We start from the raw sequence: 54,719 nt of genomic DNA on the forward strand, positions 1-54,719 counted from the left end.
AACCCAAAAATCTTGACATGCCATATGCACACGCGCCTGAATTATTCGTTCACTGTCAATGACAGGCAAAAAGTCACCAGTGGAAAGGCGACCCCGGGTCGGCACCGGGCTTCCGGGCTCAAGGGCTTCGACTGTCACTCCATCCCCTATCGCTTATTTTGTTGGGCCGCCACCCAGTTCCCCTCAGCTTTCATCTGGAGTGACCATGCGCATGGGACGCGTGCCGATCTTCGCCCCGGTGACCTCATCCACCGCCACTGCCTTGATTTCTGTTCCGGTTTCAGCGTCGAAGAAACGGACCAATTTGCCGGCCCCCCGGTATTGGCGCCCCCAGGCGCCGATCATGAAAAGCACCGGCAGAAAATCCCGGCCGGCCGCAGTCAACAGATACTCCTCGCGCGGCGGATGCTCCGAATAAGGCCGTTTCTCCAGTAACCCCTCCTCGGTCAGCGTCGCCAGCCGACGGGTCAGCATCGTCGGCGCGATGCCCAGATTTTTCCGGAATTGGTCGAAGCGAGTGAGGCCGGCATGGGCGTCCCGCAGGATCAACAGGCTCCAGGCATCCCCTGCAAAACTCAGGCTGCGCGCGATCGGGCACGGCTGATTGCCATTATTTTCGTCGTTCATACTGTTTTGGTAGTGACTTGCTTTCAAATTGGTAGTATTGTTAATTTCAATTTGATAGTAACAGCTCGGCGACCAGCAAGCCACCCCGCACGGAGAATTCATCGATGAGCCATGTGACATGGAAAAACGCCCCGACCCGCACGATAGCCGTGGGCGGGGTACCTTTCGCCTACCGGGAACTCGGCCCCGATTCCGGCGTGCCGGTCGTCTTCCTGCACCACCTGATGGCCGTGCTCGATGACTGGGATCCGCGGGTGATTGACGGCATTGCCGCCCAACGTCGGGTTATCGCGTTCGACAATCGCGGGGTCGGGGCCTCGGGCGGATCGGTCCCGCCCACCATCGAGGCAATGGGGCAGGATGCCATCGCCTTCATTCGGACCTTGGGATTCAAGCAGGTCGATCTTCTCGGCTTCTCGTTGGGCGGCGGCGTCGCGCAAATGGTTGCCTTGCAGGCCCCCGACCTGGTGCGTCGGATGATCCTGGCTGGCACGGGCCCTCGGGGTGGCGGCGGGATCGACGAGATCAACAGAGTCGCAGCCCTTGCTTACCTCAAGGCCGCGCTGACGTGGAGTGATGCGAGGAATTTCCTGTTCTTTCCCCGTACCGCGCAGGGCAAGCGCGCCGCGGGAGACTACTTTTCCCGGCTGCAAGAGCGCACCGAGGACCGCGACAAGCCTATTTCCCTGCAAGCACGACGTGCTCAGTTGCAGGCCATCAAAACGGCGGGGCTAAGCACGCCCGACGATCTTTCGGTCATCAAGCAAGCCGTTTTCGTCGCCAATGGCGACCACGACCTGATGGTGGCCAGCAGTCTTTCGGCCGACATGGCTCGCCGTCTACCGAATGCCAAGCTGACGATCTATCCGGATTCCGGACACGGCGGCGTCTTTCAGCACCATCGGGCCTTTGTGCCGGCGGTGCTGGACTTCCTCGCTGACTGATCAGATGAAAACGAAAGACCAACGATGAAAACCCAAACCATGAAAGCCCTCACCTTCAAACGCTATGGCAAGTCGCCCGACATTGCCTTCGCCGATGTGCCGCGCCCCACGCTGAAGGCTGACGAATTGCTCGTGCAGGTCCACGCGGCGAGCGTGAATCCGGTCGACAACATGATCCTGACGGGAATCTTCAAACCGGTCCTGCATTTCCAGCTGCCGGCCACGCTGGGCAGCGATCTGGCCGGTGTGGTGACCGAGGTGGGCAGCGGCGTGACCCGTTTCAAGCCGGGCGATGCCATTTTCGCCAATATCTTCGATCTCGGTACCGGCGCCCTCGCCGAGTTCGCGGTGGTACCCGAGCGTTTTGCCGCACTGAAACCAAGCAATCTCGATTTCGTGCAGGCGGCATCGATCCCGATGGTCGGACTCACCTCCTGGCAAGCGCTGAAGGAGCGCGCCAATCTTCAGGCAGGGCAAAAGGTGTTCATCCCGGCTGGCTCCGGCGGTATTGGCACGTTTGCGATCCAGTTGGCAAAACACCTGGGCGCCAAGGTGGGAACGACCACCAGCACGGGCAACGTCGAACTGGTGCGCAGCCTCGGCGCCGATGAAGTTGTCGACTACAAGAAACAGGAATTCGAGAATGTGCTGCGCGGCTACGACGCGGTGCTCGGCACCGTCAGGGGTGATGCGGTTGAGAAATCCCTCTCCATTCTCAAGCCAGGGGGCGTGGTCGTTTCTCTGGTCGGGCCTCTGGACGCGGCATTCGCCCGGGCTCGCCGGCTCAATTTCGTCCTGACCTTCGTGTTCGGATTGATGAGCTGCAAGATCATGCGTCTGGCGAAAAAGCGGGACGTAACGTACTCATTTCTCTTTGCGCGCCCCGATGGCGCTCAACTTGATGAAATCGCCAAACTGCTTGAGACAGAGCGCCTCCAGCCGGTGATCGACAAGGTGTTTCCTTTCGCGCAGGCCAAGGAAGCACTGGATTACCTTGCCCAGGGGCGATCCCGGGGCAAGGTCGTGGTCAAGCTGTGACGCCCCCGTGTTTGCCCCCCACCAGAACGATCCAGCTACCAACAGGAAAGTACGCCCGCGCATCAGGCGCGCAAAGCGTGGTTCAGGAAAAGAGGCCGGACCGAGGAACCACAGAATGGCCCTGCTTCTCGTGGGGTAGCCGAGTTTGGTGCATCCCGGGGTTCCGCCCCGAGGGCGGGTAACTGTTTCGCTGCGCGGAAGCTGCGCTTTTTTGCTCGCCAAGAAAATCTGGCCTGTAGGGCCAGATTTCTATAAAGAGTCACCCAAGAGAAGGCGACCCCAGGGTCAACGCCGGGCTTTGCCCGGTTCCTTGCGCCACCCGGGCTTCCGGGCGGGTCGCTGAGTTCGCCTGCGGCTCAGACACCCCGACCCGAAGGCCCCCGGACAGCCCGGCGTCGCTCAGCGTCTTCCATGGGGGAAGAGTCTCCTGCACCAAGTGCTTGAGGGGCTGCCTCAGGCCCGAGAGTGGGGGAAGCGCGACTGCTCGGTTCAGCGCTCCCCCAGCGCGGCAATGGACTCTCCCAACCGGGATGTTCTGGATCGTCGCTCGCGGGGGTCCGCCGTATCTCCGCATCCCGGATTGGTGCGTGCAGGGCGGCCGCAAACAAGCCTATCGCAACGCTCAGTTGCCACATGAAGTCGTAGGAGCGGGTGAGGTCGAAGACGTAGCCACCCAGCCAGACGCCGAGAAACGAGCCCAACTGGTGGCCGAAGAAGACGAAACCGAACAGCGTGGTGAGATAGCGCAGGCCGAAAATCTGCGCCAGCAGGCCGTTGGTGAGGGGCACCGTACCCAGCCAGAACAGCCCCATGACGACGCTGAAGGCATACAGGGAGACCGGGCTCAGGGGCAGCAGGGTGAAGGCGGCGATGGCGCCGGAGCGGATGACATAGATTACGACCAGCAGCGCCTTGCGTCTCAAAAGGCCACCGAGCAGGCCACAGACGTAGGTGCCGCCGATATTGGCGAGGGCGATCAGGGCGAGTCCGGTCACCGCCACATTGGCCGTCATGCCCTGGTCGCGCAGGTAGGACGGCAGGTGATTGGCGAGGAAGGCCAGGTGGAAGCCGCAGGCGAAGAAACCCAGCAGCAGGAGCCAGAAGCCGGAGTGCCCGAAGGCCTCGGCCAGGGCGTCACCCAGGCTCTGCCGGGCCCCGCAGTCGGCGCCGGGGGCATCGTCCAGGTGCAGGGCCACCGGAAGCAGGGCCAGGCAGGCGACCGCGAGCGCCACGAGGGCGCCGCTCCAGTCGAGGCTCTGGATCAGGGCCTGGGTGGCCGGCACCAGCAGGAACTGCCCCAGCCCCCCGGCGGCGCCGGCCAGCCCGAGGGCCCAGCCGCGGCGATCGGGCGCCACCAGGCGGCTCAAGGCGCCGTAGATGACGCCGAAAGTGGTGCAAGCGAGGGCCAGACCCACGGCCAGGCCGGCCGCCAGGGTGAAGGCCAGGGGCGTGGCGGCCCAGGCCATGCCGGCGAGGCCGCCGCCGTAACAGACCAGCCCGGCCAGGACGATGCGCCGGGCGCCGTAGCGGTCTGCCACCATGCCGACCAAGGGCTGGGCCAGGCCCCACACGCCGTTTTGCAGGGCAATGGCGAAACTGAAGGTTTCCCGCGGCCAGCCATGGTCGAGGCTCACGGGCCCCAGGAAGATGCCGAAGGCGTGGCGTACGCCGAGGGTCAGCCCCATGACGGCGCCACCGGCCAGGACAAGGGCCAGCGGGGCCCGCCACCCCGGCCTGGCGGCCGGCTCCGCGACCTCAACGGGTGTGGTCATGGCCTCCTCCGTGTGGGGGCGGCGCCGGGGGGAAGTGAAAGACCGGGTGCCCGGGTGGCAAGCTGCCCTCCTGCAACCAGCGGAGGGCGTCGGCCCAGAGGGTAGCGGCGAAGCGCTCGTGAAAATAGGCGAAGTGACCGATCTCGGCGACCCCGACGGCCTGGGGGCGGATTTCGATGCGCGTGCGCCGGGCATTGCGATAGTAGGCCAGCAGCCGATCCAGGGCGGCCGGTGTGCCGAAGGGGTCGTCGCTGAGGCCGATGGCCAGCATCTCGCCGCTCATGGCCGGGAAGTGGCGCAGCGGGTCGAGGCCGTCGCGCCCGTGGCGGCGGTAGGCCTCCTCCAGCCGAGCCGGGCGGAAGGCCCACTCGTAGGCCGCCCCGGCCGGCAGGTCTTCGTGCCACCCCAGGCGGCGGGCAGGAAAATAGCCCAGCAGCGCGGTCAGGAACGGCATCGCGCCATGCCAGCGCAGGGCCATGCTCAGCCGCCGGGGGGCGGCGTAGTCCCGCCAGTAAGCGTACTGGGCGCCCACCGTGAGGCAGCGGCGCACCCGCCCGCCGTGGGCGGCCAGCCCGACCAGCAGCCCGCCGATGCTGTGGGCCACCACATCGAGGGGCAGCCCCGGAAAGGCATCCAGCGCCCACTCCAGCGCGGCGTCGCAGTCGCAGGCCCCCCAGGTGAACTTGTCGAACCCGGGAGTTGCCCGGGGATGCCGATGGCGGGACGCGCCAATGCCGCGGTAATCGTAGGTCAGGACGGCGTAGCCGTGAGCGGCGAGGTAGCGCGCGAAACGATGGTAGTAGGCGGCCTTCACCGCCGTGGCCGGGTTGATGACCACGGTGCCGATCTGCCACCGGGAAGCCGGCAGCCAGAGCTCGCCGGCGAGTTCCTGGCCGTCGCGGGTGGGCAGCGTCACGCTGATTGCTGGCGCGACGCCATCAGGGAGTCGATCCACAGTCACATTCTCCTGATTCATGTATTGCAAGAAGGTAAGACCGTGATTAAAGTTACTTTTAAAGACAGTCTCAAACGATTATTCGGAATCAATTACATTCCATACTGGAATGCATCATGAGCCTGGGTAACGCACTGCGCCTTCCCTCTCTCGACCTCCTCAAAGGCTTCGTCGCCGTCGGGCGCCACGGGAGCATCACCCTCGCCGCCCGGGAGCTCTTTCTCACCCAGTCCGCCGTCAGCCGCCAGATTCTTGCCCTGGAGGACGCCCTGGCCTGCAAACTCTTCGTGCGCAGCCACCGGGCCATCGCGTTCACGGCCGAAGGCGAAGCTCTGTTCCACAAGGCGGAACCCGCCCTGCAGCGCCTGCAGGAAGCCATCGAAACCCTGCTGCCCGGCGCGCGCCCGGTCACCGTCACGGCCAGCGTCAGTGTCGCCAGCCTGTGGCTGTTGCCGCGCCTGGGGGAATTCCAGGCCCGGCACCCGGAAATCGACCTGCGGGTGATGGCCCTCAACCGGGTCGTGGACCTCCAGCGCGAAGCCATCGACCTGGCCATCCGCTACTGCAAGCCCGAGGACGCCCCGGCCGGCGCCACCCTGCTGTTCGAGGAAAGCGTGGGCGTCGTTGCCAGCCCGTCCCTTGGCCTGGCCCGCCTGAACTCCGCCGCCGACGTCGAACCCCTGGTCCTGCTCGATTACGAAGACCCCCAGCGCCCCTGGCTGCGCTGGCAGGGTTGGCTGGCGGCTCGGGGCTGGGCCGACGCCCGGCCCAGGAGCGTCGTCCGGTTCAACCAGTACGACCAGGTCATCCTCGCCGCCCTGGGCGGCCAGGGCGTCGCCCTGGCGCGCCTGCCGCTCATCAGCGAACAGCTCGACAGGGGCCTCCTGCGCCCCGTGGCCACCCCGGAAGCACCCCAGCCCAGCGGCTACGCCTACTGGCTGCTGCAGGAACCCGCCAAGGCGCGCACCGCCGTGCAAATGGCGGCGGCGTGGATACGGGAGGCTGCCTTACAATCCCCCGATCTTTTTTCGCACCTGGGGAGTCCATGACTCAAGACGAAGACCGACGCGCCGCCAACGACCGCCGCGTCGCCGACGACATCCGGCGCTTCGGCTGCCACGTCATCAGCGTATTCGACCCCCATGAGCAGTTGCCGACCTTTTCGTACTCCATCGGAATCCAGGAAACCACCGGCTGCCCCGAGGCCATCGTGGTGGGACTCTCGCCCAAGTTGGGCGCTTCGATGATCAACGAGTACCTGCGACAACTCCGGGGCGGCACGCGCTTCGTCCGCGGCACCCTTTACGAGGGCTTTCTGGAAGGGTTCTCCATCTACGTGGAACCGGCCAAGCCCCTGCGCCTGTGCGAATACACCCTCGGCTGCGACCGCTACTACCAGGGAAAAACCTACGCCGTCGTCCAGCTCGTCTGGCCGTCCACCGTCGGCGTCTGGCCCTGGCAGCGCGCCGCCAGCGAATGGTTCAAGCACAACCAGCCCCTGCTCGGCCGCCAGCGGCCGGACCGGCCCTGAGGCTCCCGAACGCCCGGTCCGAAGCAGTTTTCCCCCTGTGCACCGCAACCAGCAATTTCAGGATTTCTGTGGATAAGTCTGTGGAAAGTCACGCGGACGCCATCAAAATGTCACGCTTCCGGTGCGATGCCCAAGGATTAGGCAGCCCTTCCTGGAACGCCTGGCAATGGGCCTCCCGGGAACCCAAACGAAAAAAGCCCGTCGCGCGCGGGCTTTTTCCTGGGAGGGTCTGGCGGAGAGGAAGGGATTCGAACCCTTGTGCCGGTTTTACCCGACCATCCGATTTCGAGTCGGCGCCGTTATGACCACTTCGGTACCTCTCCGGGAAGGGCGCGATAATAGCACAGCCCCCATGCGCCTGTCCCTCCGCCGCCTCGCCGTCTTCGCCGCCCTCTGGCTCGCTGCCTGCGGGGAGGAGCCCCGCGTCCTGCCCCTCCCCACCCCGGCGCGGAGCGATCTGGTGGTTCTGGTCGCCCCGGGCCCCCTGACCTACGCCGAAGGCGAGGGGGGCCAGCCGACGGGCCTGGAAGTCGACCTCATCCGGGCCTTCGCCGCCGACCTGGGGGTCGAACCCCGCTTCATCCCGGTTGGCGCGGGGGAAATTCCCGCCCGCCTCGACCAGGGGCAGGCCCATTTTGCGGCCGCCTGGTACTCGCCCGACCCGCAGACGGAAGCGCCCGCCGCGACCGCCTTTGCCTCCAGCCGCGACGTCATCGTCCAGCACGAGGCCTCGCTGCCGCTGGAGGCGCCGGGCGATCTGGCCGGGCGACAACTGCACGTTCTCGCGGGCACACGGCAGGCGCAGACGGCGCGCCGCCTGAGCGAAACGGTCCCCGGGCTGGAAGTGGTCGAGTACGGTGCCGGAGGCGCCGTCGAGCTTCTGGAAGCAGTGGCCGGGCGCCGGGTCGATCGGGCCCTCGTCGATAGCGCCACCCTCGCGGTGGCCCTCCAGTTCGTTCCCTCCATCGAGGCCACCCTGGAACTCCCGCAGGAACATCCGGTCGCCTGGCAGTTCGGCAAACGCTTCAATCCCGAGCTGAAAGCCCGCAGCGCCGCCTTCCTGGAGCGGGCCCGGCAGGACGGCAGCCTGGCCCGTATCCTGGACCGCTATCTCGGCCATGTGCGCCGCCTGAAGAACGGCGACGTGGTCCGTTTTCTTGAACGCAAGGAATCCGTTCTACCTCGCCTGCGACGCCACTTCCTGGCGGCCCAGAACAGCAGCGGCATCGACTGGCGGCTCCTGGCCGCCCTCGCCTACCACGAGTCCCAGTGGGATCCCGAGGCGGTGAGCCCCACCGGCGTGCGGGGCATCATGATGCTGACGGAGGAAACCGCCGATCACCTGGGGGTGGGCAATCGCCTCGACCCACGGGAGAGCATCGAGGCCGGCGCCCGCTACCTCGCCACCCTGCGCGACCAGCTCCCGGCCGCAATCGCGGAACCCGACCGCAGTTGGATGGCTCTGGCCGCCTACAACCTGGGGCCGGGCCACTTCAACGCCGGCCGCACCCTGGCGCGGCAGTTGAGGGCCGATGCGGATTCCTGGTACGAATTGAAGCGCATCCTGCCCCTGCTCGCCCAGCCCAAATACTATGAGCGGCTCAAATCCGGCCGCGCCCGGGGCGGCGAGGCGGTGATCCTGGTGGAAAACATCCGCAGCTACTACGACATTCTGGTCCGCCACGAACCGGCGCGCTTCCTCGTCGCGGAAACTCCGGCGCCGGACCGCAAGCGGCTCAGCCCAGCGGCTCGATGAGTTCCAGGCCGCCCATGTAGTGGCGCAGCGCCACGGGCACATCGACGCTGCCGTCCGCCCGCTGGTAATTCTCCAGGATCGCCACCAGGGTACGGCCCACGGCGAGGCCTGAGCCGTTCAAGGTATGCACCAGTTCCGGCTTGTTCTTCTCGTTGCGGAAGCGGGCCTGCATGCGGCGGGCCTGGAAGGCGCCGAAATTGGAGCAGGAGGAAATCTCGCGGTAGGTGTCCTGGGCCGGCAGCCAGACTTCCAGGTCGTAGGTCTTCTGGCTGGAGAAGCCCATGTCGCCTGTGCACAGCACCATGCGGCGGTAGGGCAGCTCCAGCTTTTCCAGGATGGCCTCGGCGTGGGCGGTCAGTTCCTCGTGGGCCTGGGACGACTGGTCGGGATGGACGATCTGGACCAGTTCCACCTTGTCGAACTGATGCTGGCGGATCATGCCGCGCACGTCGCGGCCGCCGGAACCGGCTTCCGAACGGAAACACGGCGTGTGGCAGACCAGTTTCAGCGGCAGCACTTCGGCGGAAAGGATTTCGTCGCGCACGATGTTGGTGACCGGCACCTCGGCGGTGGGGATCAGGTAAAGCGGATCGGCTTCGCCCCGCGGCACCTTGAACAGGTCTTCCTCGAACTTGGGCAATTGGCCGGTGCCGTAGAGGCTGGCGGCATTGACCAGGTAAGGCGCATAGACTTCGGTGTAGCCGTGTTCGCCGGTGTGCACGTCGAGCATGAACTGGGCGAGGGCCCGGTGCAGGCGGGCAAGGCCACCCTTGAGCAGGGAAAAGCGGGCGCCGGAAATTTTGGCGGCGGCGCCGAAGTCGAGTTGTCCCAGCGCCTCGCCGACGTCGGTGTGGTCCCGGACCGGGAATTCGAAGCGACGCGGTGCGCCCCAGCGCTTCTGCTCCACGTTGCCGTTCTCGTCACTGCCGATGGGCACGGAAGCGTCCGGCACGTTGGGCAGCGTGGCAAGGATGGCGTTGAAGGTATCGAGCAGCTCGGCGAGGCGCGCTTCCGAGGCCTTCAGCTCGTCGCCCAGGGCGCCCACCTGGGCCATGACGGCGGAAGCATCCTCGCCCTTGCCCTTCAGCATGCCGATCTGCTTCGACAGGCTGTTGCGCTGGGCCTGCAACTCCTGGGTGCGGGTCTGCAGGGTCTTGCGCTCGGCCTCCAGCGCTTTGAATTGGGAAAAATCGATGGGCTTGCCCCGGCTGGCGAGGCCGGCCTCGACGGCATCGAGGTTGGAGCGGAGGAGCTGGATGTCGAGCATGATGCACCTGGCTTGGAGTGAGGCGGGAATTATACGCGAGCCCCCGATACAGGCCCCGCGGGCCCGCGGCGACGGGCAAATTGACCGACCCGTACCCCGCCAGCGCTCCCGGCCGGGGCCTGAACTACAATTGGGGAAAACATCCGGCCGTCTCCCCACGGCCGCCACGACGGAGACAAGCATGGGCAAGCGGCCCCCCCTCCCCTGCCCGCAACGATCCTGGCGAGCGCGCCTCGGGCGCCTGTTGGTCCCCCTGGCCGCCGCCGTCGGCGTATTGGCCGCGGGCGCCGTCCAGGCCGGCGACTTGGCCAAGGCCGACATCGAGCGCCGTTTCGGCCCGCCCCTCCACGTCCAGGAGAAACTCAGCGACGTTCCGGTCTGGCCGCTGACCAGCGAACTCGAACCCGAAGCCGGCCCCGTCGGCTACGCCTTCGAATCCATCGACCTGGCGCCCATCCCCGGCTTCGAGGGCACACCGATGAATTTTCTGGTGGCCATCGACAGAAAGGGCAATTTTCTGGGCGTAGAACTGTTGCGTCAGCACGAACCCGTGTTTCTCGGTGGCCTGGGCGAAGCCCCGCTGAAGGAATTCATCACCCAGTACGAAGGCCGCAACATCAAGCAGCAGTTCCTCATCGCGCTGAACGCCGCTCGCAACCGCACCGGCGCCAGCGCCAACCGCAGCGGCCAGACCACCCTGGACGGCGTGGCCAAGGCCACCGCTTCGGTGCGCATCGTCAACCAGACCGTCCTCGGCGCCGCCCTCGAAGTCGCCCGCGCCAAGCTGGGCTACGCCAGGAAGCGCAAGGAAGGCCCGGCTGCCCAGGCGCGACCCGAGGTCTACGACCCGGTCGTTTTCGAGCAGATGCTGCAGAACGGCATGGTCGGGCGCCTGCGCCTGACCAACGCCGACGTGGAAAAACTCTTCGCCGGCAGTGAAGGCGCCGGAGTCGACGATGAGGCGACGACGCACCCGGACGACGTCTACCTCGACCTCTACATCGCCTACCTCAACGCCCCCACCATTGGCCGGGCCATCCTCGGCGACGCTCAGTACAAGGTGGCCATGGAGCGCAATTTCGACAACCGCCATCTCTGGTGGATCGGCTCCGCCGGCCGCTACCCCATCGTAGACGACAGCTTCGTGCCGGGGGGCCAGTCCACCCGCATGGCCATGACCCAGGACGATCTCTTCTACGAACTGCGGGACCAGGGCTTCGAGCCCAAGGGGATCCCGGGCCCGCCGGAACTCAACGTCTCGCGTCTGTTCGGCGTCTATCTCGAAGCCGGCCTCGACCCGGCCCGCACCCTGGACCTCACGGTCACCATCACCCGCGCCAAGGGCATGATCCTGCCCCTCCTCACCCACAAGCCGGTCACCCTGAAATACACGCCGCCGGCCAGCCTCTTCGTCTATCCGCCGGAACCCCCGCCGGAGTGGCTGCTGGCCTGGAAGGGCCGTGCCGCCGATCTGGCCATCCTGGGCATTGCCCTGGCGCTCCTCACCGTGATCCTCGCCCGGCCCCGCTGGATTTCCGTCGACGCCCGCCGCCTGCGCGTCTTCCGCCTCGGCTTCCTGGCCTTCACCCTGGTCTGGATCGGCTGGTACGCCCAGGGGCAGCTCTCCATCGTCCAGGTGACCGGGGCCATCAAGTCCCTCAAGGCCGGCCAGGGACTGAGCAGCTATCTGTACGACCCGATTTCGTTGCTGCTCATCGCTTTCACATTGCTCACCTTCTTCGCCTGGGGCCGCGGCACCTTCTGCGGCTGGCTCTGCCCCTTCGGCGCCCTGCAGGAATTCGTCGGCACTGTCGCCCGCAAGCTGCGGCTGCCGAAGCTGCGCATCCCGCTGGCAGTGGCCAAACGCCTGGAATGGGGACGCTACCTCGTGCTGGCCGTGCTGGTGGGCGCTGCCTTCTTCCTTCCCCGCCATGGCGAAAGCCTGAACGAGGTGGAACCCTTCAAGACCGCCATCACCGTGGGTTTCGACCGTACCTGGCCCTTCGTCGCCTACGCCGTCGCGTTGCTCCTGGCCGGTGCCTTCTATTACAAATTCTTCTGCCGCTTTCTCTGCCCCCTGGGGGCGGTCATGTCCCTGGGGGGCCGGCTGCGGGTCTTCAACTGGCTCACCCGCCGGGCGGAATGCGGCAAGCCGTGCCAGAGCTGCAAGGCCAAGTGCGCCTACGACGCCATCGAACCCACTGGGGAAATCCGCTACGACGCCTGCTTCCAGTGCCTGGACTGCGTCGGCATCTATCACGACCCGCAACGCTGCGCGCCGATCCTGCTCTACGAAAAGAAGGGCAAGGTGCTCACGCCCAGGGGCGTCATGCTGGGTGGAAACGAAGGCCCGGCGGCACCCAAGGCCTGACGGGCCGCGGCGATGGCGGCCCCGGAATGCGGCGAGGTCGAGGGGTGACCTCTCGCCAACGGCTCAGTTGTAGCCGGTCACTGCCACGCTCGCCACTTCCCGGCTGACCGAGCTATCGGGCTTGGGCAGGGCGGCGCCGGCCGGCGTGGAAGCCACGGCACTCCTGGCTCCGGAAAGCAGATGGGCGATGGGACGAGCGATGCTGGGGGATTGGGTTTTGGCTGGGCTGCTTTTCATGTCGATCTCCTTGTGCGCTGAACCGCCGGGAACCCGCTCCCGGCGTGCAACGCATTGTGGAGGAGAGCGGAACCCGTGTCCGTCACGGCCGGTGACGCCCGTGACACCGACTTTAACGAGATGTTTCGGGATTTCTTGAGCGAAACAGGTGCCCCAGGCCGCGGCCCAGTCGGTACAAGAGCCAGAATGCCAGGAGAAGGAATAGAGCGAGCAGCCCCAGAAACAGTCCCGGCGCGGCGAGCAGGGTCCACACCCCGCCCAGCACCAGGCCTTCCTCCCCCAGGGACGCCAGCCAGTTGCTGAAGGGTTCCGGTGAGGCATTGATGGCGAGTCGGCTGCCCGCCTTGGCGAAATGGGTACCGGCCGTGATGGTGCCGCCGATGAGCCCCGCCGCCGCCACCCAGGCGGGATCGGCGTTTCCCAGGGCCAGGGCCGCAAGCAGCGCGCCGGCGGGGATGCGGATGAAGGTCTGGACACTGTCCCACAAGGAATCGAACGCCGGCACCTTGTCCGCCACGGCCTCGGCCAGGGCCATCAGGCCGGCGGCAGCGATCACCGCCGGATGCTGCAGTACCAGAAGGGTTTCCGGCAGGTGCAGATAGCCGAACCGCGCCAGCATCCCGGCCAGGAAGATCACCAGGTAGAGCCGCAGCCCGCTGGCCCAGGCGAGGCCGGCGGACAGGGCGACGGTCTGGACGAGATCCATCACTTGCCCGCTTTCTTGTCCAGTTGCCGCAGGTAGGCGAGCTTGTCGCGAATCTTGCCCTCCAGACCCCGGTCGCTGGGCTCGTACCAGGAGATTGCGGGCATGCCCTCCGGAAAATAGTTCTCCCCGGCGGCGTAGGCCTCCGGCTCGTCGTGGGCGTAGCGGTAGTGTTTGCCGTAGCCCAGTTCCTGCATCAGCCGGGTGGGGGCATTGCGCAGATGTTGCGGCACCGGTCGCGAAGCATCCTTGCCGACGAAGGCCCGGGCTGCGTTCCAGGCGTTGTAGCCGGCATTGGACTTGGGCGCCACGGCCAGATACAGCACCGCCTGGGCCAGGGCCAGTTCCCCCTCGGGCGAACCCAGGCGTTCGTAGGTTTCGGCGGCGTCCAGGGCCATGCGGGCGGCACGGGGATCGGCCAGGCCGACGTCCTCCCAGGCCATGCGCACGATGCGCCGGGCCAGATAGCGCGGGTCGGCGCCGCCATCCAGCATGCGCGTCAGCCAGTAGAGCGAGGCATCGGGGTGGGAACCCCGCACCGCCTTGTGCAGGGCGGAGATCTGGTCGTAGAAGGCGTCACCGCCCTTGTCGAAGCGGCGCAGGTTCTGGGCCACGGCCGCCTCGACGAAAGCCCCGTCCACCGTCGTGACGCCGGCGGTATGGGCGGCTGTACGCATCTGCTCCAGCAGGTTCAGGAGCCGCCGCGCATCGCCGTCGGCCAGGCCCACCAGGCGGTTCCGTGCGGCGGACTCGAACTCCAGGTCGGACAGGGCCGTCGCCCGGGCCCGGTCGAAGAGCTGGCCCAACTCGGCTTCGTCCAGGGGCTTCAGCACATAGACCGCGGCCCGGGAAAGCAACGCCGAATTCACCTCGAAGGAGGGATTCTCGGTGGTGGCGCCGATGAAGGTCACCAGGCCGGATTCGACGAAGGGCAGAAAGGCGTCCTGCTGGGCCTTGTTGAAGCGATGGCATTCATCGACGAAGAGCAGGGTGCGCCGCCCGCGCCCCCGATTGTCCTCGGCCCGCAGGAGGGCTTCGCGGATGTCCTTCACCCCGGCGAGCACCGCTGACAGGGCGATGAAATCGCAAGCGAAGGCATGGGCCATGAGCCGCGCCAGCGTCGTCTTCCCCACTCCGGGCGGCCCCCACAGGATGAGGGAGTGGGGCTGCCCCGAATCGAAGAGGAGGCGCAGCGGCATGCCGGGCCCCAGAAGATGGCGCTGACCGACGACGTGGTCCGGACTGCGCGGACGCAGGCGCTCGGCCAGGGGTGCGGTTTCGTCCGGGCTGTCGGCAGGCGGAGAGAACAGGTCGCTCATGGCGGCAGGGGTTCAGGCGGCGGCGAGAAAGGGGGTGGAAGGCGAAAAGGGAGGCTGAAGATGCGGAGCGAGGTAAATCTTACGTCCACAAGCCCCTCGTGGGGTGCTCCGCTGCGCGCAGCGACCCCGCAAAACGAAACGGGCTGAACCGGAATCGGTTCAGCCCGTGATATTCTGGCGCGCCCGGAGAGATTCGAACTCCCTACCCCTTGGTTCGTAGCCAAGTACTCTATCCAGATGAGCTACGGGCGCGTTTCGTGAGCCGCGCATTATACGGTACAGCGCCCGAATTGCAAGCTTGGGCGCCCAAACAGCCTGCCGTCATGACCACCGCCAATGTCCGCATGCCCAAGTATCCCGAGTGCTGGGAATCCTGCGGCAACTGTGCCAACGGAAACGTCTTCATCCTGGAAGTCCTGGTGCAACCCGGCGAACATGTCGAACGGGACGACAACATCCTGACCCTGGAAACCGGCAAGGTATCCCTCGACATCCCCTCGCCCTGGGCCGGGACCGTCGTCGCCGTCCATGTCGAGGCCGGCGACCGCGTCGACGAGGGGGCCCTGCTCATCACCCTGGAGCGGGATTAAGGACCTCCTGGGCCCTCCGACCCCTCGGCCCGGAACATGGCCGGCGCCAGGTCGTGCCTTTGCAGCAGGCGATAGAACTCGGTCCGGTTGCGGTCGGCGATGCGCGCCGCGTCGGCCACGTTGCCGTCGGTCAGCTTGAGGAGTTGCACGAGGTAGTCGCGCTCGAAACGGAGCTTGGCATCGGCGTAGGACAGGGGCTCCACGGCCGGCAGCCGCAGGGCGCGTTGCACGAGGGCGGAAGGGATCAGCGGCGTGGCTGCCAGGGCGCAACACTGTTCCACCACGTTGTAGAGTTGGCGCACATTGCCAGGCCAGGGCGCCGCCGCGAGCATGGACAGCCCTTCGGGGGCGATACCCACCAGGGATTTGCCGTACTTGGCCGCGATCTGGCGCACGAAATGGGCGGCGAGAAGCGGAATGTCCTCCCGACGTTCGTCGAGGCGCGGCAGGGTCAGGGTCACCACGTCCAGGCGGTAGTAGAGATCCTCGCGGAAACTGCCGTCAGCCAGGGCCGCCTCCAGGTCGCGATGGGTGGCCGATAGGACGCGCACATTGACCGGTTCGGCCTGGTTGGAGCCCACCGGGCGGACAGCCCGCTCCTGCAGCACGCGCAGGAGCTTCACCTGGAGCGCGAGGGGCATGTCGCCGATTTCGTCCAGGAAGAGGGTTCCCCCGTCAGCGGCCTGAAACAGGCCGACCCGGGACGTTCCCGCGCCGGTGAAGGCCCCGCGGACGTGGCCGAAGAGTTCGGATTCCAGCAACTGCTCGGGAATGGCGCCACAGTTGATGGCCACGAAGGGAGCGCCGGCCCGGGGACTCGCCCGGTGAATGGCCCGGGCCAATACCTCCTTGCCGGTACCGCTGTCCCCCCGGATGAGAACGCTGGCCTCGGAAGCTGCCACGGCCCGGGCTTCCTGCATGACCTCCGCCATGCGGCTGCTGCGGTAGACGATCCCCGCCCGCCAGGCGTCGCCCTCGGGCCCAGGCCCCCCTGCGGTCGCCAGACGCAGGGCCTGATCGATTTTTTCCAGGAGAACCTGGCTGTCGAAAGGTTTGGTGAGATAGCCGAAAACCCCGCGGGAGGTGGCTTCCACCGCATCGGGAATCGTTCCGTGGGCGGTGAGCAGAATGACGGGAAGCGTGGGATGGCTGACCCGCAATTCCTCGAACAGGGCCAGACCGTCACGCCCCGGCAGACGGACATCGCTCACCACCAGCCCGGGCGGCTCCACGGCGATGCGGGACAGGCCTTCTTCGGCCGACTTGGCCGTCGATACCCGGTAACCCCGGGCGCCCAGCCGCAGGGAGAGCAGACGCAAAAGGTCTTCGTCGTCGTCGACCACCAGGATATGGCCGGCGCCTTGCGCGGCGGGCTTCATCGTCCTCCCCCCGCCGCAGGCCGGGCACCGCGGGAGCGCAGGGGAAGCGAGTGTTCGATATCGGCCAGGGCGTCGATTTTCTCCTGCAATTCGGCCGCCCGCCGCTGGCTGTCGCGGGCCTGCTGGGCGGCTTTCTCGGCCTGCTGGGTGGCGCGCTCCGCCTGCTGCTCCAGCCTGATCCGCTCGCCGTAGTGATCGGCAAGCAGTCGGGCCAGGGCGTGCAGACGGGGCGCGGCCCCGACCTGGGAGCGGAGGATGCCGTCCAGCAGACTCGCCGCCCGGTTGAGGTCGGCCGGGGAACGCCCCATCCCCAGCACCATGGCCAGGCGGAGCTGATGCGCCGGTGTGGCCGCCTGGGTCGTGAGGGCGCTGCGCTCCCGCGCCAGTTCCTGAGGGCTCATGCGATTGACCAGTTGGTAATAGCTCAGCAGGGAATCGACCCCCCCCTCCTCCGGCGCCCCAGTACCTGCCGCCACCGGCACCTCGGCGGCGGGCGGCCCGGACAATGCGGCGCAACCCCCCAGGGCCAGGAGGACCGCCCAGACCAGGGGCCCGCGGAAAACTTCAATGTTCATAGGGAATCTCGACTCGGAAATGGGCCCCCCGGGCCCCGGAACCTTCGCTGACCAGCGCGACCCGGCCGCCCATGGCGGCGAGCAGTTCGCGCACGATGGACAATCCGACCCCGCTGCCCCGGCGCGGCGCCGGCGCTTCACGCACGCCGCGCACAAAGGGGTCGAAGATCTTCTCAGCGTCCTCCGGAGCGACGCCGGGCCCCTCGTCGATGCAATCGAGCAGCAGGCGCCGCTCATCCACCTGGGCTTCAAGGCGAATGGTCCCCCCGTCAGGGCTGAAGTCGATGGCGTTGGACAAGAGGTTATCTACCACCACCTGGAGTTTTTCCCCGTCCAGAGGCAGGGTCACGGCGGGCGCCGCACGCCGCACGCTGATGCGCCGCGCCTGCAATTGCAATTCCCGAGCCTTGACCACCTGGGCCAGGATGCGCCGCACGATCTGGGGGCGATAGCTCAGGCGGCGGGCGTCGAAGGAGGCCGCGTTAAGACGCAGCAGACTCTCGATCTGCTCCTGCAGGACAACCACGTTATGGCGCAGGATGTCGGCCACTTCCTGCTGGGCGGGGTCAAGGGGCCCCACCACCTGCTCCTGCAGCAGGGTGATGCCCTCACGCAGGGCCGTGAGCGGTGTCTTCAGTTCGTGGGACACATGGCGCAGGCTGCGCTCCCGGTCGGCCTCCAGTTCCGCCAGGCGCTGGCGCAGCCATTCCAGACGGCGGCCGACGCGGCGCAGGTCCGCCGGCCCGCGCACCTGCACCGGCTGGTCGAGGCGGCTCTCTCCCAGGCGGTGGATGTTGCGTTCGAGCTGCTGGATGGGCCGCACCAGCCACCAGCCCATGCCGAGGGCGACGATCACGGCGCCGGCGACGGCTGCGATCACCTGACCCGTGAGTTGCAGCCGGTTTTCCTGCAGTTCCGCCAGCACTTCGCCATTGCGCGCTTCGATCCAGCGCCGGCCTGCCGGTCCCAGGCGGGCCCCCAGATCGTCCAGGGCGGTGAGCAGGGGACCCAGTTCCTCGCGGGTGGCGCCGTTGCGCAGGACATCCCCGATGTGTCCGGCCGCGAGCGCCCATTCTGCGGCCAGGCCGCCCAGGGGTCTCCCGGGCAGGGTATCGATCCTCTCGGCCACGCCCCGGGCATGGCTCAGGGTGGCATCGAAGCGGGCCAGCAGTACCGGATCCCCCAGAATCAGATACTGCCGCGCGGCCCGTTCCAGATCGGGCGCCCGCTCGGCGATATCCTGAACCAGACCGGTGAGGAGCAAGGCCTCCGCGCTGACTTCCCGGCTGCGATCCACAAAACGTTCGACCACCATCCAACTCCGCACGGCGGCCCCGCCCAGCAGCAGGGCGATGAGAAGAAAGCCCGCCAGCATGCTCTGGCGGAAGGAGATTCGGGTCATGAACGGGGGAGACCGGCTGGGCAAAAGTGCGTAGTTTAGCCCTCACTTCCGCCTCGGGCACCTTGCGGACCATCCTTGCCCGGCAAAAAAACCTTCGCAATTTCATCGCCTTATGCCATCTGTCGCTCCCCGGCGACACGCCAAGTCCTTGATCTCTACGGTCTTTGAGCACAAGCGCAAAAAATCCGTCGCTCGTTGGCGACACTTCGGGGGCCGAGCACCCCGTTCCTTCTCCAGCGCCGCCGGCCAAGGCCCTGTTTCCGTGAGAAATTTCACACTTGGCACGGCTTTCGCAAGGGGATGGCGACTCGCAATCCGCAGCATAGGAGTGTTCATGTTCAGTAAGCCCGGCCTTCTCAACCGTAACGAGACCGTCGTCCGCCGTGACGTCCGCCCCGTCCTTTCCGGTACCAGCCCTGCGTCCGACACCGACAAGGCAGCCACGCCACCGGTGACCACAGCCCGCCCGGACCCCGCGCCGGCCCCGGTGGTGACCGAAATCGTCGCGCCCCCCGCGGCCAACGATATGGGCGCCCGTCTCATCGTCGGGCCCGACGTGAAGTTGCGCGGCGCCGAAATACTGGACTGCGACACCCTGGTGGTCGAAGGCCGCGTCGAGGCCACCATGGACAGCCGCGTCGTGCGCATCGCCGAGGCCGGTTCCTTCGTGGGCAAGGTCAGCATCGACGTGGCCGAAATCCACGGCCGCTTCGAAGGGGAGCTGACCGCCCGCGCCCAACTCATCATCCATTCCACCGGCCGGGTGAGCGGCAAGATCCGCTACGGCAAACTGGTCATCGACGAAGGCGGCGAGCTGTGCGGCGAAATCAGCGCCCTGGGTGCCGAATCGGCAACGGGCCTGACCAAGGGCCGCAGCGAAACCCCGCTTCCCCTGGTGGTCGCCGGCTGATGACCGTCTTCAAAGGAATCCTCCCCCTGCACGGCCCGCGCGAAGCCCTGGGCGTGCGCCCGGCGGCGCCTTCCCGCCTGGTGCTGGTCACGGACCCGCCCTCCTCCTTGCGCAGCGTTTCCATCCGCGCCGCCTCCACGCCTCACCAGAAGCGGGCCGCCGCTGCCCTGGTGCGCCGCATGTACTCCTGGCGCGGCTATCGGACCCAGGCCGGGTCCGAGGATTCCCGCCTGGTCCTCGCCGCCTGGCGGGGAGAAGACATCCTGGCCACCCTGACCCTGGGGAAGGATTCCTCCCGGGGTCTCCTCGCCGATACCCTCTATGGCGAGGAGCTCGCCGCCCTGCGGCGCCTGGGTCGCCGCGTGTGCGAAATATCCCGTCTGGCAGCGGACCCGGACCACGGCTGTCCCGAACTGCTCGCCGCGCTGTTCCGGACGGCCCAGGCCTATGGCCGCAACCTCCTGGGCGCCACCGACGCGGTCATCGAGGTGAATCCGCGCCACGTGCGCTATTACCAGCGGCGTTTCGGTTTCACCCCCCTGGGCGGACGGCGCCACTGCCCCCGGGTGGATGCGCCGGCCGTCCTCCTGCACCGCGAGTTTCCCGCGCCTTCGCCCTTTCCCGTCCTGCCGTGGGCGGAGTGCGCCAATGAGAGCTTTCCTCCGCCGTCGGCGATTTGACGAGCGCTGACGACGTCCCTGGCTGGGGCGGCTGACCATCCCCCGTGGCGGCCGCCCCTTTTTTTGCCCGCCGCCGCCGCGTACACTGCGCCCTTTCCCTCTTTCGGCAGGCAAGCAATGGCTCAGTACGTCATGTCCATGCTGCGGGTGAGCAAGATCGTTCCCCCCAAGCGGCAGATCATCAAGGATATTTCCCTCTCCTTCTTCCCCGGCGCCAAGATCGGGCTGCTCGGCCTCAACGGCGCCGGCAAGTCTACGGTGCTGAAGATCATGGCCGGGGTGGATCAGGAATTCGACGGCGAAGTCCAGCGCCTGCCCAATATCAAGATCGGCTACCTGGCCCAGGAACCCCAGCTCGACCCGGAGAAGACCGTGCGCCAGGAGGTGGAATCCGGCATGGGTGAAGTCATGGAGGCCCAGGCCAAGCTGGACGAGATCTACGCCGCCTACGCCGACCCCGACGCCGATTTCGACAAGCTGGCCGAGGAACAGGCCCGCCTGGAGGCCATCCTGTCCACGTCCGGCGCCGACACCGAAACCCAGATGGAGATTGCCGCCGACGCCCTGCGCCTGCCCCCCTGGGAGGCGACCATCGAGCACCTTTCCGGCGGCGAGAAGCGCCGCGTGGCCCTGTGCAAGCTGCTCCTCTCCAAGCCCGACATGCTGCTCCTGGACGAACCCACCAACCACCTGGACGCCGAATCCGTCGAATGGCTGGAACAGTTCCTCTGCCGCTTCCCCGGCACCGTCGTGGCCGTCACCCACGACCGCTACTTCCTGGACAATGCCGCCGAGTGGATTCTCGAACTGGACCGCGGCCACGGCATTCCCTGGAAGGGCAATTACTCCTCCTGGCTGGAGCAGAAGGAAGCCCGCCTGGAGACCGAAAACAAGCAGATCGACGCCCACATGAAGGCCATGAAGCAGGAGCTGGAGTGGGTGCGCAGCAACCCCAAGGCGCGCCAAGCCAAGAGCAAGGCCCGTATCGCCCGCTTCGAGGAACTCTCCAGCCACGATTACCAGAAGCGCAACGAGACCCAGGAAATCTTCATCCCCGTCGGCGAACGCCTGGGGGACAAGGTCATCGAGTTCAACGGCGTTTCCAAGGCCTTCGGCGACAAGCTGCTCATGGACAAGGTCTCCTTCGCCCTGCCGCCGGGGGCCATCGTTGGCATCATCGGCCCCAACGGCGCCGGCAAGTCGACCCTGTTCAAGATGATCACCGGCCAGCAGCAGCCGGATTCAGGCCAAGTGGTCATCGGCCAGACGGTGAAGATGGCCTATGTGGACCAGTCCCGGGACTGCCTCGACGGCAGCAAGTCCGTCTTCGACGAACTGGCCGAAGGGCGCGATATCCTGCAGATCGGCAAGTTCGAGATGCCCAGCCGGGCCTACATCGGCCGCTTCAACTTCAAGGGCGCCGACCAGGGCAAGAACGTCGGCAATCTCTCCGGCGGCGAGCGGGGGCGCCTGCACCTGGCCAAGACCCTGATGGCCGGCGGCAATGTCCTGCTGCTGGACGAACCCTCCAACGACCTGGACGTGGAAACCCTACGCGCCCTGGAAGACGCGCTGCTCGAATTCCCCGGTTGCGCCCTGGTCATCTCCCACGACCGCTGGTTCCTGGACCGCATCTGCACCCACATCCTGGCGGCCGAAGGCGACTCCCAATGGACCTTCTTCGCCGGCAACTACCAGGAATACGAGGAAGACAAGCGCAAGCGCCTGGGCGAAGAAGGCGCCAAACCCAAGCGCATCCGCTACAAGCCGATCAGCCGCTGAGAGGCCAGAGAAGGCGGCTCCCCGACCGCCGCGAGGCAACAAAAAACCCGCTCACGGCGGGTTTTTTGTTGGGGTGCGGCGGTCGCTCAGTGATGGGTCTTGAGACTCGCCGCAAAGGCCGCCTGGGCGCGGGCCGGGAATTCAAAGTCGTCGAAGGCGCGGCGGACGCTGTCCTCGTCGCAACCGGAGCAGGTTTCCTCGAAGCAGATACCGATCTGGCGGCCGTTGCACGCCAGAGTGGTGAATGCGTAGCGCCAGCGCTGGGCCTCGGCGAGACGCTCGCGCAATTCTTCTTCGTTGGTGATGACGATGCCGGCTTCCTTGAGGGATTGCAGGAATTCCTCGAAGGACTCGTTACTCAATCTTCCCATGATGATCTGTAGCCTCTCTTGAAGGTTGCGGTGCTGATTTTCTTGTGTCACCTGGAGCGATTAACGCCGGGCCTCGCCGGTCGGTTGACAGGGAGTGGCGCGGAAGGGCGTGAGATAATCCGCAGCTCGCCCACCGCACCCGCCGCATGAAACAGCCCACCCCCGCCGACGTCCTTGCCGAAATCCGCCCCGGCCAGTCGGTCGAACTGCTCAAGGCCCTGCACATCCTGACCCGGGAAGGCCGCCTCAACCAGGATTCCCGCCGCAAGCTCAAGCAGGTCTATCACCTGTACCAGTTCATCGAGCCGCTTCTGGCCGAGGTCGCGGAAGGTGGCGACTTCAGCCTGGTGGATCACGGCGCGGGCAAGTCTTACCTGGGCTTCCTGCTCTACGACCTGTTCTGCAAGCCACGAGGCCTCGGCTCCGTGATCGGGGTCGAAAGCCGGGAAGATCTGGTGCAGCGTTCGAAATCCCTGGCCGATCTGCTGGGATTCGAGCGCATGGACTTTCTGGCGCTCACGGTGGACGAGGCCCTGACTTCGCCCCGGCTCCCGGCCCGGGTGGACCTGGTGACCGCGCTCCACGCCTGCAATACCGCCACCGACGACGCCATCCGTTTTGCCCTCGACCGGCAGGCCCGCCATGTGGTCCTGGTGCCCTGCTGCCAGGCGGAAGTCGCCGCTGCCCTGCGGGCACGTAAGGCGGTTGCCCTGAGCGCCTCACCCCTGGCGGAGCTTTGGCGCCACCCCATCCATACCCGCGAGCTGGGCAGCCATCTGAGCAACGTGCTGCGCTGCCTGCTGCTGGAAAGCCACGGCTACAAGGTGACGGTCACCGAATTGGTGGGCTGGGAACATTCGATGAAAAACGAACTCATCGTCGCCACCCGCAACGGTGGCAAGAAGGCCAGCGCCCGGCAGCGGGCGGAATGGCTGCTGCGCGAATTCGGGCTGGAATCCCTGCGCATGCGCTTCCTCTACTGAACCGCCCCTCCCGGCCGGTGGGTGCAGACCCGGTTGCGGCCGGCGTCCTTAGCCGCGTAAAGGGCATGGTCGGCCTGGGCGAAGAGGATATCGAGATCCGCGTGCTGCCCACTGAGCAGACTGGTGACGCCGATGGACACCGTATAGGACACCGAGCGGCCATCCGGCAGACCTACCGGCGCGTCGGCAAACGCTTCCCGCAGCCGTTCGGCGACTTCCAGGGCCTGGCTGCCCGAAGTCTCAGGCAGCAGAACGCCGAACTCCTCGCCCCCCAGCCGCCCGACCCCGTCGACCTCGCGCAGGACCGCGCGGCAGGTATCGGCCAGGGCCTGCAGCACCCGGTCGCCGACCTTGTGGCCATAGGCGTCATTGACGTGCTTGAAGTGATCGACATCCAGCATGAGGAGCGACAGTTCGCCGCCATAGCGCTCGGTGCGGGCGAGTTCGGTCTCCCCCTTGGCCCAGAAGCTGCGGCGGTTGTCCAGGCCGGTCAGATAATCGGTGCGGGCCTGCCGTTCCAGTTCCGCCAGGGCCTCGCCGTGCTCCAGGGCGATGGCGGCCATATTGGCCGCCCCTTCGATACATTCGATCTCGGCGGCCGTGGGCGCCGAAGGGAAGCGCCTGTAGATGGCAAAGGTTCCCAGCACCCGCCCCTGGGACGAGCGGATGGGTTCCGACCAGCAGGCCCGCAGACCCGCCTCCCGCACCAGATCCTGATGGCTCGCCCAGTTGGGGTGGCTGAGAACGTCCTCGACCACCACGCGCTGCCCCCGAAACGCCGCCGTGCCGCAACTGCCGACCCCATCCGCCACCGGCAGGCCGTCCACCGCCCGGTTATAGGCCTCCGACATGCCGGGTGCGGCAGCGGTGTAGAGGGAACGTCCCCCCTCCTGCATCAGCAGCACCGTGCAGGTGAGCGTACGGTCCTCGCTCTCCACCCCCCGCACGATACCGTCCAGGATATCCTTGAGCGGCGCTCCCCGGGCCACATCCTCCAGCACCCGATTGCGCCAGCGTTCGCGCAGCGTGGCCCGCCGGGCGTCGGTCACATCGTCGAACAGGGCATAGACCTGAGCGGGGACGCTACTCCCGGCCTGGAAGACGGGTACGGCGTGGATGCGCACCCAGCGGCAGCCCTCCAGTTTGGGGTTGTGCACCCCCATGAGCGTCGCTCGCACCGGTTTTCCCGTACGCAAGGCTTCCATGACGGGGAAAGCCTCCGGCGGAAAGAGGGACCCATCCTCACGCACCGCGCGCCACTCCGGATCGTCCATGCGCATTCCCTTCATGGCCTGGGCCGGGCGGCCCAGGATGCCCTCGGCAGCCGCGTTGGCCGAGAGGATGGCCCCCTGTCCATCCAGGAGCACGAAGCCTGCCGGCGCCGCGTCGAAGAGACGAAAACACGACAGCACGGCCCCCGCCTCGGCGGCGGGGCACTGCAATTTCTTCGGGGTCGTGACCATGACGCAATCTCTCCGCAGGACGGGTCCGTCTCTTGGGCACTCCCCAATTTTTCGTCGCGGCGAGCGGACCTTCTCGTTTTGAGCATACTCCCCACCCCCTTACCGGCATTGTTCCAGATCAAGGTCGGCACCGGCGTCACGGGAGGGGATAAAATGCGGTTTCCAAAGATAAAACCTCAACAAGAAGCTCCCCATGCCCCTCGCGGAGAACCCCCCCCGCCCCCTCGAACTGCTCGCCCCAGCCAAGAATGCCGACTTGGGCATCGCCGCCATCGACCACGGCGCCGACGCGGTCTACATCGGCGGTCCGGCCTTCGGCGCCCGGGCGGGCGCCGGCAACGATGTCGACTCCATCGCCCGCCTCGCCGCCTATGCCCATCGCTACCACGCCCGTGTGCTGGTGGCCGTCAATACCATCCTGCGCGACGATGAACTGGAAGACGCCCGCCGCCTGGCCTGGGCGGTTTGGGAAGCCGGCGCCGACGCCCTCATCGTGCAGGACATGGGCCTCCTGCAACTCGATCTGCCCCCCATCCAGCTCCACGCCAGCACCCAGACCGACATCCGCTCGCCCGAGAAGGCGCGCTTTCTGGCCGACGTGGGTTTCTCCCAGATCGTTCTGGCCCGGGAACTGTCCCTGGACCAGATTCGGGCCGTGGCGGCGGGCACCCCGGCCGTCCTCGAATTCTTCGTCCATGGCGCGCTCTGCGTCAGCTACAGCGGGCAGTGCTACATCAGCCATGCCCACACCGGGCGCAGCGCCAACCGCGGCGACTGTTCCCAGACCTGCCGCCTGCCCTATTCCCTCAGCGACGGCGAAGGCCAGGTCATCGCCCAGGACAAGCACCTGCTGTCGATGAAGGACAACGACCAGAGCGCCAACCTCGCCGCCCTGGCCGATGCCGGCATCGGCTCGTTCAAGATCGAGGGCCGCCTCAAGGATCTGGGCTACGTCAAGAACATCACCGCCCACTACCGGGGCCTGCTGGACGAAGTCATCGCCGCCGACCCGCGCTATTGCCGCGCTTCCTCCGGCACCTCGACCTACACCTTCGTCCCCCAGCCGGAGAAATCCTTCAACCGCGGGGCCACCGACTATTTCGTCAATTCGCGTCAGGCCGACATCGGCGCCTTCGATTCGCCCAAATTCGTCGGTGAGCCCCTGGGCCACGTCACTCGGGTGGCGGCCGAGTGGTTCGAAGTCGATAGCGCGCTTCCCCTGCACAACGGCGACGGCCTGAGCTATTACGACGCCGACCAGGAACTCGCCGGCCTGCGCATCAGCCGCGCCGAGGGACGGCGCCTTTACCCCCTGACCATGCCGCAAGGCCTGGCGGTGGGCCTCGCCGTCTACCGCAACCGGGACCAGGAATTCGAGCGCCTGCTGGAAAAGAAATCCGCCGACCGCCGCATTGCGGTCAGTCTCACCCTGAGCGAAACCCCCCAGGGATTCACCCTGGAAGCCCGGGACGAAGACGGTCTCGCCGCCCAGGCCACCATCGCCCACCCCCACGAAGCCGCCCGGGACACGGCACGGGCCGGCGCCGCCCTGCGGGAACAGTTGGGCAAGCTGGGCAACACGCCCTTCGTCGCCCGGGAAATCGCCCTGCATCTGGCGGCGCCCCGCTTCCTGCCCACCGCCGTGGTCAATGCCCTGCGCCGGGAGGTGCTGGAAAAGCTCGACGCCCTCCGCCTCGCCGCCCATCCCCGCCCGCCCCGGGCCGCCCCGGCCGAACCGCCGGCTCCCTACCCCCAGGATGAACTGAGTTACCTGGGTAACGTGCTCAACGCCCAGGCCCGCGCCTTCTATGCCCGCCACGGCGTCAAGCTCATCGAGGACGCCTACGAGGCCGGGAACGAAAAGGGCGCCGTGTCCCTCATGATCACCAAGCACTGCCTGCGCTACAGTTTCAACCTCTGCCCCAAGGAAGTGAAAGGCTTGCGCCCCGACCCCCTGACCCTCATGAACGGCAAGGACAAGCTCACCCTGCGCTTCGACTGCAAGCGCTGCGAGATGCACGTGGTCGGCAAGCTGAGAAAGGGCGTCAAGCTTCAGGTACAGGCGGAAGGTCACTGAGCCCCCCTTCGTCATGCGCCGCCTGCTCATCGCCCTTGCCCTCCTCGTCGCCCTCCTGGCCGTCGGGGCCGCAGTCGGGCTCCACTACGCCGCCGGCGCCCTGCGCGACAAGGTGCGCGAAGCCCTGGGGCCGGAAAGCGAAGTGGCCGACATCCGCCTGGGCTGGTCTTCGGTGGAGGTGACCGGGGTGCGGGTTCCCGCCCCCAAGGACTGGCCGGCGCCGGACGCCCTGAAGGCGGCGCGCATCGTCGTCGTGCCCGATTTCGACGCCCTCTTTTCCAGCCGCGAAGTGCGCATCCGGCGTATCGTGCTCGACGGCGCCTACCTGTCGGTCTATCGCACCCGCGAGGGCAAGCTGCGGCTGCTGCCCGGCATCCTGGAAAAGCCCGCCGCTGCAAAGGACGAGGCCAAGACCGGCGACGACCTCGCCGTCCGCATCGACGCAGTCGAGCTGAACGACGCCGCCCTGGAGCTTTTCGACGCCTCGGTGGCCAAGCCGCCCCATCGCGTGCGCCTGGAGGCCCTGCAGGCCCGCATCGGCACGCTGCGCCTGCCCCAGCTCGCCGGCCAGACCCGCCTGGACCTCAAGGGAAGCGTCAAGGGCGCCCGCCAGGACGGCAGTTTCACCGTGGCGGGCTGGATCGAGGTGGCGAGCAAGGATTCCGACATCGAAACCCACTTGAAGGGCGTCGACCTGGTGGGGCTCCAGCCCTATCTCATCAAGGCTTCCGAAACCGGCGTCCGCCGCGGCAGCCTGGACCTGGACCTCAAGGCCAGCGTCAAGCAGAACCGCCTGCACGCCCCGGGCACCCTGTCGGTGGCCAATCTGGAACTCGCCTCGGGCAAGGGCGCCACCGCCACCTTCATGGGCATGCCCCGGATGGCGGTCATCGGCATGCTCAAGGACAAGAACGAACGCATCACGGTCCGCTTCGTCCTGGACGGTCGTCTCGACGATCCAAAATTCTCGCTGAATGAAGCCTTCATGACCCGGGTGGGCGCCTCCATGGCCGAAACCCTGGGCATCAGCCTGGAGTCGGTGGCCAAGGGCGTCAGCAGCGCCACCCAGGGCATCGGCAGGAGTCTGGGCAAGCTATTCGGCCAGTAGGCGCCCGCAAAGCCCGTGCCATAATCCGCCGCGCCCCGCCCTTCTGAACCGCCCATGATTTCCGTCTACCAGCTCAAACCCCGCTTCCAGGCCCTGCTGCGGCCCGGCGTCGTGCGTCTGGCGGCGGCCGGCGTCACGGCCAACGGGGTCACGCTCCTGGCCATGGTCGTTTCCTGCGGCCTGGGCGCCCTGCTCTTCGTCTATCCCCGACCCGCGCTATTTCTGCTCCTGCCCCTGTGGATGTTCCTGCGCATGGCCCTGAACGCCGTAGACGGCATGCTGGCCCGGGAATTCGCGCAAAAATCCGCCCTCGGCGCCTACCTCAACGAACTCAGCGACGTGGTCTCCGATGCCGCCCTCTACCTGCCCTTCGTCCTGGTGGCGCCCTTCGGCTGGGGCAGCGTGGGGGCGATGATCTTCCTCGCCGCCCTGTCCGAAATGACCGGCGCCCTCGGTCCCCTGGTGGGCGCTCCGCGCCAGTACGACGGCCCCATGGGCAAGAGCGACCGGGCCGTGCTCTTCGGCGGCCTCGGCCTCTGGCTGGGGCTGACCGGCAGCCTGCCGGCCTGGTGCTTCTGGCTCCTGCCCGCCGCCGCGGCCCTCATGGCCCTCAATATCGTCAATCGCATCCGCAGCGGTCTGGCCCAGGCCGCTCCACGGACGTCCCCATGAGTTTACTCGGCCGCTGCACCGGCACCGCCATCGGCGGGCTTGCCCAGCTCATCACCGGGGTGCGCGCCCTGTGGCGCGGCTGCGTGCCGGAGGACCGCCTGCGGGTGTATTTCGCCAACCACAACAGCCACGTCGATTTCATCCTGGTGTGGGCTGCGCTGCCGCCGGATCTGCGGCGCCGCACCCGCCCCGTGGCCGGTGCCGACTACTGGCTGACGGACGCCCTGCGCCGATTCATCGTGCACGATGTCTTCAACGCCGTGCTGGTGGACCGCACCCGGGGCAGCCGAGAGGGCGGCCCCAACCCGGTGGAGCAGATGGCCGAGGCCCTCGCCGCCGGTGATTCCCTCATCATCTTTCCCGAAGGCACCCGCAATCTGAGCGATACGCCCCTGCTGCCCTTCAAGAGCGGCATCTACCACCTGGCCTGCCGGCGGCCGGACGTGGAATTCGTTCCCGTGTGGATCGAAAACCTGGGCCGGGTGATGCCCAAGGGCGCCCTGATTCCGGTGCCCCTCCTGTGCACCTTGAGCTTCGGCCAGCCCCTCACCCTGGCTGCGGGAGAGGACAAGGAAACCTTCCTCGCCCGCGCCCGGACCGCCATGCTGACCCTGGCGCCACCCGCCTGAGCCATGAACCAGAAAACCTCAGCCAGTCGCCTGTCGTTGCCCGGAGTGCCTTGTGCCCTGGCCCTCCGCGCCTTCCCGAAACGCATGCGCCCCGAGTGGCATCGCGACGAGCCCGCAGGCGCCTCCGGGCGGGCGAAGGGTGCGATCGGGCGCCGCGGTGCCGCCACAATCCAGTCCCCATGACCCCCCAAGAAACCGTCTTCGTCATCTTTGCCGGGGTGTTCGCCTGCCTGGCCCTGGCCAGCAGCGTCGCCTTCGTCCTGCGGCGGCGTCTCGCCCCGGAGGCCCCCACCGCCACCCTGGATAACCTGGACGCCCGCATCAAGGCCTGGTGGATCATGATCGGCTGCCTGGCGCTGGCTTTCTGGATCGGCCGCGCCGGCATCATCGCCCTCTTCGCCTTCATCTCCTTTCAGGGCCTGCGGGAATTCATCTCCCTCACCCATACCCGCCGGGGCGACCACCATGCCCTGGTGTGGAGCTTCTTCGTCTTCCTGCCCCTGCAATACGCCCTGGTCGCCATGGACTGGTACGGACTCTTTTCCATCCTGATCCCGGTCTATGCCTTCCTCCTTCTGCCCATGTCCTCGGCCCTGGGGGAAGACACCACCCGCTTTCTGGAACGTGCGGCCAAAGTGCAGTGGGGTCTGATGATCTGCGTCTATTGCCTTTCCCATGTGCCGGCCCTGCTCACCCTGCCCATCGCCGGCTTCGAGGGTCGCAATGCACTGCTGGTGGTCTTCCTGATCCTCACCGTGCAGGCCAGTGACGTGCTGCAGTACGTGTGGGGGAAGCTGTGCGGGCGCCACAAGCTGTCGCCCAACATCTCCCCCTCCAAGACCATAGAGGGCCTGGTGGGCGGCGTCCTCACCTCCACCGCCGTCGGCGCCGCCCTGTGGTGGATGACGCCCTTCCTGCCCTGGCAGGCGGCCCTGGTGGCCCTGGCCATCAACGTCATGGGCTTCTTCGGCGGCTTCGTCCTTTCCGCCATCAAGCGCGACCGCGGCATCAAGGACTGGGGCACCCTCATCGAAGGCCACGGCGGCATGCTCGACCGGGTCGACTCCCTGAGCTTCGCCGCGCCGATCTTCTTCCACATCGTGCGTTATTGGTGGGTGGCCTGAACCGGGGCGTCGTTCGCCCCGCCCTGCGGGACGATCAGCCCTGCAGCCGCTCCACCGCGATTTCCACACTGCGTCCTTCGTCCCCCAGCCAGACCACGCCTTCCTGTACCGTGCATTGCAGGCGCATGCTGCGCGCCGCCAGTGCCGCCAGGGCAGCGCTTTGCTCGGCGCTCAGGCGCAGCACGGCGAGATTGCCGTAGGCAGCCAGCGCGGCGCGGTTCTGCTGCCACCAGACATCCACCGCCTTGCCGCCGTAGGTCAGCACCACCGCGCGACGCGCCCGGTGGCTGGCCTTGCGCAGATCCCGCTCGTCGGGGAGGCCGACATCGATCCAGGTGAGCAGCGTGCCATCGGGCCCCACTTCGAGCAGATCGGCCTCGTCTTCCGTGGACAGCCCCCGCCCGAAAGTCAGGTCTTCACTGGCGTAGAGCGCGAAGGCCAGCAGCCGCACCATCATCCGCTCGTCGGTTTCCGAAGGGTGGCGGGCCAGGGTGAGGGTGTGGGACTGGTAATAGTGGCGATCCAGGTCGGAAACCTGGAGTTCGGCCTTGAAGACGGTTGCCTTGAGCGCCATGGAAACCTCGAAAAAAGGCAGGATTATCCCGGGTGCTGACGAAAACCCCAAAGGCCACTACGATGCGGGGCTTGTGCCATCCTCATCGGAGCCTGCCATGACTTCCCCCCGTCTCGCCCTCGCCACCGCCCTCACGGCCATCGCCTGCGCCGTCACCGCTGCCGACCTGCCCAAACGCAAATCCGGCCTGTGGGAGATGAAGACACAGATGGAGGGCGTTCCCTCCCAGGGGCCGATGCAGATGTGCGTCGACCAGGCCAGCGACAATCTGATGCGAGACGAAGGCAGCCGCCAGAAGCCCGACTGCCCGGTCATGCAGGTGACGCCCTCCGGCGGCAAGGTCACCCTGCACTCCGAATGCCGCGTGGAAAAATCCCTGGTCATCACCGACGCCGTCATCACTGGCGACTTCGACACCCACTACCGCAGCGACATGAAGATGCGCTACAACCCGCCCATGCACGGTCGGAGCGAGATGAAGATGGTCCAGGAGGCCCGCTGGCTCGGCCCCTGCAAGGCCGGCCAGAAGCCCGGCGACGTGATGATGCCCGGCATGCCCGGCGGCAAGATGAATACCCAGGACATGCAGCGCATGATGAACGACCCGGAAGTGCAGAAGATGATGCGCCAGCAGCGCCAGGGCGCCGGTTACTGAGCGTCCGGAACCCCCGCCGGCGATGCAGCGTGACCGCGGGCCCGTGAGAATTCCCGACGCCCCACGCTGTCCAACTTCCGTCGCCGGCACCGCCGGCCCCCTGCTCCCCGGAGAATGCCATGTCCCGCCTCACCCGCCTGCTGCTCGCCGCCCTCCTCGCCGCCACCGCTCTCTCCGCCCGGGCCGAAATCATCGACGTGGATAACGCCGAACTGGCCCGTCTGATGGCCGCCGGAGTCCCGGTCATCGACGTGCGCACTGCCGGAGAATGGGAAGAAACCGGCATCGTCCCCGGCAGCCGGCTCCTCACCTACTTCGACGACAACGGCAAGGCCGATCCCCCCGCCTGGCTGGCCAAGGCCCAGGCCTACGCCAAGGCTGGCCAGCCGGTGGCCGTCATCTGCCGCAGCGGCAACCGCACCAAGGCCGTCAGCCGTTACCTTTCCCAGGAAGCCGGCTACGCCAAGGTCTATAACGTCAAGGGCGGCATCAAGGCGTGGATCGCCGAGGGCCGCCCCACGGCACCCGCTGCCCAACCCCTGGCTGCCTGCCGCGCCGACAAGACCTGCTGATGCGGCAAGCAGCGGCGGCACGGCGCTGCGCAAGTTGCGAACGCTGGGGCGGAGAACGCACCGCCGCCCCGCCCGATGCCGTCGAAGTGGCGGCGGAGACCGCCACCGGCCCCTGCCGCGGTGGCCCCTGGGACGGTTCGGAACGCCGCGCCCGCTCCGCCTGCGGCCAATGGCTCCTGTGGTCGGCCATGAATCCCCGGCAATGAGGCCAGCGCTCCGGTAGAATCCAGGCCCTTCGGCAACCCCCTGCCGACCGGCGGCCACCCCAGGGACGATCGCTGCAACCGCCTCCCGGAGCCGCCATGGTCACGCCTGCCCCCACCGCCCTCACCGACTGCCTGGCCGCCGCCCTGGACCGCCGCGCCGACCTGATCGCCCGCCTGGAAGCAGAATCCACCACCGCCTACCGGCTCTTCCACGGCAGCACCGAAGGCATTCCCGGCCTCACCGCAGACCGCTACGGCGACCTGCTCCTGGTGCAGAGCTTCCATCGCCCCCTGGACGACGCCGAACTGGCCGCGCTGCAAGCGTTCTACGCCGCAGCCCAGCCCGCCCTGAGCCCCATCTACAACGACCGCAGCGCCGCCCACTCGCGCATCGCCAACGCCCTGACACCGGCCGCCCTGGCCCAGGCGGAAGCGGCGCGGGAATGCAGCGAAATGGGGCTGCGCTACACCATCCAGGCCCGCCATGCCGGCCAGGATCCCTGGCTCTTCCTCGACCTACGCGCCGGGCGGCGGCGGGTTATGGCCGAAGCCGGCGGCAAATCAGTGCTCAACCTCTTCGCCTACACCTGCGGGGTGGGCATCGCAGCCGCCCGGGGCGGTGCCCGTCACGTGGTCAACGTGGATTTCGCCGAATCCGCCCTCAAGGTCGGCAAGCACAATGCCCGCGCCAACGACTTGCCCATCCGCCTGCGCTTCGTCCAGAGCGACGCCTTTGCCGCCCTGCGCCAACTGGCCGGCATCGGCCAGCCGACCCTGGTGCGCGGCAAGCGCATGCCGGCCTTTCCCAAACTCGACCCGCATCAGTTCGACCTGGTCTTCCTCGACCCGCCCCCCTACGCCAAAAGCCTCTTCGGGGTAGTGGATGTGGTCAATGACTACGCCGCCCTGATGAAGCTCGCCCTGTTGTGCACCGTCCCCGGCGGCACCCTGATCTGCTGCAACAACGCCGCCCAGGTGGACCGCGACGTCTGGGCCGATCAGCTGCAGCGCTGCGCCGCCAAGATCCGCCGGCCGATCCGCGAGTTCGAATGGATTCTCCCGGAAGCCGACTTCCCCAGCCCGGACGGTCGGCCGCCCCTGAAGATGGCCCTGCTCAGGGTGTAGGGAGGCCGAAGGTAACTGCGCGCAAGCGCGAAAGCAGATGCAATCGCGGGGTGACACCGAACCCCAGCTCGCAAGGCCCCACCGCCCCCACCGAGGAAGGAAGGACAACGCTCATGCGCCCGCGCCATCGGCCTCGTGTTTTGCCAAGGCCTCAACGGCAACCGCCAGCCTCGCCTCCCGCCCCGCCGGCGTCTCCAGGCTGATACGCCCCAGGGCGCCGCTGCGGTAGTCGGTGATGAGGATGCCGGAAGCCTTTTCCCGATCCGGTTCGCCGCCGCGGCCCTTGACCAGACAGCCGCGCTTCCTGGCCACCCCTTCGAGCACCCCCACCGCGTCCAGGGACGCGGCATCGAGGCCGTAGCGGGCGGAGAGGCTCTGGGGGTATTGGGCGAGGAGAAAGCCGGCCAGCCAGGTGGCGACTTCTTCGTCGATATAGGCATTGATGCCCACCGCGTGGCTGGCGGCGAGCATGAGGCCGTCTTCCTCGTGTTCGATCTTGGGCCACATCAGGCCCGGGGTGTCGTAGAGGACGAGGCGGGAACTGATGTCGATGCGCTGCTGGCTCTTGGTCACCGCCGGCTGGTCGCCCACCGCCGCCACCTTCTTCTTGACCAGGGCGTTGAGCAGGGTCGATTTGCCCACGTTGGGGATGCCCATGATCATGAGCCGCAGGGGCTTCACCGCGTCGTTGCGATGGGGCGCGAGTTGCTGGGCCAGACCGGGAACGCGGGCCACGTCGGCGGGCTTCTTGCACGAAATGGCGACCGCCCGGACACCGGGCTGACGGCCGAAGTGGTCGATCCAGGCGCGGGTGGCGGCGGGGTCGGCGAGATCGGCCTTGTTGAGCAGTTTGAGGCAGGGGCGTTGGCGGAAGGCGCGCAGCTGGTGAATCATGGGATTGCTGCTGGCGGCAGGCAGGCGGGCGTCGACGACCTCGACGACCACGTCGGCCTGGGCGAGGGTTTCGGCCGCCTTCTTGCGGGCCGAGGTCATGTGTCCGGGGAACCACTGGATGCTCATGGGTCTTCGTAGTCCAAAAATTTGCCTTGTGCCGAAGGGAGATTATCCCCGTTCAACCGCGGGCTTACATCCTGTAGCAATGGCTCACAGGCCGGGCCGCCCGTCCTCCCTACTCTGGAGCCTGTTTCCAACGGCACCCCACGGAGATCGCCATGCACGCCCCCTTTGCCGCCGCCCTCATCGCCGCCCTGCTGACAGTGGGCGCCCTGCCCGCCAGCGCCTTTGCCCATGAGCGCGGCTGGCGGGACCACGACCATCACGACCGTCACGATCGCCATGGGCGCCAGCACCGCCACCACGGCCACGACCGCCCCTGGCACCACGCGCACCGACCGGCCTGGGCCTACGAGGCGCCGGTCGTCTATTCCCCGGCCTACGTCAGCCCGCAGCCGGTCTACATGGCGCCGCCCCCGCCGGTGGTCTATCGCCCGGCGTACCCGGTGTACCGTTCGGAACCGGCGATCACCATCGGCATCGGTATCCCGCCCCTGGTCATTCCCCTGCGCTAAGGGCGATGCTGTTCAGTTCATGCCTGTTGCAGCCCGCGATTTGCCGGGATCGCCCTGCGACAGGGCGAACGGGCTTGACCGCACGGCGGCGGCGGCGCCCAGGAGCTTAAGCCACTTCCCGGGCGTCCAGGAAGCGGAGCTTGGGATACTTCTCCTGCATCATGTTCAGATAGACGTTGTTGGGGGCCAGATAAACCGGATCGTCGGCGCCGTCCAGGGCCACGTTGGCACCGTAGCGGTCGGAAAGCTGCCGCAGTTCGGCCTCGTCGCCCCGAATCCAGCGCACCGTGGCGCAGTTGTAGGATTCGAAAATCACCTGCACGCCGTACTCGTTCTCCAGGCGGTGGGCGACCACGTCGAATTGCAGGATGCCCACGGCGCCCAGGATCAGGTCGTTGCCTGACAGCGGCCGGAAGAGCTGGGTCGCCCCCTCCTCGGCCAGTTGCTGCAGGCCCTTGTGCAATTGCTTGATCTTGAGGGGATTGGCAATGCGGGCCAGGCGGAAATGCTCGGGCGCAAAAGAAGGAATCCCGGTGAATTTGAGGTCTTCGCCCTCGGAAAAGGTTTCCCCCAGGCGGATGGTGCCATGGTTGGGGATGCCGATGATGTCCCCGGGGTAGGCCTCGTCCGTGGTACTGCGGTCCCGGGCCATGAAGGTGATGGCGTTATTGACCGCCAGCAGTTTGCCCCCGGCCACCTGCTTGACCTTCATGCCCCGCTCGAAGCGGCCGGAACAGACCCGCAGGAAAGCGATGCGGTCCCGGTGCTTGGGGTCCATATTGGCCTGAATCTTGAAGACGAAGCCGGAAAACCGGGCCTCGTTGGGCGCCACCGAGCGGCTTGCCGCCGGGCGGGCCAGGGGGGCCGGCGACAGTTCCACCACGGCGTCAAGCAGGGACTGGACGCCGAAGTTATTCACGGCCGAACCGAAGAACACCGGCGTCTGCCTGCCGGCCAGGTAGGCCTCGGCGTCGAAGGCGTGGGAGGCGCCGCGCACCAGTTCCACGTCGATGCGCAATTCCTCCGCCTGCTCGCCGATCAGCTCGTCCAGGCGCGGGTTGTCCAGGCCCTGGATGGTTTCGGCGGTGCCCTTCTCGGCCCGGGGATCGAAGAAACTGATGCTGTCGTCGTAGAGATGGTAGACGCCGCGGAAGCGCTTGCCCATGCCGATGGGCCACGTCATGGGGGCGCACTGGATCTTGAGTACGTCCTCGATTTCGTCCAGCAGATCGATGGGCGACTTCCCCTCCCGGTCCAGCTTGTTGATGAAGGTGAGGATGGGCGTGTCGCGCATGCGGCACACGTTGAGCAGCTTGATGGTCTGGGCCTCGACGCCATTCACCGAATCGATGACCATGACCGCCGAATCCACCGCGGTCAGGGTGCGGTAGGTGTCTTCCGAGAAATCCTCGTGGCCCGGGGTATCGAGCAGGTTGATCATGCATTCCTGGTAGGGGAACTGCATCACGGAGGAGGTCACCGAGATACCCCGCTGCTTTTCCAGTTCCATCCAGTCGGAAGTCGCATGGCGGCTGGCCTTGCGCGCCCGCACCTCGCCCGCCACCTGGATGGCGCCGCCGAACCACAGGAGCTTTTCGGTCAGGGTCGTCTTGCCCGCGTCGGGGTGGGAAATGATGGCAAAGGTGCGGCGGCGGGAGATTTCGTTGTCGAGGGGATTCACGGTGGGCGGGGAGGCGAAGCAAAGGGCGGCATTATACCGCCCACGCCTCAGGACTCCCGCGGCAAGGTCTCCCGGTACAGGGCACGGCTGGCGTAGGCGAGCCAGGGCAAGGTCAGGGGCAGGAGCGGCAGGAGCAGGATGCTGCCCATGACCAGGACGGAAAGCAGGATGCCCCAGAGCAGGGCCACCGGCAGCGATCCCAGGACGATGCGCACGCTCAGGGCCACCGCATTCACCAGGCCGACGCGCCCCTCGCACAGGAGGGGGACGGAAAAGGCGGCCACGGCGTAGAGCAGGAGCGCGAAGACGGCACCGGAAATGGCGCCCCATTTGAGGAAGCCGGTCACATTGGCGCTCGTGGGAATGAGGTCGGAGAGCCATACCGGGGTGCCGCCCACCATGTAGCTGTAGAGGGTCGCCACGTCGGTGATGAAAATCATGAACAGCAGGGCGCATACCAGGGCCACCACCCAGAGCCCCGTGTCGGCGCGGCGAAAACCGGCCAGCACCGCCGCCGCCCGGGGCTTCTCGCCGGCCTCCCAGGCCGAGGCGATGCCGAAGAATCCCGCCAGGATGGCCGGGCCTACCAGCATGAAGGCTCCGGCGGCAGCGATGACCAGAGGGGCGAGACCCAGCCCCAGCAGACCACCGATGATGAGCAGTCCGGCCAGGGTGAACAGCGCCGCGTAGGTGGTGCTGACGCCACGGGTGGCGCCGGCGAGGCGCCAGCCCGCGCCTAAAGCCCGCCCCAGGGCGGCGGTGGACAGGGGAACGATGGTCATGGAAGCACTCGCGGAGGGAAAGCCCGAGAGTCAAGCACAGCCCTGGGGGCCGCGCTCTAATGCACATCAAATTCGGGGAGGGGCAGGGCGTGAGGGGTCAAGGCTGCGGGGGCGGCCTTGCCTTCTTGGACGCGGGGTCACAGGGCGACCAGGGTCTGGCGCCCGGCCCAGGACTCGCCAGGGGCCAGGCTCACCGGGCGCTGGACGGCGGCGGCTTCGACGCAGAGCATGTGGCGCCAGCTCTCGGGGGCCATGTCCGGCAGGGCGGCACACTTGTCCACCCAGGGGTTCCACACCACCACATCGGCAAAGCCCTGGCCGTGGATGCCCAGGCTCAGGTTGCCGGCCTGCAGCAGGAGTGGCCGGGTCACATCGCGGTAAATGCGATCCACCTCGCCTTCCACGATGAGGTCCACCGCCCTCTCGCGCCCTTCGCCTCCCGCGACGCAATCCTCGTAAGCGCTGCCCCGCAAGCCCTCCAGGGTGATGTCTTCGACCTGGACGACGCGCAGATAGCTGTGCAGCGCCGCGGTGAAGGCCCAGGCCGTGGCGCCGGTGTTATCCACCGCCAGTTCCACGTCCAGACGGTCGGCCTCCAGCACCACCGTGACCTCGGCGCGAAAGCCGTGGGGCCAGAGGCGGCGGCTGGCCTCGTCGTCGCCGCAGGCCAGGGTGAGCAGGGCGAACGCTTCCGTCGCGCGGGTCTCCGCCGCTTGCCACACGACGTTGCGCACCAGGCCGTGCTTGGGCAGGGGGCCGCGGCCGGCAAACTGCGGAAAACAGACCGGAATGCCGCCCCGGATGGGCAGGCTGCCGTCGAAGCGCGCCCTGGGGGAAAGGAAAAGCCGTTCCCGGCCGTCCCCCGTCGTCCAGGACAGCACCTGCCCGCCGCGCCTGGCCACGACGGCCCCCGCGCCGCGGGGGCCCTCCAGGCGGAAGGCCTCGCAACCGCGGAAATCCACCGCCTCAACCTTCGTCGCCATGAGCTTCCTCCCTTTCGCACAGCACCAGTCGCGGCCGCAGATGCAGCATCTCGACTTCGTGTCCCAGGAGGGTCACGGCCCCGGCGCGCCGGTTGTCGCCGGTATCGCTGTACTCGAAAGCGTAGCAACGGCGCAGCCGCAGGCGCCCGCCATCGTCACGCCCCCATCGCACACTGCGGATGACTACGGTATCATCCAGGAACAGCATGTTTTCGGCATGACATGCTGTGCGGGCGGCGGTCACCGCAGCTTCCCGGGACTTGAGACTATCCAGCCAGAATGCCACCCCAGCAGCCGCAGCGATCAGGGCGATCAATTCGTACAAATCCATGATTTACCAAGCCTTCGGGGATGATAAATTCTCCACAGCCTGTTCCCGTGGCCCTCGCCGATAATGAGCTCCCGCCCACCCCCCGAAGTCCCCATGGAAACCGCCCTGCAATTCCTGCGCGACATCCTGCCCTTTGGCCGCGCAAATCCGCGGGACAAGGCCGTGGCGGAAATCCGCGAGGCCCTGGAGGGTCTGGCGACCCTGCCGGCGCAGAAGGCCGCGGCGGCGCTGGCCGGCGAGATCATCCCGGGAATCGCTCGCCATGGCAATCTCCACATGCGCGCCAGGCTGCTGGAAGAAGCCCGGGCCGCGGGAGAGCGGCCCCTGGCCGAGATCGAAACCCAGGTCGAACGGGCCCCCCTGCCCCTGTCGACTTCCGCCACCACCCTCGCCCTCGCCGCCGACAATCTCCTCAAGGCCCTGGCCGCGGCCTACACGGGTCTTGCCGCGAGCAGCGAGAAATTGCGCGTCGATTCCGGCCTGGCCCGCCTGCACACCGCCGCCCTGCAGCACGCCTGTGAAGTCGTTTTCCGCCGGCAGCAACTGGCCTATCGGGCCTACGCCATGCCCTCGGCGACCTCCTGGCAGATGCTGCACAAGCTGTACCGCCTCTCCCTCCGCAGCGGCAAGACCAATGGCAAGGGCAATCCCGTCGAGCCGCTCTACTGCACCACCCTGCTCCTGGCCGCCATCGACCCCACCAAATATCCCCGCGGCGCCCTGGACGCCCTGCGCAAGGCGGTGGAGAGCCTCGCCCCCCTGGGGCTGATTTTCGAGGCGAACGCCGATTTCCACATCCCCAAGTCCCCCGCGGGCCAGTTCGTCGTGCGGGGCGACGATGGCACTCCGGGACGCCCCCTCCTGCGCGCCCAGGGCACCGCTGCCCTGGCGGGCTGCCTGATCGTCGATTTCCGGCCCGTGCTGGCCATGCTCGACCGCCAGCTGCGCAAGCTCCCGGACGACGCGCCCAGCATCGCCCTGACCCTGCCCGAGGTTTTCGTACAGAGCATGCGCACCGCCCTGGGCAGCCACGCGGCGCGACGCTATTCCCGCACTCGCTTCAAGCCCCGCGCCGACCTGGCGGCAGGACTCGACGCGGTGATCGATTTCCTCAATGGCCGCGCCCTCTCCCGCCGCAGCACCGACCCCGCCCGTCGTGAACGTCACTGGCCCGTGGCCCTGAGCGAATGGTCCCTCATGGATGAAAGCCCCGAGGGCTTCGGCGTGCGCTATCTCAAGGGCGAGAAGTCCCGCCTCGAAGCGGGCGAGGTGGTGGCCCTGCAACCCCGCGAGAACAGCAAGCTGCACATCTGCATGGTTCGTCGCATCGCCACGACCGAGCAGCACCGTCTCGAACTGGGGCTCCAGGAGCTTTCGGGCCACGGTTTCGTCATCGACCTGCCGCAACCCGCGGTCTCCGTCGTCGAGCAGGCGGTCGTCATTCCCCGACTTCCTGGCCATGGCAACGGCGCCGGCCTCCTCGCCCGTCCGGGCAGCGTCAGCAGCGGACAGAAGCTTGTCCTGCAGGAGGGTGAGCGCGGCGTCTCCTACAGCGTGGGCGCCGCCCTGGAGCGCCACCCGCGGGTCGAGCTCTTCGCCCTGGAACCCCTGGCCGGGTAAAATCCCGGCCCATGCTCAGTTACCGCCACGGCTTCCACGCCGGCAACCACGCCGACGTCCTCAAGCACCTCGTCCTCGTCAGCACCCTCGCCCACCTCAATCGCAAGGAGGGCGCCTACTGGGTGGTCGATACCCACGCCGGCGCAGGCCAGTATGACCTGCGCGGCCCCCAGGCGGAAAAACTGGGGGAATTTCGCGACGGCATCGGCCGCCTGTGGGGCCGCGACGATCTTCCCGCCCCCCTCGCCGACTACCTGGCCCAGGTGTTGGCGGCGAACCCGGACGGACGCCTGGCCCGCTATCCGGGGTCGCCCTGGCTCGCCGCCCGGGCCCTGCGCGCCCAGGACCGGCTGCGGCTGTTCGAATTGCACAGCAGCGAAGTCCCCGCCCTGCAAGCCTGCTTCCGCGGCGCCGGCCGCCAGGTGAAGGTCACCGCCGGCGATGGCTTTACCGGCCTCAAGGCCCTCCTGCCGCCGCCGTCCCGCCGCGGCCTGGTGCTCATCGACCCCTCCTACGAAACCCGCGCCGACTATGGTGCCGTCCTCCAGGCCCTGAAGGACGGCCTCGCCCGCTTCGCCACCGGTATCTTCGCCGTCTGGTATCCGCTCCTGGCGCGCACCGAGGCGCGGGATCTGCCGGGCCGGCTGAGGCACCTGCCGGCGCGCCGCTGGCTCGACGTCAGCCTGAGCGTGGCGCCCCCCCGCGGCGACGGCCTGGGCATGCAGGGCAGCGGCATGTTCATCGTCAATCCTCCCTGGACCCTGGAAGCGGAATTGCGCCAGTGCCTCCCCTTCCTGGCCGCCACCCTGGGTCAGGAGGGCGCCGGCCGCTTCAGCCTGGACAGCCGCGAGGAAAAAGGCGAGTGAAGGGGGCAGCCGCCCCGGTGCCGGGCGGGCGGCCGTCCCCCACGCGCCTCGGCCTGCAAGCCGCCGGATTCCTGCTGCTGGTGGGGAGTCTGATCGTTCCCGGCCCGGCCAGGGCCCAGTTCGACGGCCAAGTCACGGCGCGGGAAGAGATGCCGCGGGAGGCCATGCGTCTCGCCGAACCGGCCCCCGACGAGGTCGCCCTGGTCATCAACGCCAACGCGGCCTTCGGCAACCACGCCGGCCTGTTCGCCGGCGCCCGCCTGAGCGACCCGGCCGGCAGTTACGTCGCCCTGCGCCGGCGCCAGCCGGACTGGCAGGCGAGCCTTGCCGATTACGTGCGTTTCCAGAGCAGCGACGGCACCCACATCCGGGTCTATCGTTTTCGCCTGGAGACGGAGGATTTCGCCGCGGTCACCGCCCGCCTGCCGGAGGCCGACCGGGCGGCGCCCCTCTTCTGCGCCACGGCGGTCCACAATGCGGTGGCCGGCATCGGTCCCTTCTCGCCCCTGGCCCTGGCCGGCTGGACCAGCCCGATTCGCGTCGCCACCCTGCTCGATCGCCTGGTCAGCGCCGGTGCGGGAAGCTGCGAACTGCCCGACGCCTCGCCCTGCCCCCCGCTGGAAGGCCCTGCCGAGGGCGCAGTGGCCCGCAGCGCACCATAAACCCCGCTACAGATCGGTGTACTTGGCCCGGCTGCCGCGGCTCTTGGCCACCGGGTACTTCTCGGCGTTCTTGACCAGTTTCCTGCGCGCCGCTTCGACGAGGTCGATGCCGGCCACATCGGCAATGAGCAGCAGGTAGAGCAGCACGTCGGCGCACTCGTCCCCAAGGGCCTCGGCGGCGGTCGGGTCGCCGGGCAGGGCGTCGATTTCCGCATCGAGTTTCCACTGGGTGAGTTCGAGCAGTTCCGCCGCCTCCAGATTGAGGGAGACGATGAGACTGCGCAGGGTGTGGAACTGGCGCCAGTCCCGCTCGTCCCGAAAGCTCAGGAGGGCGCGCCGCAGCGCATCGAGCTCGCTCAATTACAATCTCCCGCTCAACTTTGAGGAGCCCGCATCATGCCCATTTTCCGCATCGACGCAAAGTCGCCCGCCATCGACCCCTCGGCCTGGGTCGCCGCCAACGCCACGGTCATCGGCGACGTGCGCCTGGGGGCCGGTGCCTCGGTCTGGTGGAACGCGGTCCTGCGTGGCGACAACGATCCCATCACCATCGGCGCCCGCAGCAACATCCAGGACGGCTCCGTCCTGCACACCGACGAGGGCGTCCCCCTCACCCTGGGGTGCGACGTCACCGTGGGTCACATGGTCATGCTGCACGGCTGCACGGTGGGCGATGGCAGCCTGATCGGCATCGGCTCCATCGTCCTCAACCGGGCGGTCATCGGCCGCAGTTGCATCGTCGGCGCCAACACCCTCATCCCCGAGGGCAAGGTCTTCCCGGACCGGGTGCTCATCGTCGGCTCCCCCGGCAAGGTCATCCGCGAGCTGAACGACGAGGAAGTGCTACGCCTCAAGACCTCGGCGGAGCACTACGTGGGCAACGCCGCCCGTTACAGGGCTGGTCTGAAGACGCTCTGACGGCACTGGCCGAGCGGCCGTTCCGGCCCGCTTCCAGCCTTGTCATTTGCCGGCGGATTACGCATAGTTCGCCCTTTTTTTCGCTTCCCGGAAGTCCATGCTGCCTCCCATAGAACACCGTATCGCCGTCGAACTCGGCGTGCGCCCTGCCCAGGTCATCGCCACCATCACCCTGCTGGACGACGGGGCCACGGTGCCCTTCATCGCCCGCTACCGCAAGGAAATCACCGGCGAACTGGACGATACCCAACTGCGCAATCTGGAAGAACGCCTCAACTACCTGCGCGATCTGGAAGCGCGCCGCACCGCCATCCTGGCCACCATCGAAGAGCAGGGCAAGCTCACGCCGGAACTGAAAGCGGCCCTCCACGGGGCTGAAACCAAGCAGAGCCTGGAAGACCTGTACCTCCCCTACAAGCAGAAGCGCCGGACCAAGGCCCAGATCGCCCGGGAAGCGGGCCTCGAGCCCCTGGCCCTGGCCCTGCTGCAGGACCCGACCCTCAGCCCGGAGAGCGCGGCCGCGGGCTACCTCAACCCCGAGGCCGGCTTTGCCGACGGGCGGGCGGTCCTGGACGGCGCCCGCCAGATCCTCATGGAGAGATTCGCCGAAGATGCCCAGCTTCTGGGGGAACTGCGCGATACCCTGCAGGCCCAGGGCCAGGTGAAATCCGCCGTGGTCGAAGGCAAGGAGGCCGAGGGCGCCAAGTTCCGCGACTGGTTCGATTTCGCCGAAGCCATCACCACCATGCCCTCGCACCGGGCGCTGGCCCTGCTGCGAGGAAGGAACGAGGGCATTCTGGCCGTCGGCCTGGTGCTCGACTGCGAATTGCTGGAGGAAACCCCGCGCACGGCCCGCAATCCCTGCGAGCAACGCATCGCTGCCCGCTTCGGCATCCGGGACCAGGGCCGCCCGGCCGACAAATGGCTCGCCGACACGGTACGCTGGACCTGGAAAATCAAGCTTCACCCCCACCTGGAAGGGGAACTGATGAATGCCCTGCGGGAGCGGGCCGAGGAAGAAGCCATCCGCATCTTCGCCAGGAATCTCAAGGACCTGCTGCTGGCCGCCCCGGCAGGTCACCACGCGACCCTGGGCATCGATCCCGGCATCCGCACCGGCTGCAAGATCGCCGTGGTGGACGCCACCGGCAAGCTCCTGGAAACCGCCACCATCTACCCCCACGAACCGCGCAACGACTGGGAGGGTGCCCTGGCCACCCTGGCCCGCCTGGCTTCCCGCCACGGGGTAAGCCTGGTGGCCATCGGCAACGGCACCGCCAGCCGGGAGACCGACCGCCTGGTGGCCGAGCTGATGCAACGCCACCCGGAGGCCCGCCTGACCCGCATCGTCGTCTCCGAAGCCGGCGCCTCCGTCTATTCGGCCTCGGAGTTCGCCGCCCGGGAATTTCCCCAACTGGACGTTTCCCTACGCGGCGCCGTCTCGATCGCCCGGCGCCTGCAGGATCCCCTGGCCGAACTGGTCAAGATCGACCCCAAGTCCATCGGCGTCGGCCAGTACCAGCACGACGTCTCCCAGACCAAACTGGCCCGCAGCCTGGACGCCGTGGTCGAGGATTGCGTCAATGCCGTCGGGGTCGACGTCAATACGGCTTCGGTTCCCCTGCTTTCCCGCATTTCCGGGCTGAACGCCGGCCTGGCCGCCAACATCGTCACCCATCGCGACACCCACGGCGCCTTCAAGACCCGCGACGCCCTGAAGGCCGTCCCCCGCCTGGGCGACAAGACCTTCGAACAGGCGGCGGGCTTCCTGCGCATCCCCGACGGCGACAACCCCCTGGACGCCTCGGCCGTCCATCCGGAAGCCTATCCGGTGGTGGAAAAAATCCTGGTCGATCTGAAGAAGCCCCTGCGGGAAGTCCTCGGCAGCGGCCTTGCCAAGCGTGTCGACGCCCAGCGCTACGCGGACGAGCGCTTCGGCCCCATCACCGTGCAGGACATCCTGCGGGAACTGGAGAAACCTGGCCGCGACCCGCGCCCCGAATTCAAGACCGCCACCTTCGCCGAAGGGATCGAGACCCTGAAGGATCTCAAGCCCGGCATGATCCTGGAAGGCGTGGTCACCAACGTGGCCGCCTTCGGCGCCTTCGTCGATATCGGCGTGCATCAGGATGGCCTGGTCCACGTTTCGGCCCTTTCGAGCACCTTCGTCAAGGATCCCCACGCGGTGGTCAAGGCCGGCCAGGTGGTCCGGGTCAAGGTGCTGGAAGTGGACTTGCCGCGCCAGCGGATTTCGCTGACGATGCGCCTGTCAGACGATCCGGCAGCCGCCCGTCGGGGCGAGCCGACTTCCGGCCCCCACCACTCCCCTACCCTTCAGCGCAGCCCGTCGCGCCCCAGCACCCCGCCCCCCGGCGGCGGCACCATGGCAGCGGCCTTCGCCAAGTTGAGGAAATGAAATGGTCCGCCTCTACGGCATCAAGAACTGCGACACCATGAAGAAGGCCTTCGCCTGGCTGGAGGCCCATGGCGTGGCCTACGATTTCGTCGATTACAAGAAGGCCGGGGTGGCCGAAACCCATCTGGCAGACTGGAACCGGAGGGCGGGCTGGAAAATCCTCCTCAACACCCGCGGCCTCATGTGGAAGAAACTCGACGACGCCGAACGGGCCGACGTGGACGAAGCCAAGGCCCTGCGCCTCATGGCCCGCACGCCGGCGCTCATCAAGCGGCCGGTCCTCGACGCGGGTGGGACGCTCCTGGTGGGCTTCGACCCGGAAACCTACGCCAGAACCTTGTTCCCATGACCCCGACACCCCTCCCTCTTCCAAGACCATGAACGATCGCTTCCAACGTTTCCTCTTCGAAGGACTCGACGTCCGCGGCGCCTGGGTACGCCTGGAGGATTCCTGGCAGAAGCTGCAGCAAGACCGGGGCTACGCGTGGCCCGTGGCGGCCCTGCTGGGGGAACTGGCCGCGGTCACCGTCCTGGTGGCAGGCCAACTGAAACAGCCGGGCCGCCTCACCCTGCAATTGCAGGGCGAAGGCCCCATCCGCCTGCTGGTGGTCGATTGCGACGAGAGCCTACGCCTGCGGGGCATGGCCCGCAGCGACCCGCAGGTGGACCCTGCCCCGGCACCACAGCTTCTCGGCGCCGACTGCGGCGGGCGCCTGCTGCTCAGTCTCGACCTGCCCACGGCCCGCCAGCCTTACCAGAGCTTTGTCCCCCTGGTCGGCGAGGGCATAGGCGCCATCTTCGAGCACTACCTGGAGCAGTCCGAGCAACAGCCGTCGCGCCTCTTCCTTGCCGTCTCGCCCCAGGCGGTCAGCTGCCTCTTCCTGCAAAAGATGCCCGAGGCGGACCGTTCCGACCCGGACGGCTGGCGGCGCGTCACCGCTCTTGCCGAGACGGTCAAACCCGAGGAACTGCTGGGTCTCGACGCCGCCGCGCTGTTGCAGCGCCTGTTCCACGAGGACATCGCCACCCGGGGCGTCCGGCTTTTCGACCCGGTGGCGGTGAGCTACCACTGCCCCGAGGACTGGGACAAGGTGCGCAACGTGATCCTCAGCCTGGGCCGCGCGGAAGCCGAAGCCCTGGTACGGGAGCGGGGCGCCATCGTGCTGCGGGACGACATGTGCCACCGCGAGTACCGCTTCGCGCCCGAGGACATCGCCGCCCTCTTCACCGCGGCCGATCCCCCGACCCTGCATTGACCGCCACCGATCGCTCCCCGCAATGATGCGCGACCAAGCCCCCCACGCTGGCCTCCCCCCCTCGGCCTCCGCCACGCTGCTCGCGGGGGAGCCGACGAAGGCCCCGTGCGTCGTGCGCCCTGACTTCCCTGGTTCTGGCCCACGATGAACGACACCGCCATCCTCGCCCGCCAGACCGACCTGCTCTACCGCAATACGGCCCTGGGGCAGCTTCTCACGCTGTTCAATGCCACGCTCCTCACCATGCTGTGGAAGGACGCGGTGGGCGCGGGTCCGGCATTCGTCTGGTGGGGACTGGCGCTGCTGGTGGCCGGGGGCCGCATCGTCCTGGCACGACGCTACCTGGAGCACGCCGATGCCGCCGCCCTGAATCCAGAGCCCTGGCTGCGACTCGCGGTGATCGGGGCGGGAACCGCCGGCCTCCTGTGGGGGGCGGGCGCTCTGCTCTTCATGCTGGGGGGCGACCATGGCCGATTGTTCTTTACCGCTTTCGTCATGGCGGGGATGACCGCCGGAGCGGTACCCTTCCTGGGGGCGCACCGCACGGCCTTCCGGGTCTATGCCTGGCCCGTCGTCGTCGCCACCCTGTGCGCCGGCGCCGGGACCGATTTGCTCCACGCCGCCTTTACCTTGATGAGCGCGGCCTTCCTCTTCGGCGTTACCCGCAGCGCCGACCGCTTTCACGACACCTTGCGCGAAACCCTGCGCCTGGAGCACGAAAAGGACCGTCTCCTGGCCGATCTCACCGCCGCCAGGATTCGCGCCGAGGCTTCGGCCCAGGCCAAGGCCCGCTTCCTCGCCAGCATCAGCCACGAACTGCGCACGCCCATGAACGGCATCATGGGCATGGCAGACCTGCTGGCCGGCGAGGGCCTGACCCCGGGTCAGCGCGAACTCCTCACGCCCCTGCGGGAATCGGCCCAGGAGCTGCTGGGCAAGATCGAGAACATGATCGAACTGTCGGACCTCGAAGTGGGGCAGATCACCCTGCATCCGACGCCCTTCAGTCTGGCGGAACTGCTCCCGGCCATCCTCGGTGACCTGGGCCGCGCCGCCCAGACCAAGGGGCTCGACTTCGCCATGGTGCAGGACGAGGACCTGCCCGAGGTGGTGGTGGGCGACCTGGACAAACTGCGCAAGGTGCTGCGCCATCTGGTGCACAACGCGGTGAAATTCACCGAAATAGGCACGGTCCGGGTCACCGTGAGCCGCGGCAGCTTCGACGAGCATAGCCTGCGCCTGAGCTTCGTGGTCCAGGACAGCGGACCCGGCATCCCGGCCGCGGAAATCCCCCATCTGTTCGAAGTCTTCACCCATGGTCACGAATCCGCCGGCCATCCCAGCCGGGGCGTCGGCGTCGGTCTTCCCATCGCCCACCGGCTCAGCGAAGCGATGGGCGGCAGCATGAAGCTTGCAAGCGAAGTCGGCACGGGTACCACCGTGCGCCTGGAACTTCCCCTGGGTCTGCCCCAGTAGTGCGAAGAACACGTCGTGCGCCCTTCCCTCCGCGCCCGCGGGGGGGCAAGCTGGCCCCGGAAAGGGGCCGACAAACCTAAGCGCTTCCCTCCGCGCCCGCGGGGGGCAAGGGAGAGGGACGCAATCCCCGCCTACAGCACCTTGCCCGGGTTCATCAGGCCCCGCGGGTCCAGCGCGGCCTTGACGCTGGCCATCAGGGCGAGTTCGACCTCGCTCTTGTAGCGGCGGATTTCATCGCGCTTCAATTGTCCCAGCCCGTGCTCGGCGGAAATGGAGCCCCCCAGGTCATGGACGAGATCATGCACGCACCGGTGGACCTCCTCCTGGCGCGCGACGAAGGCGGCGTTTCCCTCCGCCTCGGCGCGGGAGAGGTTGTAGTGCAGGTTGCCGTCTCCGACATGGCCAAAGGCGACCACCCGTAGCCCGGGAAAGGTGGATTCGACGAGGGCGCCCGCCCGGGCGAGAAACTCGGGAATTCGGCTGACCGGCACGGCGATGTCGTGCTTGATGCTGACGCCCTCGATCTTCTGGGCTTCGGAAATGCTTTCGCGCAGATGCCACAGCGCCTGGGCCTGGGCTGCCGACTGGGCGATGGCGGCGTCGCCGACCAGCCCCTTTGCGAGGGCCCCGGCCAGCCAGGCCTCCAGATCGGCCACCAAGGGGGCCGCCCCGTCGACGGCGGACACCTCGGCCAGAACGTACCAGGGCGCGACAGCCGTGGGGCGGCGAGCGCCCGGGATATGGCGCATCACCAGAGCCAGGGCGGCTTCCGACACCAGTTCGAAGGCCGTCAGTCGGGCGTCGAAGGCCTGCTGAGCCCCGGCCAGCAGCGCCACCGCCGCCTCGGGATGAGGCAGCTTGATCCAGGCGGTGGCCTGAACCGCCGGACGGGGGAAAAGCTTGAGCGAGGCGGCGGTGATGATGCCCAGGGTTCCCTCGGCGCCGATGAAGAGTTGCTTCAGGTCGTAGCCCGTGTTGTCCTTTCTCAGCGCCCGCAGGCCATTCCACAGGCGGCCGTCGGGCAGCACGGCCTCGATGCCGAGGACCAGGTCCCGGGCGGTGCCGTAGCGCAGCACCTGTACCCCCCCGGCGTTGGTGGACAGGTTGCCGCCGATCTGGCAACTGCCCTGCGAGGCGAGGGAAAGCGGGAACAAACAACCCACCGCCGCCGCCGCATCCTGGATCGCCGTCAGGGTGCAGCCGGCTTCCGCCGTCAGGGCGCGATTGGCGGCATCGACCGTGCGCAGCCGGTTGAGGCGTCCCAGGGTGATGAGCACCGCGTTGCCGTCGGGGGCCGGCGTGGCCCCGCCACACAGACCGGTGTTGCCCCCCTGGGGCACCATGGGGACGCCGGCCGCGGCGCAGGCGCCTACCACGGCCGCCACTTCGTCCGTGGTGCCCGGGCGCACGACGCAGCGCGCCGCGCCGCGGTAGCGTCCCCGCCAGTCGGTGAGGTAGGGGGCGAGTTCTTCGGGCCCGGTGAGTACTTGGGCCGGGCCCACCAGACACGCCAGGGAGGCGACCAGATCGGCACTCATTCCAGGTAGCTTTCCAGCAAGGGCAGCATGTGCTCGGTGGCCTTGCGCCCCACGGCGATGGCTTCCGCCGCCCGGTGGTAGTCCAGGAGGCCCATCTGACCCAGGCGTGGGGCAATCAGCACATCGGCCGGTTCGCCCGCCAGGCGCGAGCGGGCGATGCGCCCCTGCATGATGGCGATGCTGTTGGCCAGCACGTCGGCCAGGGAGGGGCGAAAGGCTCCGCTCGCCTCGCCAGCGCCCCGGCCCAGCCAGCGCCCGACCCGCTGCCGCCAGCCCGGCGGGCGGCCAGCCCCTGCTTCGGCCTGGCGGTAGCGCTGATGGACGACGTCGGTTCCCAGGTCGACGGCAATGACGATGTCGGCGTCGAGAGCCCGGCACAGCGAGACCGGAACGGGATTGACCAGGCCGCCATCGACCAGGTGCCGGTCACTGATGAGCTGAGGGGCGAAGAGCCCGGGCAGGGCGATGGATGCGCGCACGGCGTCGGCCACGGCGCCCTCCCGCAGCCAGACTTCCCGGCCGCTCGCCAGGTCGGTGGCGACGCAGGCGAAGGGGCGTTCCAGGTCATCGAAGGCGTTGTTGAGGAAGGTCTGGGCGGCAAAGGCCAGCAGTTTTTCGCCCTTGATGAGCCCCCCCGCCAGGGTGACGTCGAAATAGCCCAGCACATCCCGCCGGCCGAGGCCCCGGGCCCAGGCTTCCAGCTTGTCCAGGTCGCCCGAGGCGTAGGCAGCGCCAACGAAAGCGCCGATGGAGGTGCCGCACACCACGTCGGGCTCGATACCCGCTTCCTGCAAGGCCCGCAGGACACCGATGTGGGCCCAGCCCCGGGCGGAACCCGATCCCAGCGCGATGCCGATGCGCGGCCGGGACATGGCGACCTAACGCGGCGAAGCTGCAGCCCCGCTCGCACCCTTCGCCCGCCGTGCGGGAGCGGGGCCGGGGGAGGGAAGGGGCGGGGTGGCGCTCATCGGGGCCGCCCCGCATCCAGCGGCTCGGCGTAGAGATCGTGGGTATCGGCGTCCACCACCCGCACCTTGAGGAAGTCCCCCGGTTCGGCGTCGAAGAAACCGTCCAGGTAAACGAGGCCGTCGATTTCCGGAGCGTCGGCGCGGGAACGGGCGATGACGCCTTCCTCGTCCACCGCATCGACCAGCACCTCGATTTCGCTGTCGATGCGGGCGGCAAGCTTGTCGGCGCTGATGTCCTCCTGCACCTGCAGGAGCCAGCGGCGGCGATCCTCGCGCACGTCTTCCGGCGGCAGGTCCGGCAGGGCATTGGCCCGGGCGCCTTCCACCGGCGAGTAGGAAAAGGCGCCGACGCGGTCGAGCTGCGCATCCTCGATGAACTGGATCAACTGGTCGAAATCGGCGTCGGTCTCGCCGGGGAAGCCGGTGATGAAGGTGGAACGGATGACGATCTCGGGACAGATTTCCCGCCAGCGGCGGATGCGCTCCAGGGTGTTCTCGGCGCTGGCCGGCCGCTTCATGGCTTTGAGGATCTTCGGGCTGGCGTGCTGGAAGGGCACGTCGAGGTAGGGCAGGAGCTTGCCCTCGGCCATGAGAGGAATGACCTCGTCCACCGAGGGATAGGGGTAGACGTAGTGCAGCCGCACCCAGATGCCGAACTGGGCCAGGGCCTCGCACAGCTCCTTGAGCCGCGTCCTGACCGGACGGCCGCCCCAAAAGCCGGTACGGTACTTGAGATCTACGCCGTAGGCGCTGGTGTCCTGGGAGATGACCAGGATTTCCTTGACCCCGGCCCGGGCCAGGCTCTCGGCCTCGGCCAGCACGTCGCCCACCGGGCGCGAGACCAGCGGTCCGCGCAGGGAGGGGATGATGCAGAAGGTGCAACTGTGATTGCAGCCTTCGGAAATCTTGAGGTAGGCGAAGTGGTCCGGCGTGAGCCGCACGCCCTGTTCCGGTACCAGATCGGTGAAGGGGTCGTGGGGCTTGGGCAGATGAGCATGGACGACGCCCATCACTTCGTCGGCCGCATGGGGACCGGTCACCGCCAAGACCGCAGGGTGGGTCTGGCGCACGATGTCGCCCTTGGCCCCCAGGCAGCCGGTGACGATGACGCGACCGTTCTCGGCCAGGGCTTCGCCGATGGCGTCCAGGGATTCCTCGACCGCGGCATCGATGAAGCCGCAGGTGTTGACCACCACCAGGTCGGAATCCTCATAGGAGGGCGAAATCAGATAGCCCTCGGCCCGCAGCCGGGTGAGGATGTGTTCGGAATCGACGGTGGCTTTGGGACAGCCGAGGGAGACGAAGCCGACTTTCGGCGGGTTCGCGGCCACGGCCTACTTGGCGCCGTCCTCCGGCTTCTTGAAGGGGAAGCCGGGGAACATGTTGCGGGTCTGGCTCTGGAGCTGATCCTGCATCTGCTGGAACATCTTGTTCGACTGATCCATGTAGGCCGACATCATGGTCTGCATGGCCGGCTGCTGGAAATTGAGGAACTGGTTCCAGATGTCGGCTTGCACCTGGGTGTTGTCACCGTACATGGGCCGTGTCTGCTCCTGCATCTTGGTCTGGAACTCGACGAAGGTCTTCATGTTGTTTTCCAGGTACTTGCCCAGCATGCCCTGCATGGCGTTGCCGTAGAAGCGGATGAAGCCCGAGAGCAATTCGCAGGAAAACAGCGGCACCCCGCCGGTTTCCTCTTCCAGGATGATCTGCAGCAGGATGCTGCGGGTGAGGTCTTCATTGCTCTTGGCATCGACGACCTTGAAGACTTCGAACTTGAGGACCAGTTCCTTCACGTCGCCCAGGGTGATGTAGGCGCTGGCCTTGGTGTCGTAAAGGCGACGATTGGGGTACTTCTTGATGAGCCGGACGGGTTCGGACATGCCGTGCATCCTCGGGAATCTGGTCTAGGAAATTCGCTGCTGCGAGGGTAATGCCAAAGCGGTAGACGCACCAGGCTAGTGCGGTGCAGCATTGTAGCCCAAAAAACAGGCGCCCGGAGGCGCCCGTTATTGATGCAGCGCAAGAAAAACCGCTGCTTACTGGTAGTACAAGCCACCGTTGATGTTCAGGGTGGCACCGGTCATGAATCCGGCCAGATCGGAGGCCAGGTACACGCAGGCAGCGCCCATTTCCTCAGGCTTGCCCAGACGCTTCATGGGAACGCCGTCGATGATGGTCTGCAGGATTTCAGGCTTGATGGCCATGACCATCTTGGTGGCGATGTAGCCCGGAGTGATGGCATTCACGGTCACGCCCTTGGCAGCCAGCTCGGCGGCCAGGGCCTTGGTGAAGCCGATGACGCCGGCCTTGGCGGCGGAGTAGTTGGTCTGGCCGGCCTGGCCCTTGACACCATTCACCGACGAGATGTTGACGATGCGACCCCAGCCGCGCTCGGCCATCTTGGCGGAAACCTGCTTGGTCATGTTGAACAGGCTGGTCAGGTTGGTGGAGATGACGGCATCCCACTGGTCCCGTTCCATCTTGGCGAACATGCGGTCGCGGGTGATGCCGGCGTTGTTGATGAGGATGTCGATGGGGCCGGCGGCGGCTTCGCCTTCGGCAACCATGCGCTGGCAGTCTTCCAGGGAGGAGACGTCGCCGGCGACGCAGACAAAGCCGGAGAAGCCGGCGGCTTCCTGTTCCTTCAGCCACTCATCCTTGTTATCGAACTGGGGATGGTAAGCGGCGACGATCTTGTGACCCGCCTTGGCGAGTTCCTGACAAATGGCAGTTCCGATACCCCCCATGGCACCGGTGACGAGAGCAACACGTTGCGTCATTTTGATTCCTTCCTGTTTGAGTTTGTTGCGAGTGAAAAATACGGCGGTCAGACCATGTGCTGGCCACCGTTGATGGAAATGTTGGCGCCCGTGACGAAGGCCGCCTCGTCGGAGGCCAGGTAGGCCACCAGCCCGGCGATTTCTTCCGGCTTGCCCAGTCGTGCCACCGGAATCTGCGGCAGTATCTTGGAATCCAGAATGTCCTGGGCGATGGCCGTCACCATATTGGTGCCGATATAGCCCGGCGAGATGGTGTTGACCGTCACCCCGGACTTGGCAACCTCCAGGGCCAGCGCCTTGGTGAAGCCGTGCATGCCGGCCTTGGCCGCGGAGTAGTTGGTCTGGCCGAAAGCGCCTTTCTGGGCATTGACCGAAGACACATTGACCACCCGCCCCCACTTGCGCTCGACCATGCCGTCCATGACCTGCTTGGTCATGTTGAAAACCGAATCCAGATTGGTGTGGATGACGGCGTCCCAGTCGGCCTTGCTCATTCTCTTGAAGGTCATGTCCCGGGTGATGCCGGCGTTGTTGACCAGCACGTCGATGGGGCCGACCTCCCGGGAGACCAGCTCGACGCAGGCCTGACAGGAATCGAAATCGGTCACGTCGCAGGAATAGGCCTTGAAACCGTGGCCCAGATTGTTCATGGCCTGGAGCCACTCGCCGACCCGGGTGTTGCCCTGGGTGTAGGTGGCGACCACCTTGTAGCCCAGGGCGGCGAGCTTGAGGCAAATCGCCTCACCCAGCCCCCCCGTTCCACCCGTAACCAGCGCAACCCTTGGCATGGCTCAGACCGCCCGTTCGCGCACGTAGCGCCCCGGGGCCGGCTCCAGGGCCTTGTAGCTGGCGTTACCCAATTTGGCGCGGGCCGCCCGGGGCTCCCCGGCATGGGCTTGCAACCAGGCTGTCCAGTCATTCCACCAACTGCCCCTTTTCTCCTCGGCGACGGCGAGCCAGGCTTCGGCGTCGCCCTTCACGTCCTCATTGACCCAATAGCTGCGCTTGTTCTTGCTGGCCGGGTTGATGACCCCGGCGATATGGCCCGAGGCCCCCAGGACGAAGCGCACCGGCCCGCCCAGGAGGCGCGTGCTCTGGTAGGCCGAATGCCAGGGCACGATATGGTCCTCGCGGGTGGCCAGCAGATAGACCGGCATATCCACCCGCCCCAGATCGACCCGGGCGCCGCACACGCTGAGCTTGCCGGGCACGCGCAGGGAATTGTCGTGGTACAGGTTGCGCATGTACCAGCAGGCAAAAGGCCCTGGCAGGTTGGTGGAATCGCCGTTCCAGTACAGGAGATCGAAGGCCTGCGGCTTCTGGCCCTTGAGGTAGTTCTGGGTAACGTAATTCCACACCAGGTCGTTGGCGCGCAGGAAGGAAAAGGTATTCTGCAAATCCCGGGCGGGCAGGAGCCCCCCCTTGCCGATGCTGGCTTCCCGGGCGGCGAGGCCCTGCTCGTCGATGAACAGGCCGATTTCTCCGGTATCGGAAAAATCGAGCAGCGTGGTCA

Annotated in this window: 55 protein-coding genes and 2 tRNA genes (1 of these 57 cut by a window edge); 29 read left to right on the plus strand and 28 right to left on the minus strand. The window is 67.2% G+C overall.

The window, feature by feature from the left end; all coding sequences use genetic code 11:
* Window positions 1–183: 183 nt before the first annotated feature.
* Window positions 184–627: a helix-turn-helix transcriptional regulator gene (locus IPM73_09310; protein MBK8918228.1), complete on the minus strand. Its 444-nt coding sequence runs from the start codon at window positions 625–627 to the stop codon at window positions 184–186.
* A gap of 104 nt (window positions 628–731) precedes the next feature.
* Between IPM73_09310 and IPM73_09315 the strand changes: the two genes are divergently transcribed.
* On the plus strand, window positions 732–1,571 hold the full coding sequence (locus IPM73_09315; GenBank protein ID MBK8918229.1) for an alpha/beta hydrolase: 840 nt from the start codon (window positions 732–734) through the stop codon (window positions 1,569–1,571).
* A 39-nt stretch (window positions 1,572–1,610) separates the two neighbouring features.
* The gene (locus IPM73_09320) at window positions 1,611–2,609 is read left to right on the plus strand and encodes an NADP-dependent oxidoreductase (GenBank protein MBK8918230.1); all 999 of its coding nucleotides are present in this window, start codon (window positions 1,611–1,613) and stop codon (window positions 2,607–2,609) included.
* Between the two features lie 356 nt (window positions 2,610–2,965).
* Here the strand turns inward: IPM73_09320 and IPM73_09325 are convergent, their stop codons facing one another.
* Together IPM73_09325 and IPM73_09330 are read right to left on the minus strand one after the other, a co-directional pair.
* The gene (locus tag IPM73_09325; GenBank protein ID MBK8918231.1) at window positions 2,966–4,381 is read right to left on the minus strand and encodes an MFS transporter; all 1,416 of its coding nucleotides are present in this window, start codon (window positions 4,379–4,381) and stop codon (window positions 2,966–2,968) included.
* Window positions 4,365–5,336 carry an alpha/beta fold hydrolase gene (locus tag IPM73_09330; GenBank protein MBK8918232.1) on the minus strand — a complete coding sequence of 324 codons (972 nt, stop codon included), beginning with the start codon at window positions 5,334–5,336 and terminating at the stop codon, window positions 4,365–4,367. The genes IPM73_09325 and IPM73_09330 overlap by 17 nt, the downstream gene beginning before the upstream one ends.
* Before the next feature lie 116 nt (window positions 5,337–5,452).
* Between IPM73_09330 and IPM73_09335 the strand changes: the two genes are divergently transcribed.
* Both IPM73_09335 and IPM73_09340 read left to right on the plus strand, forming a co-directional pair.
* Window positions 5,453–6,385, plus strand: coding sequence for a LysR family transcriptional regulator (locus IPM73_09335; GenBank protein ID MBK8918233.1), 933 nt, complete (start codon window positions 5,453–5,455; stop codon window positions 6,383–6,385).
* Window positions 6,382–6,867, plus strand: a complete 486-nt coding sequence (locus tag IPM73_09340; GenBank protein ID MBK8918234.1) for a DUF4262 domain-containing protein — start codon at window positions 6,382–6,384, stop codon at window positions 6,865–6,867. The genes IPM73_09335 and IPM73_09340 overlap by 4 nt, the downstream gene beginning before the upstream one ends.
* A gap of 230 nt (window positions 6,868–7,097) precedes the next feature.
* On the opposite strand, the gene IPM73_09345 is transcribed toward IPM73_09340, so the two are convergent.
* Window positions 7,098–7,190 (minus strand) — tRNA-Ser (locus IPM73_09345).
* A 29-nt stretch (window positions 7,191–7,219) separates the two neighbouring features.
* On the opposite strand from IPM73_09345, the gene mltF reads away from it, so the two are divergent.
* On the plus strand, window positions 7,220–8,623 hold the full coding sequence (gene mltF / locus IPM73_09350; protein ID MBK8918235.1) for a membrane-bound lytic murein transglycosylase MltF: 1,404 nt from the start codon (window positions 7,220–7,222) through the stop codon (window positions 8,621–8,623).
* Here mltF and serS read toward each other — a convergent pair.
* The gene (serS, locus tag IPM73_09355; protein ID MBK8918236.1) at window positions 8,604–9,890 is read right to left on the minus strand and encodes a serine--tRNA ligase; all 1,287 of its coding nucleotides are present in this window, start codon (window positions 9,888–9,890) and stop codon (window positions 8,604–8,606) included. The genes mltF and serS overlap by 20 nt on opposite strands.
* Before the next feature lie 181 nt (window positions 9,891–10,071).
* On the opposite strand from serS, the gene IPM73_09360 reads away from it, so the two are divergent.
* A complete protein-coding gene (locus IPM73_09360; GenBank protein ID MBK8918237.1) occupies window positions 10,072–12,261 on the plus strand; it encodes a 4Fe-4S binding protein in 2,190 nt (729 codons plus the stop codon).
* A 63-nt stretch (window positions 12,262–12,324) separates the two neighbouring features.
* On the opposite strand, the gene IPM73_09365 is transcribed toward IPM73_09360, so the two are convergent.
* From IPM73_09365 to IPM73_09380, 4 genes are all read right to left on the minus strand, one after another.
* A complete protein-coding gene (locus IPM73_09365) occupies window positions 12,325–12,498 on the minus strand; it encodes a hypothetical protein (protein ID MBK8918238.1) in 174 nt (57 codons plus the stop codon).
* A gap of 112 nt (window positions 12,499–12,610) precedes the next feature.
* Window positions 12,611–13,204 carry a DUF4126 domain-containing protein gene (locus IPM73_09370; protein ID MBK8918239.1) on the minus strand — a complete coding sequence of 198 codons (594 nt, stop codon included), beginning with the start codon at window positions 13,202–13,204 and terminating at the stop codon, window positions 12,611–12,613.
* A complete protein-coding gene (locus IPM73_09375) occupies window positions 13,204–14,520 on the minus strand; it encodes a replication-associated recombination protein A (protein ID MBK8918240.1) in 1,317 nt (438 codons plus the stop codon). The genes IPM73_09370 and IPM73_09375 overlap by 1 nt, the downstream gene beginning before the upstream one ends.
* A 175-nt stretch (window positions 14,521–14,695) precedes the next feature.
* Window positions 14,696–14,772 (minus strand) — tRNA-Arg (locus IPM73_09380).
* Window positions 14,773–14,843: 71 nt separating this feature from the next.
* Here IPM73_09380 and IPM73_09385 point away from each other — a divergent pair.
* The gene (locus IPM73_09385) at window positions 14,844–15,110 is read left to right on the plus strand and encodes a biotin/lipoyl-binding protein (protein MBK8918241.1); all 267 of its coding nucleotides are present in this window, start codon (window positions 14,844–14,846) and stop codon (window positions 15,108–15,110) included.
* On the opposite strand, the gene IPM73_09390 is transcribed toward IPM73_09385, so the two are convergent.
* Genes IPM73_09390 through IPM73_09400 form a run of 3 tightly spaced genes read right to left on the minus strand, consistent with a single transcriptional unit; the run spans window position 15,107 to window position 18,466 of the window.
* Window positions 15,107–16,489 (minus strand): sigma 54-interacting transcriptional regulator, encoded by a 1,383-nt coding sequence (locus tag IPM73_09390; protein MBK8918242.1) that lies wholly within the window; start codon window positions 16,487–16,489, stop codon window positions 15,107–15,109. The genes IPM73_09385 and IPM73_09390 overlap by 4 nt on opposite strands.
* Entirely contained in the window at window positions 16,486–17,064 is a 579-nt protein-coding gene (locus tag IPM73_09395) for a permease (protein MBK8918243.1), read from the minus strand. Before IPM73_09395 ends, IPM73_09390 begins: the two co-directional genes overlap by 4 nt.
* A complete protein-coding gene (locus tag IPM73_09400; GenBank protein MBK8918244.1) occupies window positions 17,054–18,466 on the minus strand; it encodes a HAMP domain-containing protein in 1,413 nt (470 codons plus the stop codon). Before IPM73_09400 ends, IPM73_09395 begins: the two co-directional genes overlap by 11 nt.
* Window positions 18,467–18,800: 334 nt before the next feature.
* On the opposite strand from IPM73_09400, the gene IPM73_09405 reads away from it, so the two are divergent.
* The 3 genes from IPM73_09405 to ettA all read left to right on the plus strand — a co-directional run bounded on the left by IPM73_09405 (window position 18,801) and on the right by ettA (window position 21,838).
* Window positions 18,801–19,376, plus strand: coding sequence for a polymer-forming cytoskeletal protein (locus tag IPM73_09405; protein MBK8918245.1), 576 nt, complete (start codon window positions 18,801–18,803; stop codon window positions 19,374–19,376).
* Window positions 19,376–20,056, plus strand: a complete 681-nt coding sequence (locus IPM73_09410) for a hypothetical protein (GenBank protein MBK8918246.1) — start codon at window positions 19,376–19,378, stop codon at window positions 20,054–20,056. Before IPM73_09405 ends, IPM73_09410 begins: the two co-directional genes overlap by 1 nt.
* Before the next feature lie 117 nt (window positions 20,057–20,173).
* Window positions 20,174–21,838: an energy-dependent translational throttle protein EttA gene (gene ettA, locus IPM73_09415; protein MBK8918247.1), complete on the plus strand. Its 1,665-nt coding sequence runs from the start codon at window positions 20,174–20,176 to the stop codon at window positions 21,836–21,838.
* An 86-nt stretch (window positions 21,839–21,924) separates the two neighbouring features.
* Here the strand turns inward: ettA and IPM73_09420 are convergent, their stop codons facing one another.
* Complete coding sequence (locus IPM73_09420) at window positions 21,925–22,209, minus strand: hypothetical protein (protein ID MBK8918248.1); 285 nt, start codon at window positions 22,207–22,209, stop codon at window positions 21,925–21,927.
* 146 nt (window positions 22,210–22,355) lie between these two features.
* Here IPM73_09420 and IPM73_09425 point away from each other — a divergent pair, with 146 nt between their 5' ends.
* Entirely contained in the window at window positions 22,356–23,192 is an 837-nt protein-coding gene (locus IPM73_09425) for an SAM-dependent methyltransferase (protein ID MBK8918249.1), read from the plus strand.
* Here IPM73_09425 and IPM73_09430 read toward each other — a convergent pair.
* A complete protein-coding gene (locus tag IPM73_09430; GenBank protein MBK8918250.1) occupies window positions 23,186–24,655 on the minus strand; it encodes a diguanylate cyclase in 1,470 nt (489 codons plus the stop codon). The two genes, IPM73_09425 and IPM73_09430, sit on opposite strands and share 7 nt — an antisense overlap.
* 193 nt (window positions 24,656–24,848) lie before the next feature.
* On the opposite strand from IPM73_09430, the gene IPM73_09435 reads away from it, so the two are divergent.
* The 5 genes from IPM73_09435 to IPM73_09455 all read left to right on the plus strand — a co-directional run bounded on the left by IPM73_09435 (window position 24,849) and on the right by IPM73_09455 (window position 30,265).
* Window positions 24,849–26,732, plus strand: coding sequence for a U32 family peptidase (locus IPM73_09435; protein ID MBK8918251.1), 1,884 nt, complete (start codon window positions 24,849–24,851; stop codon window positions 26,730–26,732).
* Window positions 26,733–26,745: 13 nt separating this feature from the next.
* Entirely contained in the window at window positions 26,746–27,840 is a 1,095-nt protein-coding gene (locus IPM73_09440; protein ID MBK8918252.1) for a DUF748 domain-containing protein, read from the plus strand.
* Between the two features lie 54 nt (window positions 27,841–27,894).
* On the plus strand, window positions 27,895–28,512 hold the full coding sequence (locus IPM73_09445; GenBank protein ID MBK8918253.1) for a CDP-alcohol phosphatidyltransferase family protein: 618 nt from the start codon (window positions 27,895–27,897) through the stop codon (window positions 28,510–28,512).
* On the plus strand, window positions 28,509–29,141 hold the full coding sequence (locus IPM73_09450; protein MBK8918254.1) for a 1-acyl-sn-glycerol-3-phosphate acyltransferase: 633 nt from the start codon (window positions 28,509–28,511) through the stop codon (window positions 29,139–29,141). Before IPM73_09445 ends, IPM73_09450 begins: the two co-directional genes overlap by 4 nt.
* Before the next feature lie 179 nt (window positions 29,142–29,320).
* Complete coding sequence (locus tag IPM73_09455) at window positions 29,321–30,265, plus strand: phosphatidate cytidylyltransferase (GenBank protein MBK8918255.1); 945 nt, start codon at window positions 29,321–29,323, stop codon at window positions 30,263–30,265.
* Between the two features lie 34 nt (window positions 30,266–30,299).
* On the opposite strand, the gene IPM73_09460 is transcribed toward IPM73_09455, so the two are convergent.
* The gene (locus IPM73_09460; GenBank protein MBK8918256.1) at window positions 30,300–30,839 is read right to left on the minus strand and encodes a YaeQ family protein; all 540 of its coding nucleotides are present in this window, start codon (window positions 30,837–30,839) and stop codon (window positions 30,300–30,302) included.
* Between the two features lie 97 nt (window positions 30,840–30,936).
* Between IPM73_09460 and IPM73_09465 the strand changes: the two genes are divergently transcribed.
* The 4 genes from IPM73_09465 to IPM73_09480 all read left to right on the plus strand — a co-directional run bounded on the left by IPM73_09465 (window position 30,937) and on the right by IPM73_09480 (window position 33,397).
* Window positions 30,937–31,494, plus strand: a complete 558-nt coding sequence (locus IPM73_09465) for a DUF3617 family protein (GenBank protein MBK8918257.1) — start codon at window positions 30,937–30,939, stop codon at window positions 31,492–31,494.
* 119 nt (window positions 31,495–31,613) lie between these two features.
* Window positions 31,614–32,066, plus strand: coding sequence for a rhodanese-like domain-containing protein (locus tag IPM73_09470; GenBank protein ID MBK8918258.1), 453 nt, complete (start codon window positions 31,614–31,616; stop codon window positions 32,064–32,066).
* On the plus strand, window positions 32,063–32,272 hold the full coding sequence (locus IPM73_09475; GenBank protein MBK8918259.1) for a hypothetical protein: 210 nt from the start codon (window positions 32,063–32,065) through the stop codon (window positions 32,270–32,272). Before IPM73_09470 ends, IPM73_09475 begins: the two co-directional genes overlap by 4 nt.
* Before the next feature lie 96 nt (window positions 32,273–32,368).
* Window positions 32,369–33,397 (plus strand): class I SAM-dependent rRNA methyltransferase, encoded by a 1,029-nt coding sequence (locus IPM73_09480; GenBank protein ID MBK8918260.1) that lies wholly within the window; start codon window positions 32,369–32,371, stop codon window positions 33,395–33,397.
* A 111-nt stretch (window positions 33,398–33,508) separates the two neighbouring features.
* Here the strand turns inward: IPM73_09480 and ylqF are convergent, their stop codons facing one another.
* Entirely contained in the window at window positions 33,509–34,417 is a 909-nt protein-coding gene (ylqF, locus tag IPM73_09485; GenBank protein ID MBK8918261.1) for a ribosome biogenesis GTPase YlqF, read from the minus strand.
* Window positions 34,418–34,569: 152 nt separating this feature from the next.
* Here ylqF and IPM73_09490 point away from each other — a divergent pair, with 152 nt between their 5' ends.
* Window positions 34,570–34,926, plus strand: coding sequence for a hypothetical protein (locus IPM73_09490; GenBank protein MBK8918262.1), 357 nt, complete (start codon window positions 34,570–34,572; stop codon window positions 34,924–34,926).
* 106 nt (window positions 34,927–35,032) lie between these two features.
* On the opposite strand, the gene IPM73_09495 is transcribed toward IPM73_09490, so the two are convergent.
* From IPM73_09495 to IPM73_09510, 4 genes are all read right to left on the minus strand, one after another.
* Window positions 35,033–36,607, minus strand: coding sequence for a peptide chain release factor 3 (locus tag IPM73_09495; GenBank protein ID MBK8918263.1), 1,575 nt, complete (start codon window positions 36,605–36,607; stop codon window positions 35,033–35,035).
* 47 nt (window positions 36,608–36,654) lie between these two features.
* A complete protein-coding gene (locus IPM73_09500; GenBank protein ID MBK8918264.1) occupies window positions 36,655–37,389 on the minus strand; it encodes a DUF2189 domain-containing protein in 735 nt (244 codons plus the stop codon).
* A gap of 137 nt (window positions 37,390–37,526) precedes the next feature.
* Complete coding sequence (locus IPM73_09505) at window positions 37,527–38,372, minus strand: D-hexose-6-phosphate mutarotase (GenBank protein ID MBK8918265.1); 846 nt, start codon at window positions 38,370–38,372, stop codon at window positions 37,527–37,529.
* On the minus strand, window positions 38,356–38,703 hold the full coding sequence (locus IPM73_09510; protein ID MBK8918266.1) for a DUF3301 domain-containing protein: 348 nt from the start codon (window positions 38,701–38,703) through the stop codon (window positions 38,356–38,358). The genes IPM73_09505 and IPM73_09510 overlap by 17 nt, the downstream gene beginning before the upstream one ends.
* A gap of 93 nt (window positions 38,704–38,796) precedes the next feature.
* Here IPM73_09510 and IPM73_09515 point away from each other — a divergent pair, with 93 nt between their 5' ends.
* Genes IPM73_09515 through IPM73_09525 form a run of 3 tightly spaced genes read left to right on the plus strand, consistent with a single transcriptional unit; the run spans window position 38,797 to window position 41,851 of the window.
* Window positions 38,797–40,323 carry a hypothetical protein gene (locus IPM73_09515; GenBank protein ID MBK8918267.1) on the plus strand — a complete coding sequence of 509 codons (1,527 nt, stop codon included), beginning with the start codon at window positions 38,797–38,799 and terminating at the stop codon, window positions 40,321–40,323.
* An 11-nt stretch (window positions 40,324–40,334) separates the two neighbouring features.
* Window positions 40,335–41,189, plus strand: coding sequence for a 23S rRNA (adenine(2030)-N(6))-methyltransferase RlmJ (locus IPM73_09520; GenBank protein ID MBK8918268.1), 855 nt, complete (start codon window positions 40,335–40,337; stop codon window positions 41,187–41,189).
* Window positions 41,186–41,851, plus strand: a complete 666-nt coding sequence (locus IPM73_09525; GenBank protein MBK8918269.1) for a hypothetical protein — start codon at window positions 41,186–41,188, stop codon at window positions 41,849–41,851. The genes IPM73_09520 and IPM73_09525 overlap by 4 nt, the downstream gene beginning before the upstream one ends.
* 6 nt (window positions 41,852–41,857) lie before the next feature.
* Here the strand turns inward: IPM73_09525 and IPM73_09530 are convergent, their stop codons facing one another.
* Window positions 41,858–42,211: a nucleotide pyrophosphohydrolase gene (locus IPM73_09530; protein MBK8918270.1), complete on the minus strand. Its 354-nt coding sequence runs from the start codon at window positions 42,209–42,211 to the stop codon at window positions 41,858–41,860.
* Window positions 42,212–42,247: 36 nt separating this feature from the next.
* Here IPM73_09530 and IPM73_09535 point away from each other — a divergent pair, with 36 nt between their 5' ends.
* From IPM73_09535 to IPM73_09555, 5 genes are all read left to right on the plus strand, one after another.
* Window positions 42,248–42,769: a gamma carbonic anhydrase family protein gene (locus IPM73_09535; protein ID MBK8918271.1), complete on the plus strand. Its 522-nt coding sequence runs from the start codon at window positions 42,248–42,250 to the stop codon at window positions 42,767–42,769.
* Between the two features lie 97 nt (window positions 42,770–42,866).
* Window positions 42,867–45,185, plus strand: coding sequence for an RNA-binding transcriptional accessory protein (locus IPM73_09540; protein ID MBK8918272.1), 2,319 nt, complete (start codon window positions 42,867–42,869; stop codon window positions 45,183–45,185).
* A gap of 1 nt (window position 45,186) precedes the next feature.
* Window positions 45,187–45,534: an ArsC family reductase gene (locus IPM73_09545; protein MBK8918273.1), complete on the plus strand. Its 348-nt coding sequence runs from the start codon at window positions 45,187–45,189 to the stop codon at window positions 45,532–45,534.
* A gap of 28 nt (window positions 45,535–45,562) precedes the next feature.
* Window positions 45,563–46,441 carry an Hsp33 family molecular chaperone HslO gene (locus tag IPM73_09550; GenBank protein MBK8918274.1) on the plus strand — a complete coding sequence of 293 codons (879 nt, stop codon included), beginning with the start codon at window positions 45,563–45,565 and terminating at the stop codon, window positions 46,439–46,441.
* A gap of 144 nt (window positions 46,442–46,585) precedes the next feature.
* Window positions 46,586–47,917 (plus strand): hypothetical protein, encoded by a 1,332-nt coding sequence (locus tag IPM73_09555; GenBank protein MBK8918275.1) that lies wholly within the window; start codon window positions 46,586–46,588, stop codon window positions 47,915–47,917.
* A gap of 131 nt (window positions 47,918–48,048) precedes the next feature.
* On the opposite strand, the gene IPM73_09560 is transcribed toward IPM73_09555, so the two are convergent.
* From IPM73_09560 to phaC, 7 genes are all read right to left on the minus strand, one after another.
* A complete protein-coding gene (locus IPM73_09560; GenBank protein MBK8918276.1) occupies window positions 48,049–49,455 on the minus strand; it encodes an FAD-binding oxidoreductase in 1,407 nt (468 codons plus the stop codon).
* Window positions 49,452–50,327 (minus strand): patatin-like phospholipase family protein, encoded by an 876-nt coding sequence (locus tag IPM73_09565; GenBank protein MBK8918277.1) that lies wholly within the window; start codon window positions 50,325–50,327, stop codon window positions 49,452–49,454. The genes IPM73_09560 and IPM73_09565 overlap by 4 nt, the downstream gene beginning before the upstream one ends.
* Window positions 50,328–50,419: 92 nt before the next feature.
* On the minus strand, window positions 50,420–51,754 hold the full coding sequence (rimO, locus tag IPM73_09570; protein ID MBK8918278.1) for a 30S ribosomal protein S12 methylthiotransferase RimO: 1,335 nt from the start codon (window positions 51,752–51,754) through the stop codon (window positions 50,420–50,422).
* Between the two features lie 3 nt (window positions 51,755–51,757).
* Window positions 51,758–52,306 carry a polyhydroxyalkanoate synthesis repressor PhaR gene (gene phaR, locus IPM73_09575; protein ID MBK8918279.1) on the minus strand — a complete coding sequence of 183 codons (549 nt, stop codon included), beginning with the start codon at window positions 52,304–52,306 and terminating at the stop codon, window positions 51,758–51,760.
* Between the two features lie 156 nt (window positions 52,307–52,462).
* The gene (gene phbB / locus IPM73_09580) at window positions 52,463–53,206 is read right to left on the minus strand and encodes an acetoacetyl-CoA reductase (GenBank protein ID MBK8918280.1); all 744 of its coding nucleotides are present in this window, start codon (window positions 53,204–53,206) and stop codon (window positions 52,463–52,465) included.
* Window positions 53,207–53,253: 47 nt separating this feature from the next.
* Complete coding sequence (phbB, locus tag IPM73_09585; protein MBK8918281.1) at window positions 53,254–53,994, minus strand: acetoacetyl-CoA reductase; 741 nt, start codon at window positions 53,992–53,994, stop codon at window positions 53,254–53,256.
* Window positions 53,995–53,997: 3 nt separating this feature from the next.
* On the minus strand, window positions 53,998–54,719 hold the final stretch of the coding sequence (gene phaC / locus IPM73_09590; protein ID MBK8918282.1) for a class I poly(R)-hydroxyalkanoic acid synthase. 1,015 nt of this gene lie beyond the right edge of the window; only the last 722 of its 1,737 coding nucleotides appear in the window; its start codon lies beyond the right edge, outside the window; the stop codon is at window positions 53,998–54,000.

The sequence above is a fragment of the Betaproteobacteria bacterium genome (assembly GCA_016720065.1).
Lineage (GTDB): Bacteria > Pseudomonadota > Gammaproteobacteria > Burkholderiales > Rhodocyclaceae > SSSZ01.

Excerpts from the sequence above, each read along its gene's own strand:
- IPM73_09310 (MBK8918228.1), bottom strand. The coding sequence starts at position 627 with ATGAACGACGAAAATAATGGCAATCAGCCGTGCCCGATCGCGCGCAGC.
- IPM73_09315 (MBK8918229.1), top strand. The coding sequence starts at position 732 with ATGAGCCATGTGACATGGAAAAACGCCCCGACCCGCACGATAGCCGTG.
- IPM73_09320 (MBK8918230.1), top strand. The coding sequence starts at position 1,611 with ATGAAAGCCCTCACCTTCAAACGCTATGGCAAGTCGCCCGACATTGCC.
- IPM73_09325 (MBK8918231.1), bottom strand. The coding sequence starts at position 4,381 with ATGACCACACCCGTTGAGGTCGCGGAGCCGGCCGCCAGGCCGGGGTGG.
- IPM73_09335 (MBK8918233.1), top strand. The coding sequence starts at position 5,453 with ATGAGCCTGGGTAACGCACTGCGCCTTCCCTCTCTCGACCTCCTCAAA.
- IPM73_09340 (MBK8918234.1), top strand. The coding sequence starts at position 6,382 with ATGACTCAAGACGAAGACCGACGCGCCGCCAACGACCGCCGCGTCGCC.
- mltF (MBK8918235.1), top strand. The coding sequence starts at position 7,220 with ATGCGCCTGTCCCTCCGCCGCCTCGCCGTCTTCGCCGCCCTCTGGCTC.
- serS (MBK8918236.1), bottom strand. The coding sequence starts at position 9,890 with ATGCTCGACATCCAGCTCCTCCGCTCCAACCTCGATGCCGTCGAGGCC.
- IPM73_09360 (MBK8918237.1), top strand. The coding sequence starts at position 10,072 with ATGGGCAAGCGGCCCCCCCTCCCCTGCCCGCAACGATCCTGGCGAGCG.
- IPM73_09365 (MBK8918238.1), bottom strand. The coding sequence starts at position 12,498 with ATGAAAAGCAGCCCAGCCAAAACCCAATCCCCCAGCATCGCTCGTCCC.
- IPM73_09370 (MBK8918239.1), bottom strand. The coding sequence starts at position 13,204 with ATGGATCTCGTCCAGACCGTCGCCCTGTCCGCCGGCCTCGCCTGGGCC.
- IPM73_09375 (MBK8918240.1), bottom strand. The coding sequence starts at position 14,520 with ATGAGCGACCTGTTCTCTCCGCCTGCCGACAGCCCGGACGAAACCGCA.
- IPM73_09385 (MBK8918241.1), top strand. The coding sequence starts at position 14,844 with ATGACCACCGCCAATGTCCGCATGCCCAAGTATCCCGAGTGCTGGGAA.
- IPM73_09390 (MBK8918242.1), bottom strand. The coding sequence starts at position 16,489 with ATGAAGCCCGCCGCGCAAGGCGCCGGCCATATCCTGGTGGTCGACGAC.
- IPM73_09395 (MBK8918243.1), bottom strand. The coding sequence starts at position 17,064 with ATGAACATTGAAGTTTTCCGCGGGCCCCTGGTCTGGGCGGTCCTCCTG.
- IPM73_09400 (MBK8918244.1), bottom strand. The coding sequence starts at position 18,466 with ATGACCCGAATCTCCTTCCGCCAGAGCATGCTGGCGGGCTTTCTTCTC.
- IPM73_09405 (MBK8918245.1), top strand. The coding sequence starts at position 18,801 with ATGTTCAGTAAGCCCGGCCTTCTCAACCGTAACGAGACCGTCGTCCGC.
- IPM73_09410 (MBK8918246.1), top strand. The coding sequence starts at position 19,376 with ATGACCGTCTTCAAAGGAATCCTCCCCCTGCACGGCCCGCGCGAAGCC.
- ettA (MBK8918247.1), top strand. The coding sequence starts at position 20,174 with ATGGCTCAGTACGTCATGTCCATGCTGCGGGTGAGCAAGATCGTTCCC.
- IPM73_09420 (MBK8918248.1), bottom strand. The coding sequence starts at position 22,209 with ATGGGAAGATTGAGTAACGAGTCCTTCGAGGAATTCCTGCAATCCCTC.
- IPM73_09425 (MBK8918249.1), top strand. The coding sequence starts at position 22,356 with ATGAAACAGCCCACCCCCGCCGACGTCCTTGCCGAAATCCGCCCCGGC.
- IPM73_09430 (MBK8918250.1), bottom strand. The coding sequence starts at position 24,655 with ATGGTCACGACCCCGAAGAAATTGCAGTGCCCCGCCGCCGAGGCGGGG.
- IPM73_09435 (MBK8918251.1), top strand. The coding sequence starts at position 24,849 with ATGCCCCTCGCGGAGAACCCCCCCCGCCCCCTCGAACTGCTCGCCCCA.
- IPM73_09440 (MBK8918252.1), top strand. The coding sequence starts at position 26,746 with ATGCGCCGCCTGCTCATCGCCCTTGCCCTCCTCGTCGCCCTCCTGGCC.
- IPM73_09445 (MBK8918253.1), top strand. The coding sequence starts at position 27,895 with ATGATTTCCGTCTACCAGCTCAAACCCCGCTTCCAGGCCCTGCTGCGG.
- IPM73_09450 (MBK8918254.1), top strand. The coding sequence starts at position 28,509 with ATGAGTTTACTCGGCCGCTGCACCGGCACCGCCATCGGCGGGCTTGCC.
- IPM73_09455 (MBK8918255.1), top strand. The coding sequence starts at position 29,321 with ATGACCCCCCAAGAAACCGTCTTCGTCATCTTTGCCGGGGTGTTCGCC.
- IPM73_09460 (MBK8918256.1), bottom strand. The coding sequence starts at position 30,839 with ATGGCGCTCAAGGCAACCGTCTTCAAGGCCGAACTCCAGGTTTCCGAC.
- IPM73_09465 (MBK8918257.1), top strand. The coding sequence starts at position 30,937 with ATGACTTCCCCCCGTCTCGCCCTCGCCACCGCCCTCACGGCCATCGCC.
- IPM73_09470 (MBK8918258.1), top strand. The coding sequence starts at position 31,614 with ATGTCCCGCCTCACCCGCCTGCTGCTCGCCGCCCTCCTCGCCGCCACC.
- IPM73_09480 (MBK8918260.1), top strand. The coding sequence starts at position 32,369 with ATGGTCACGCCTGCCCCCACCGCCCTCACCGACTGCCTGGCCGCCGCC.
- ylqF (MBK8918261.1), bottom strand. The coding sequence starts at position 34,417 with ATGAGCATCCAGTGGTTCCCCGGACACATGACCTCGGCCCGCAAGAAG.
- IPM73_09490 (MBK8918262.1), top strand. The coding sequence starts at position 34,570 with ATGCACGCCCCCTTTGCCGCCGCCCTCATCGCCGCCCTGCTGACAGTG.
- IPM73_09500 (MBK8918264.1), bottom strand. The coding sequence starts at position 37,389 with ATGACCATCGTTCCCCTGTCCACCGCCGCCCTGGGGCGGGCTTTAGGC.
- IPM73_09505 (MBK8918265.1), bottom strand. The coding sequence starts at position 38,372 with ATGGCGACGAAGGTTGAGGCGGTGGATTTCCGCGGTTGCGAGGCCTTC.
- IPM73_09510 (MBK8918266.1), bottom strand. The coding sequence starts at position 38,703 with ATGGATTTGTACGAATTGATCGCCCTGATCGCTGCGGCTGCTGGGGTG.
- IPM73_09515 (MBK8918267.1), top strand. The coding sequence starts at position 38,797 with ATGGAAACCGCCCTGCAATTCCTGCGCGACATCCTGCCCTTTGGCCGC.
- IPM73_09520 (MBK8918268.1), top strand. The coding sequence starts at position 40,335 with ATGCTCAGTTACCGCCACGGCTTCCACGCCGGCAACCACGCCGACGTC.
- IPM73_09535 (MBK8918271.1), top strand. The coding sequence starts at position 42,248 with ATGCCCATTTTCCGCATCGACGCAAAGTCGCCCGCCATCGACCCCTCG.
- IPM73_09540 (MBK8918272.1), top strand. The coding sequence starts at position 42,867 with ATGCTGCCTCCCATAGAACACCGTATCGCCGTCGAACTCGGCGTGCGC.
- IPM73_09545 (MBK8918273.1), top strand. The coding sequence starts at position 45,187 with ATGGTCCGCCTCTACGGCATCAAGAACTGCGACACCATGAAGAAGGCC.
- IPM73_09550 (MBK8918274.1), top strand. The coding sequence starts at position 45,563 with ATGAACGATCGCTTCCAACGTTTCCTCTTCGAAGGACTCGACGTCCGC.
- IPM73_09555 (MBK8918275.1), top strand. The coding sequence starts at position 46,586 with ATGAACGACACCGCCATCCTCGCCCGCCAGACCGACCTGCTCTACCGC.
- IPM73_09560 (MBK8918276.1), bottom strand. The coding sequence starts at position 49,455 with ATGAGTGCCGATCTGGTCGCCTCCCTGGCGTGTCTGGTGGGCCCGGCC.
- IPM73_09565 (MBK8918277.1), bottom strand. The coding sequence starts at position 50,327 with ATGTCCCGGCCGCGCATCGGCATCGCGCTGGGATCGGGTTCCGCCCGG.
- phaR (MBK8918279.1), bottom strand. The coding sequence starts at position 52,306 with ATGTCCGAACCCGTCCGGCTCATCAAGAAGTACCCCAATCGTCGCCTT.
- phbB (MBK8918280.1), bottom strand. The coding sequence starts at position 53,206 with ATGACGCAACGTGTTGCTCTCGTCACCGGTGCCATGGGGGGTATCGGA.
- phbB (MBK8918281.1), bottom strand. The coding sequence starts at position 53,994 with ATGCCAAGGGTTGCGCTGGTTACGGGTGGAACGGGGGGGCTGGGTGAG.